The following is a 57,671-nucleotide window of genomic DNA, read 5'->3' on the forward strand; positions in this document are numbered from 1 at the left end:
CGCTGTTTCGTTGCAATAGATGACCCGTTGTTCTGCATTCAGAACAAATACGGGCTCTAGCAAGGTGTCGAACAGCGAGTATTGTATTTTCATTTTACGAATGTTTCGTTCTTCTGATGGTAAACCGTAAATTCGCGTTTATCCGCCCATTGCGATGGACTGTCGCCCTGTGCTTCCGCGCGCACGCGCCAGTAGATTTTGCCCAATGGAATTTTGGACTTAATCAGGAAGCGGTTGGTCGGCATTGTCGAAGTGTAAAGGATCCTGGAGAAGTCCTCCGTATTGGAAACTTCCACTGTGTATCCAGTGGCACCGGCCACTTTTTTCCATTCAAGCCAGATGAATGGTTCCTGTTGTGTTTGCAGGAAGATGGACATGTTGTTAAACGGTTCCATCAATTGCGGCACAGTCAGAATCGGGCGCATGTCATCGACATTGATATGTCCGATATCACTTGGAGGACTTAGTTGTCCTTTAGGGCTGACAGCATAAACACGGTAGTAGTGCTGGCCTTTTTCCACTTGCGACCACAAAGTCTCGGTGTTTGGCACGTCATAAGTTTGTGGGGTTTGGAAATTAAGATCTTTGGAGACCTGCACGCGATAGCCACGGGTTTTCGCCACGGGTTTCCATTCCAGTTTCGGTGCCATTTCGCTTGCCGGGCGACGCTCTTCAGGACGTGGCAGGCGGAATTTGATGTCTTTGGCAATCAACTCTGGACGATCCGGGATCGGTTCTTTCTTCGCAGTCACTTGAACAGTGAAGGGAACTGATGCAGACCATGCGGAATTTTTCTTGTCAGTTGTAGCGCCACTGACACGAACCCAGTAAGTGCCTGTTGCCAGGCGGGGCGTCAGGATACTTTGAACGCCAGCATTGCCTTCTTTAACGATGGCAGAGAACTGTTCATCCCTGGAAATTTGCCAGTGATAGGATTTTAGCAAAGGAGCCGCGGACCAGCGAACCTCGGTGGAGATAGCCAGTTGTGACGGATCATTCGTTTCAATTTCCATCTGGAAGCGGGCGTCAGTGGTTGGGGACGTAATGACCGGAGCATCCAAATGCGCCAGAGTCATCTGACGAATTTCCGAAAAGCCCACAGTTCCATTTTTATCGTAAGCTTTCACGCGCCAGAAATAAGGACCTGGCTCCAAAGGTTCGACGACATCCGTTTTGCCTTCAGCGGTTTCTTTAAGTACAGCCACATGGTCAAACTGACCGTTTGGTGAAACTTCCATTTCAAAGCGGGTGATGTTGCCATTACCTCTCCATGCAAATGGCATGGCGTCGTCAGGATTTTCTCTGACAAACACTGTGTTGTTCGGAGTTTGCAGCTCGATGGTTGGTTTTACCAAAGGCTTCATACCTTGCTGAGATACGGCAACAGGTTGGGACTTTTGCAGAACTTTGCGCTCTTTCTTGTCCTGATAATTCAAGTCGCCGGAAAGCAGGCGAAGATCGACGTTTCCAGAATGCGATTTTTTGAATTCGATTTTACCGGAACCATCCAGGTTGAACTCTTTTTCGCCGGATTTGATCTTAAGCGCGGTGCCTTTGGTGATATCACCCACCAAGTTACCATAACGAAGGTCCAGCATCATCTGACCGTTCTTCATGTTCAAAGTGATCAATGAGTTCGGAGAGATGCGGATGATAGTGCCATCCTGAAGACGAATTTGAGCTTCGGATCTTTCACCAGTATAAATGGAATCGTTATCAAAGATCTGGTCTTCGCGATTGGCTGGCAACCAGCTGAATGTGTCCAGATTTTTTCGACGCACGTCATTTTGAGAAGTGGCGACAGAGCCAATTAAATCCAGCTGACTGTTGTTGGATTTAGGGAATAGCAAAGAGTCATCGTACAAGAAGTACGAAAAGAGCAGTAGAACAAGTACTGCGATTGTAAATATGGTTTTCTCAGTTTTGCCTAAACGTGACATAAATCTCCCGTGAATCTCTTCGGTTAAGTGGGGAAATTAATTTACAGACCTTTGGCTAACTTATATGAGAATTTCTTTTCGGGATTCCTGTTACGGGGCATACTAACTCTGTGAAAAAACGTGGATTATCAATAAGATATAAAGTTCTTTTGCTACTAACTTCCATCCCTTTGATTACATTGACGGCATATCTGGTGCTGGCAATGCGAATCTTTGAAGATGATAAAATTGCTTACGTATTTGACTCATCAAGTACCATGTCGGGCACAATGGCGGCTCAAATTAAGACACAGCTTAATGCCGTGTTGGGCACAGCCAAACCGATCTATCAGGATTATTTGTCCGTGTATAAGTTCACACCCGTGGCGAAATCCATTTTCGACAATGAAGACAACATCGAGAATGTGATCGTCTTTACTCCGAATGAGCAGGGGCAATATCAAAAAGCTGCGTTCCTGGAAAAGATAGCTGGTGGTTCAGACGGTTTTCTGAATTCCATTCAGAGCAAGCTGCCAATGTATTTCACAGAGGTGGATGCGAGCCAGCGTATCGTGAAAGTTCCCTTCAACGATGATCGCGTGTTGATCATGGATAAAGTCTGGAATCAGGATAAAACCAAAGCGACGATTTTCGTTATTCTGGTCAGAATGGGCGAAACGGCGGAGATGTTTAAAGGTGCGACTTCGCAGCACATGTATCTGGTTTCCGCGGATGGAACTGTTTTGTTCGGGCCAGAGAATCTGGTGGGGCAAAACCTGAAAACAACGGTGGCACCGAATTTCCTGACGGACCCGACAAGCAGAATCCCGCAAGGGGCGGAAACTGTGAAAGCCGCAAATGGTGTGGATTATCTGGTGTCATTTTCAAAAGCCGGCTTCGGTGATCTGACAGTTGTCACGACCATTGAAAAATCCAAAGCTTTGAGTGCGGTTCAGATCCTGATCCGAAAATCTTTGATCTTCTTTGGTATCTTGATTTCCCTGACAGTGATCATCAGCTTGTTTGCCTCCACGGGATTGACTCAGGCTTTGACTCAGTTGTTCACCGCAACCAAAAAAGTTTCGGAAGGTGATTTCAACGTGCGTGTAAAAGTGGACTCCAACGATGAAGTGGGCAGCCTAGCTGACAACTTCAATCTGATGGCGGCCGAAGTGTCCCGTCTTTTGGAGCAAACTGCTGAAAAAGCCCGTATGGAATCCGAGCTGCAAACTGCCAAAACGGTGCAGGAAACTCTGTTTCCGGAAGCACGCGCCAAGATCGGTCCACTTTCAATTGCAGGTTTTTACGAGCCGGCATCTGAGTGCGGTGGCGACTGGTGGCATTACTGCAAAGTTGGCGAAAAAATCTTCCTGTGGATCGGGGATGCAACTGGACACGGAGCCCCTGCCGCTTTGATCACAAGTGCCGCGAAATCCGCTTCGACAATCATCGAACAACTGGATATTTCTCCGGCAAAGGCGATGGAACTGTTGAATCGTTCGATTTATGATGTTTCCAAAGGGCGCATTATGATGACGTTCTTTTTGGCCTCTTTTGATTTGCAGACGGGACGCCTGGTCTATTGTAACGCTTCTCACGAGGCGCCATTCCTGATCAAGAAATCAGATGATCCATTGAAGAAGAAGGATCTGGTGGCTTTGAATGAAGTGAACAATCCAAGATTGGGTCAGTCACGTGAATCGGTTTATGAACAAACCAGCATTCAGGTCTCTGAGGGTGATGCCGTTTTCTTCTATACAGATGGAATTCCGGATATTCAGGATCCCGCAAAAACATCCTGGGGTGAACGTGAGTTCATCAAGGCTTTGATCGCTGCAAACAAGGATTTTCCTTCTGTGGCGGATTCCGTGGATCGTTTTGCAACAAGTTTCCAGACGCATCGCCAAGGAGCGCCTTTGGTCGATGACGTGACATTTTTTGTGGTTAAAAACGACGGCATTCAGTAAAATTGTAGATGGATTTTTTAGGGAGAATTAGGGATGAGTAAACTCGACGTAAAAATGAACAAAGCATCTGATAAGTTGTCTGTACAGATGACGGGCACAATTGACGAAGACGTTGATTTTGCACAGTTTGATTTGGGCGGAAATCAGCAGATCGAAATGGAACTGGCTGGCGTTAAGAGCATCAATTCTTGCGGTATTCGTGAGTGGATCAAATGGATGGGCACAGCGGGAGCTGCAAACATCACTTTTGCCAACTGCCCGAAGGTGATCGTTGATCAAATCAACATGGTGGATGGCTTTTTGCCGAGTTCTGCGAAAGTTTCTTCGTTCTTCGTTCCTTATTACAACGATGATTCCGGTGCGGAAAAGAATGTCTTATTCCGATACGGTACTGAATTCAAAGAGGGTTCAGTGACGCCACCACAAGGTATTAAGGACGAAGAAGGTAACGAAATGGAAATGGACGTTATCGAAGCCAAATACTTTAAGTTCATCAAGAAGTAAAAACCCCAGACAAGAGTCTGGTTTTTGGGTCCAGAAAACGAAGCGAGTGCTGCAGTCCAGCCTCGCTTTTTTAATTTCCTCCTTAATTTACGCAAGGTTATTACCGACAAGTGAGTCGTGAGCGAAAATAAAAGTAAAATCCTTATTTTGGAAGATGACGAATCGGTCTCTGCGGCACTGAAGGAAATTCTGGGCCGGGCAGGTCATACCGTCTTCGTGGCAAGTCGTCCTGATGAAGCGACGACCTTGCTGACTTCCAATAATATCGAATTTTTATTTTGTGACTGTATGTTGCCGCAAATGACGGGGATTGATTTCATCACTCGTGTGCGCACCGAACATCCTAATTTGCGTTTTAAAGTCGTTTTGATGAGCGGTATCTTCACGGATAAAGCATTCATTCAGGAATCCACGAATAAAACCCAGGCCCTGGCGTTCTTGCGTAAACCGTTTGAAATGGATCAGGTGTTGAAGCTGGTTAAAAGCGAATCCTCTTCCAAGGAAGAAACGGCCAGCGCGCGTAAACTTTTATATCAAATGTTTTCAAATCCCAAAGTCACCAATCGTCAAAAGCGCAAGGTGATCGAGTCCATCGAGGAGGTCAGTGGCTTTGACTTGCCATTCCTGTATTCCTTGCTGGTCGAGACGAAGAGCTCCGGGTATTTGAATATCTATAACTCTGACGGTTCTGTCTCCGGTATTTCCTTCTGCAATGGCAACATTGTGGGAGTGGACGTGGATGACAAGACAACATTCCTGGGTGAGATGCTGATTCAAAGTGGTTATGCCACTCCGGAAGACGTGCAGACGGCATTGCGTGACAAGAACAATCGCCGAATTGGTAATTATCTTATTCAGAACAATCAACTAAGTCCTCATGCTTTTGACGTGATCCTGATGGAGCAAATGAATATCCGTCTGGTAAAAACGATCGTGGATGAAAAAATCCGCGTGAATTTTGCGGCAGCAGAGGTTGAAATGTCGAATCCAAGCATCGATGCCGATGCGTTGTCATACTATCTGCATGACTGGATTGCTTCGAAGCTGTCTTTGAATTGGTTGAAGTCGTTCTATATGATCTGGACGGGCAACGTGATTGCCAAGAGTCCGACCTATGTGGATGATCACCCGGCATTGAGTATGTCGATGCTTAAATCCCTTGATGGATTCATGGCTAAAATTGACGGGGAAACCACGATCAATAAACTTTTGGATGTTAAAGGTTACACCGAGATCGGTGTTTACAAAGCGGTTCACTTCTTGTTGACGAAGGGTTTGATTGTGTTTGCTCAAAGAGCGGCATTTGAAAGTCCGGAAGTGCAGATGAAGTCCTTGCAAAAAATCTGGAGCAATCTGGAAGGCAAGAATGGCTTTGAAATCGTCACCTACATGGAAAGCGGTACGATGGGATCGTCGCTGGAAAGTGTGCTTGAGGATTTCCTGACGACTTTGGGGCCGGCTCCTGCAGATGACAGATCTGAAGTGGCTGCTCTTTGGAGAAAAATCAAAAAAGAAGCTGAAGATGCAGTTCTAGTTGCACAGGACTCCAATAAAGCGACACAGTTCCGTCAGGAAGCTCAGCGTTCTGAGGCCGAGAATAAACTGAAAGCCAATAGTTTGATGGAAGACATCAAGAAGGCATTGCAGTACACGCAATACGCGAAGGCAATGCCGATGGTTGCAGAAGTCAGCAAGCTCAATCCATCCCAGGCGCAAATCCATCTTTATGGATCGTGGGCTAAACTGGGTGTGGCGGAAAAAGCAGACGGTGTTCGCCGTGCAGCTCTGTGCAAAGAAGTTGAAATGGATATGATGCAGATTCCACCGGATGAGCGCTATGATGCCCTTTATCCGTTTGTCTCTGGTTTGTTCCAAAAAGTTCGTGGTGATGTTGTGGGAGCACGCAAGCAGTTTGAAAAGGCGATTGCGATGGATGCATCCTTCATGTCGGCTCGTCGTGAGTTGGCGTCACTGGGAGCTTCGAAACAACAAAAGCAGGATGTCTTCAACATGGACCTGAAACAAATGGTTTCAGGGTTCTTCAAAAAGAAATAAAAAAAGGCTCCTCTCAGGAGCCTTTTTCATTAGAATTTCCAGAATGCCATACCGTTAAGTTCGATTTGCATTTCTTCTTTCGGAGCAGCGGGATCGTATTTGTAATCCGTCAGCCCCAAGCCATATTTAAGATAGAAATCCTTTTTGATCGGGTAGTAGCCGTTGCCTTCAACTCGGTAGGCACTGCTGACTTTGAAGTCGCTGCCAGAGCCACTTAGGTAATATTGAAGCTTAAGCTCAGACCACTCCATGGCTTTTTTCAACCAAGCCGCCGTGGGTTTGTTTTGCACAAACACTCCCAAGCCGTATGCCATGGAGCTGCCATCCTTGCCCTGAACCATTTGCATCGGGATGCTGAGGCCCCAAGTCTCGTCGATCAGATGGAAGCCCGGAGTTGCGCGCCAGAACAGTTCAGCCGTTGTCAGGTCCACTTCTGGATAATCAGCATTCGTTGTTAAGTGTTGATCACGGCTGATCGCAAGACCCCAATGAAGGCGAGTTGCTGAGCTGTTAATACCCAGGAAGTTTTCAAACCACCATTCAAAACCCAAGGTTCCGAAGGCAATGCCAGAAGGTGTTTGGTAGCGAGCGCCCAACCATCCTGAGAATGGATTGCCGCGTTCGATGTCGAATCCCGCCATGAATGCATTTTCACCACTTTGCACCTGAAGGTAGTGACGAGTGCTTTTGCCTGCTGGCAGATTGCTCAGGTTCCAGCGGAATTTGCTGCCTTCACTTTGAAAAAGGGCATCTTTATCAGAGCCGTCGCCAGAAACCGTGACGCCCGCAGGAACTGCACCTTCCAGTTGTACATTGGAAGAGTAGGTTTTAGTCACAGAGGCTGATGCCAATGAAGGCCGGATTGTTGCCGGTGGAATTGCTCCACGCACATAAAATTCCTGGCGCATTGGAATATCGCCGTCGCCTTTAAGGTAAATGATAGGGCGTTCTTTATTTAGAACAGTTTGCCAGCTTCCATCGGAAAGGCGACGTGCTTTACTGCCATCTGCGGGATCTGCACCGGCTGCGGTAATGACAATGCGTTGACCATTTTCCGTCTGAACCGCATCCTTGAAATCCACTTCATTCATACGTGTTTCGATTTCCAGGAAGGCGCCTGACTGAGTCAGGGCTTTAAAAGAAACGCTCTCAGAGCGGTCATTCAGATAAATGATCCCTTGATTGCCGACCACTTTGCCGTTGATTTCAACCTGCGCGGCCTTTTTTGAAGAAGAGCGCGGAAGGACTTCAAGTTGGCCTTTTGCTGAAGTCAGATAAAGCTCTTTTGAGCACAGATAAGTTTGAGTGTCTTCACCTTGGCGATAAATACAAAAAGTCATGAATGGCAGGTACTTCATGTCTTCAACGATTTTGGAGTCTTTCAGTTCAACCGTCAGACTTGCCAGATCCGAGCGAAGATTTTCCTCGCCACGTTCGTTTTTGGAGAGCTTGACGTTCTCCTGATCCAGACGTGTCGTGAAGATGGCTTTACCCGCATTGTTTTTGATCGCCAACTCGCCATCTTTTAAAAGGTCCGCGGGCCACGTGAATCGCACTTTGTAAGGAGCATCGTTCTTGGTGGGAGCCTGAAGGTCGAAGGTGACTTTAGTTGAATCGATCAAAATATCGCCGACTTTAAGGCGGTCTTCATCGACCAGAGTGTATTCAAAACGTTGCGGTAAAACCTGCAGGTTGTTTTTACTGGCTTGAAAAAGCATTGGTTTGCGGGCATCCGCATGGGAGATCGAGCTTGCGATAAGAGCTAAAAACAAGACACTGTACTTTTTCACTTCAAAAGCTCCTTGTTAATTTCATCGGCACTTTTATGAGTCATGATTGCATTGATAACGGAAAGGGCCGTGGTCATTTTCGAAAGAAAATCCCGGTTGTGACCGATCACGATACGGCGCGGGTGACCCTCCCAGGCTTCCATGATTTTGGCGTTCAGATTGGCTGCCTCTGGGAATGTTTCCGTGCGAATTGGATTGGAAGTGTCGTAGTCATCCATGTCGGCAGTGTCCAGGTGCAGAACCCAATCGTAACGGGAAAACTCTGCGGTTTTGTCGGATTGAATGCTGTCAAAAAAGTGGCTGGGCTCAGAAGGCCAATATGCAAGTGCATCCACAGAGCCGCGATCACAAACGATCAGAGGTTTTTGACTGACCTTGCAGATCATGTCTTCAAGTTCTTTTTGAGTGAAATAAATTGCCCGCTGAGCGTTGATGATACCTTGGGCTTCCTTGTAGCGGGGGAATCCACCACGGTACAGGATGCTGGCTGCTTCAGGGACGATGGCGCATTTCTGTCCCAACTCTTTTTTCAAAGCTTCAATCAATGTGGTTTTGCCGCCTGAGGGGCCGCCGGTAATAACGATTTTTACGTACTGTTTCATAAAACTAGGATCGGATACAACAGAGCCTTAGGTCAAAGCAAAAAATCACAGCATGTAGCGCAGTCGAAAAGCGATTTTGGCAAGGACTCGGGTGAGCCACGAGGAGCTTCGCGCGGTAATGTTTTTTGAGTGACCCAGGTCCGTTTCCCACTGAGTGAGCATGTTGCCAAGAGTGTGAGAGTCCCTGAAGTGAGCGATCACTTCCAAATCGTGAAACAGGCTGCGGTAATTCAAGTTAAACGAGCCCACGTAGACATCATCATCAATCACCATGGTTTTGGCGTGCAAAATAGACTTCTGATACTCAAAGACCGGGATTTTCTTCTCGATCAGGAAGCGAACCAGAAAAAAAGCGGCCCATTGAGAAAATGGGAGGTCTGATTTTTCCGGGATCAGAAGCTTAATGTCCACGCCGCGCTCTTTGGCGCGAATCAAAACTCGCAGTAGGGAACGTTTCGGCAGAAAGTAGGCCGTAGTGATATAGACGCGGGTTTTTGCGTGTGAAATACGGCGAAGTATGTCGCGATAAAGATGTTTGCGCATTTTTTGCGTCGTATTCAGTTGAACCGCCGAGTTGAGAGGGGTTTGCGGAATTCTCCTGCGGCTGATCCAGGATAAAATGCCTTTATAAATAGTGCGCAGATAGGTGATCTGGGTGGCTGTGACGAGTTGTTTGACCGCTGGTCCCTGCATTCTGGCGCCCGTGTCTCTCCAGGCTTTGGCGCCGACGTATTTTTCACAGTGAATCTGGGTGAAGTTCAAACTGCCGACATAGGCGGTTTTTTCATCGATGATCACAATTTTACGGTGATTGCGGCGGTTCATGCGGCGCCACCAGCTGGCTTTGCCTAAAATCTCGAATGCGGGCATGCGACGGAGCCATGATGAGGGATATGGCAGGATATGAAACACCCGCAGCTCAATGCCATGATGTTGGCAGAATTTTAAAATTTGTGGAATCGAAGTGTAGGATCCAAAGCCGTCCAAAATGAGTTTTACGGAAACGCCTCTCTTAACTGCATGGGAGAGCTCGTGAAGGATGTTATCCGTCAGCTTGTCCATATCAAAGATGTAGCTTTCAATGGTGATGTTTTCTTGAGCATTTTGAATGTCTTCAGTCAGACTTGCAAAGAACTCATCACCAGTATGAAACAGCTTAACGTCGCTCCATGAATCCATATGCTGCATTGTTCAATAATAAATTAAAAAAGTCGACAGCAAAGCAGGGGCGAGGGCAAACTTGAAATCTATGGCATCAAGCAAAATAAGTATTATTAGAAAAGTTATGACAGTAAGTCTTCTGGGTGCAATGTGTTGGGGGAGTGCTTTGGCGCAAGCTTCTGTTCCAACCACAAAAACTCGCGTGATCTATTTTGGATTGCAGAATCAAGCGGACTTTGAGTTAAAAGTGAAGCCGGTCTTCGATTCCACGGCGAATTGCAAGTCTTGTGAGATTTTAAACTACACTCCGTATACAACAGAGGGTGCGGTCGATGAGCCTGCTATGCATGAGCGCATTGCAAATCTTCCGGCTGATACCAGCTTTGTGTTTTTTGATTATAATTTAAGATCCAATGAACAAAGCAAAGCTTTGCTGGAGGCTTTGAATAAAAGAGCCGACAGTGGGATGATTGTTGTTGGAACTGCTGGAGCTCCCAGAGAAAATGAGGCTTCTGGACCGCTGACTCGCACGGTTCTGGGGCAGGTTCATAATGCCGTTATCATCGGTGAATTGGGTGATCGCGATCGTTTGATGCCAGCAGCTTTTTATGGGCCAGAGATGCTTACCGCTCTTCGTCCACCAAAAGATAAAATGGGCCAAGGGCAGGCTCCTTTGATTTTTGCTGCTAATTTGGCAGAAAACTGGAACAAGCGCTCTCCTCAACAGTGGACGGATCATTTCAAAATCAAAAAGTCCAAAAACCGCAAAATCTGGATGGATCTGAACGATCTGTTCTAAAAGCAAAAGGCACCTCCGGGTGCCTTTTTTTTATCTTCCGGGGAAGACGACGACACGGGATTGGTGTTCCAGTGGGATTTTGTGTTTCAGGATGCGGGCGATTTCGTGATCTGGGTAGCGGCTGGAAATGTGAATCAGAACGATTTGTTCAGATTCGATTTCGTCCAGGCGCGGGATGATCTCGTCGATATGGGTGTGACCCCATTCGCGGGCGTTCGCGATAGTTCTTTTGTTGTCCAGATAGGTGGATTCCAGGATTAGAATTTTGGATTTTTTAATCCAAGGACGGGAATCCAAAAATTCAATTTGAGTGTCGCCGGTAAAGCTGACTGCCGGGGAGTGATGGATCTCGTTCACTTCCTCACCCTTACGGCGCAGGTTTACAATTTCTTCCTGGCTCAGTCCCTGAAGGTCCGCGCGCAGCTTTTTTGAAGTTTCAAATAGCGTAAAGCCGTAAGATTCAATCCGGTGGGTGGTCGGAAAGACCTTAACATAATTATTTTGATTGAGTTCGATTTCGTCATCGGCTTTGATCGGGATGAATTCAAACTTATATTGATGACCCTCGATTTTTTCCCATTCCCGCATGATTTTGGTCATCGGTTCAACCAACGAGCCCGGCATATAAAAATGACCTGCGTTTTGCGAGGTCATGGCTTTTTGGGAGATGATGTAGGGGATTCCAGCGGCATGGTCCAGGTGACCATGGCTGATGAAAAACTTTTTAAGGTTCAGCAGGTAAGGGTAACCTTGAGCCACGTCGAAACTTAAAGAAAGTTCCGGCATGGCGATGGCAGTGCGGATGCCCGACAGCGAAAGACCATGGAATTTATATTTTTGATAACTCCAGCTTTCTCCCGCCTGAACGGACATGGTGACCCCTTTTTAAGTATGTTACATGCAACGCGCGACGATGTCGTGGCCCAACCAAGCAACCGGTGCTTTCGGCTCCCAGGAATCATGAAGCATCACGTAGCCGCATGATTTGAAGACAACTTCAGACAAAACGGCAGTGATCAGATTCTTCTGATCCTTATGTAAATCAAATAGATAGTCAGAACACTTCAACATGTACTCCATCTGATCCTGACGAGTATGTTGAGGCCATTGCTCGTACTTTGTAAACTCCAAAGTCAGCGGGTTTGTCAGATACTCATCCGTGAAGGCTTTGATTTGTTCAAAGGTCACGCCGTCTTTAAGAAGCTCTTGGCATTGCTTCAAAACTTGTTCGCCGTGTTTCTTATCTCCGGCGTCTTTATGGATAGCTGCAACCAAAGGATAAAGTGATACTTCAACTCCTTGGAAAACTGAAGACGAGTTCGTCAAGATCTCCGGGCAGTTGTAAACGCAGCAATGAACGCCAGTTTTAGCGAAAGCGGTGGAGTAGTCCTCCAACGCCATTTTCGCCCAACCTTGGAAGTAACACGTGTAAGTCTGCCATTTGTAATCGTTTTTAATCAAAATCTCTGTGCCGTGGTATCCGTAAGCTGTGTAAGAAACGTGGCTGCCAGAAGCTTCCAATTTTTTACGAAGTGGGGTGGAAATTTCGACCAGGTGTTTGAAAGTTTCAGCCGTCACTTCTTTAAAGTTGCGTAGGCAGAACTGACCGATTTCAGAATCCATCAAAGTTTTGGAGCCCACGTGGCGGTCGCCCGTGCCTTTGCAAACGCGATTTAAAATCGGCATTACGATTTTAGTGCGGGGAACGCCGCCAGCCATCAAATGCGCAAACAGGACGTTCGCACCCGCTGGGATGTGCTTTTCCAGTTCTTTTACGAAAAGTTCGGTGTTCTTTTTAAAACGCTCGGTTCCGGCTTTTTGTGATTCGTCGATAGCTTTCCAGTCCAGTTTCGCGTTTTCCCACTCGCCCAATTTGATGCCTGCCAATTGGTCACAAGGAGTTTGGCCGTTGGCTGCTGGCTCCATGTCAAAGCCGGCTTCAAGGGGAACGTTGATGAAAGGTTGGGGGATGTTGGCTGTTTCTTCAGCATTCAATGCGCGCAAAGTACCGTCTTTTTCACGTCTGCCGACAGTGGCGCGAACGATCGTCATTCCACGACGTTCAGCTTCTTCAACCAAACCGTTGGCATAACCACGGGAGAAAAGTTCGCCAAACAACACAAGAACGTCGCCCTTTTTGTAGGGACTCAATGCTGGCTTTTCTTGGATTGGGAATAGTTGCGTCATTTTTACCTCGCTTTTGCAAAGGGGACATAGTCATCCGCCTCTGTGAAAGAATCAAGTTTTCAATCTATTTTCGCTCTGCGGGGTTAACAAAACTCTGACAATGAAGCGCCGAATCTTTTCTGGCTTTGTCCGCAGAAATGTCGGACCATTTTTATATGCAAAGGAGTGCATTATGAAACGGATTTTAGCGTCGGTTTTGGGTCTGGTATTGTCGGGATCCATCGCATTCGCAACAGAGGCAGCGCCGGATTGCATCGCAAATGGACAAGTCCTTCCTGTCAACAATGAGCAGATCCTGCTTTGGAAGAAGCAAACCAAGAACCAATATAAAAATCGTGGCCATATCCACGGAGTAGTGACGAATATTTATCCTGGCAAAAAGAGTCACCAGCATTTTCAGGTAAAAATCGGCGAGGGGTCTCGCGATACGATTGAAGTGATTTACAATGTCAGCTTTCGCGAAATTGACAATTTAAGAGTGGGCGCAACAGTGGAGTCCTGTGGTGACTATATCACTTCCAACGCAAAGGCGGGTCACTATAAACCATCTCCAGATGGCGCGATTTTGCACTGGGTGCATCAATCCACAAACAATCGCCACGATTCTGGGTATGTGATGGTGGATGGTGTGTTGCATGGAATGCCATATGGTCGTGAGTTCTATCAGTGGGAACCAGATTTTGACTACATAGCACCAGCCATGTAATCTTCTTTTAAGGAGATAAAAATGCGTGTGGTTTGCATGGTCCCATCGTGGACAGAGACATTGTTAAGAGCGGGAATCAATGTTGTCGGCCGCACGCGTTTTTGTATTCATCCTGCCAAAATGATCACAAACATTCCCATCGTCGGTGGTACCAAGGAAGTTTCCTGGGACCTGGTGATGGATCTGAAACCTGATATCGTTCTTTTGGATCAGGAGGAAAATCCGCTGGAAATGGCGGAGGAATGTCCAGTGAAATATCTCGCAACCCATGTTCACTCGCTGGAGTCCCTGCAGCAGGAACTGATAAAGCTGGGTGAGTTTTTTGAAAATGCGGCGTTGCTGGAAATGGCCGTCGATGTTTTGGATATTCTTGAAAAGCCCAACGCAAAATTTGATGCCATGAAAGTTCCCGGATTTATGGAGTGGGTGAAGATGCCTTCCCAGAATTACTCCGAGGTTCTTTATCTGATCTGGAAGCAGCCGTGGATGGCAGTCAGTGGTGAAACCTATATTGGTTCCGTTTTGCAGAAGCTGGGTATGAAGCCGGTGGAATTTCCGGAAGGCGAAAAATACCCTGTCATTGAACTTGAAGATCATCCCAATGCTCTTTGTCTGTTTTCATCAGAGCCCTTTCCTTTTGCAAAAAAAGTTTCTGACTTAAAAGGTCTTGGTATTGAAGGCGCCGTGGTGAACGGGGAGTCGTTCTCGTGGTTTGGTCATCGCTCCATCGAATTTTTGAAAGAGACTTTAAAGTGACGCGGCCTCCGCGCACCTTATCTGCTGGTATTGTTCCTTTTAAAATCACTGATCAAGGCGTGCGCTTTTTGATTTTGCGCAGTTTTAATTACTGGGATTTTCCCAAAGGGGAAGTCGAGCCGGGCGAGGATCCTCTTGAGGCGGCTGTTCGCGAAATGCAGGAAGAGTCGGGTTTGGTAGACCCGCAGTTTGTTCATGGAAAAAACTTTTATGACACCGAACCCTATAGCAAGGGTAAAGTCGCGCGCTATTTTTTGGCGCAAATATCTGCGGATCAAAAAGTCGTGATGGGAATCAGCAAGGTTCTGGGAGTGCCCGAGCATCAGGAATATCGCTGGGCCAGTGCTGAAGAGTGCGAATACTTGTTTGGCCCAAGACTCTTTCGAGTTTTAGCTTGGGCCAAGGGGAAGTTGGGGATTGCACCACCAAATGGCGGTGCTGGGAATTAGTTTCTGAACATGCCCGGAGTTGCCGGTAAGCCAAGTTTGAAGATTTTGATCAAGGCCTGATTTGCATCTTTAATCACGTCTTCAGAAGTGCTCGAAGTTTGAGGCATGATTGTATTGCCCTTGATTGCCGTCACAAACTTATGGAAGTCTGCAGCGGAACGCAATGCCAGGAAGAAAGTACGATTGCGGGCATCACCGTTGTCCTGCATCTGCGCGCTCGACGTTTCCTGAGCAATCATATAGTAGTCTTCAGTCACATCCACCGGAAGAGTGCGGTCCGAACCTTCACAAAGCATCAAACCACGAGTCACGGAAGCCGCGATTTCGTTTTCACTTAGGCGTGGATTCAATACGTTCATATAGTCAGAGCGGCTGAAGTCATACCAGTTCTTTTGACCCTTTACGAAAAGAGCCGGGTTCAAGTTTACAACCACGCACTGTTCGTATTTGGCAACGCGAACCTTGATCTTGCTTTGTTGAACGGTCAAAGTTTGAGTCGTGTTCACGCCCACACCGTTGGATGTCGCGTTAGCATCAGTCGTTGCCCAGCTGATTGTGTAACCATAGTCCGCGCCGACGTTGAACAAATCCAAAAACTTTTTACCCAATCCAGCCTTCATGGAAACACTGTGGGAGTGAGTTTTTGCAGTCGAGTGCGCTCGGCTCATACCGAAGCTTGTACCTACGCTCAAACCTTGATTGTAGCCTTGCAAGTAACGGCTGCCGATCACTTGTTTTGCAACCATGCGACGCTCAAGTTGGAAGAATCTTGTTGGATCTTTTTTTACGCCGTTAAAGCAATCAGAAGCCAAAACCTGCGCCGTCTGAGGATCCAGCGTGCCGCCTTTGTCCTTATTCATGCGAGGCAAGTAGTCTTGCACCCAGAAAGCACAAAGTTTTTGCGCCACTTCACCAGAAAGTTTACCGGAAGCAATCGTCGCCATCAGGTCCTTCTTGGTTGTCAGCAAACGGGGAGCACGCCCTGTAAGAGCTGGAACCAGGCCACCTAAAGTGTTTTTGTCAGCAGCTGTTTTTAAGTTGATCAAATCCAGATTGTTTTGCTGAGCAAAAGTCGCCGCATTTGCCATTGCCGCCAGATTCTTCATACGCTGGGACTGTTCAATCTGTCCTTGAGCGATGATTTGGGCGATGCCATTTTTCTGAGTGTTTGCGCCTTGGCCTTCAAGCAGGAACTTGTTAACCGCTGTGGCATCAGCGATGCGCACGTTACGACCGGCTTCATCCACATTCAGAACAATCGGACCCATGAAGGTAGGTGTTTCAAGACCTGTTGTCGTGTCGATGGCAGAATCCAAAGATGCTTTTGCGTCTTTCAAAGTCAATTGAGAGTCAGCACCCACTTGAACTTTTGCCTCGTCCACCGGGAAGATCTCAATCAGCATGGTGTTACGGTTGCCCAGGGCCTGAAGGTCCTGAGTTTGGAATTTCATTTCCGTATTGATTTGACCGGAAAGAACCGTCACCAGTTTTTGCGATGCCGTTACAAACGTTCTTTTCGTGTCGTAGTCAGCGTTTTTAACCACGGCCATTTTCAACAAGTAAGTACCATCACGAAGTTTTTGAACTTCGGAACGACCATTGGACAAGCTTGAATACACCAACAAGTGTGGATCCATGCGAACCTGGATTTTCTTGGTTACCGTCATGTTGAACATCGTGTCCACAGAGTAGTTGTAAGAAACCGTGTTGTAAGAGTAAGAATCCAGCATCACCTGAGTGCGAGGACGGTTTTCCTGACGGCAATCCAAAACCAATTTTTCAGTTGGATCCACGTAGCGAAGATCACGAGCCATCGGGCCCCAGTTTTCCCAAGGGTTTACCAGCATGCCGATAGTTTCACTCATACCCAGTTCTGGGTTGGAGATCTTCACAGAGCCTTTGATGAAGCGCTGGCAGTCAAAGTATTTGAATTTGATGCTCTCGTCCCAAGTGACGCAAGAGTTGTTGTCTGTTTTGATGCTGACAGTTTTTTCCGGCTCAGATTCGCTTTGGCGGAACTTGCTGATTGTGAATGTGTGAGCACGCGTGGTCTTTTGATCCAGACCATTTTTAACACAGGCTTTTACGCTGTAGATAGCTTCACGCATAGAAGTTGTTTCTTCACCGACGCGGATGAACTTGAATTCCAGTTGGGAAACTTCGATTTTTGGTTTTTGATAAGTTTCATCATCAATCGTGTTTGCATTGGCTTTTGAAACCTGAATCATCTCGGCATTGATGTACTCAGACAATTTAAAGTCTTTGGTTTGTACTACTTGAGAACCGATTTTTAGGAAATTGGATCCTTTGATTTGGTCATATTCATTCAGCATGTAAATGCCTTCGAAAGGAGTCAGACCTTCCGGTGCATTAACGGCAGACAATTCCAATCCAAACGCGATTTGGCCACGGGTCGGGATCGCTTGCAACGTCATTGGTGCCTTAAGCGCCAAGCTGCCGTTTTCCATTTTAACCTGGATCTCTTCAGTCTGACCCAAGCGACGGTGGATTTCCTTGTTTTTCTCCGTGTAAATGTGGATCAGGCTCATGCGGGCTTTGAATGAACCTGCAGTCAGGTTTTTCAAAACGAACTCACCATTCATTTTAGTCAATTGAATCGACGGCGCACTACGGAATTCCAAAGACAGAGTCACTCCTTGAGTCGACATCTTCTGTTCGATCACGAACAAACGACCGTCTTCCATCCACAACTTACGTGGACGAACTTTCTCGTCAGTGCCATAGCCTTTAAGGGCCAATTCTTTGGCGTTTTCATCTTTTACCAGGGAATCAACCTGTTCTTTGCGCAGGTCAACCACTGCCGGAAGATTTTCCCCATGGGACCATGGGTTGATAGCAAGCTCGATTTCACGAGTGCCTTTTTGCAGACCCAGGCCTTGGATATTGCGATTCATTTGAATGTACTGGGAGTCAGCCAGGTAGTTGTACTTGATTTTTTCAGACCAATTCAGGCAGCCAGCCGTATCGGAAGTGACTTCCTGGTTGATTTCTTTGATAAGGAATTTGTGACCTTTGATCACTCTGTTGTAAGCCACATCTTTTACGCACACAGAGAAGTTGAAAGCTTTGGATTCCGGCAATGCGAAAACACCCGCAGTTTGTTCTGCAGAAGCGGTGCCCTTGATGCTATCAACCGTGAATGTTGCAGCTTCAGTGGTGTTGGAAGCTTTGTCTTTGGGCGCAGGCAGGTTACATGCTGCCAGCGTCATAAGACTCATGCCCAGGATCAGTTTTGCAAAGATCATTTTAGATGTTTGCATAGAAGGTCTCCAACTTAATCATGATAGTTTTCTCGCGTGATTGAACTGTATTTGAGAACATGACTTCTGAATCTCTGTAAGAAGCACCGATATTAAATCCATGCTTTTTAAAGCTGAAAACACTGTCAACACGGTAACCGATACGATTTGTTTCGTATCCACCCGCATTGAAGTAGGCAACTGCCGCCTCTGGTGCCACCGAGAAATACTTGCCGGTCAGAGAGAAATCCAGAGTAGACGACATATGGACAATGGTTCCCAGGGAAAGATTGTAGGCTGTGTTTACGTCTTCTGCAGCCTTTTGATTCTTAAGGTATTCAGCGCCCAATGTGATATCGAACAAAGTGGCCACGGGAATTTGCAGTTCAGTGCTGGCTTCGATGCCGGCATATTCGTTGATGAACTCATAGTGAGCGTCTGAGATCGTGTTCACTTCGTTTCCTAATAACATCGAACTTTGTGCAACCGATGATGGAAGGTTGCTAAATACAAAGTAACCCACGCTGTTTTTCCAGAATGCAGATTTGGATGGGATATAGTTCACATGAATGGCTGCTGTGTTAAGACCCGGAGTTGGCTCTTTTTCCTGGGTGTTTGTGCTTAAAGATGTGGACGTTGGAATCGCAGTTTCAATGACCAGGCCGGTAATTGTGGAACCCATACGAGCCAGTGCCTGAGCGCGCGCCGATGGGAAGGCCATGGAGTCCACCAACAATGAAGTGTGATTGTAGCTTTGGTTCAGGGCACCAGCTGCGAATTGCAGGCTGCTCACCGGTTTAAACATCACCGCCGCCTGATTCAACAGCAGGGCATTTTTCATGCTGTCAGCGCCATCGATAGTTTGCGCCTGACCTGAGATCAGGCGGATAGCTGGTTGCATATCAAGATAGAGGGAATTCGTAAGAATATACTTGGATTTAACTTCCATACGCAGATCCACGTATTTGGATTGCGTTTGATCGTCGCTTTCATCCTGACCCTTCATAGACAAACGCCATTCTGCTGAGAAGCGAGACTTCTCAGAGCTTTCTGATACGTTTAAAGATGACGTGCCTTGAGCGAAGACATCCGTCGCCAGTATCAAAATGAGACAAATTGTTGTAAAGGCGGACCTTTTCATAAAACCCCGTTTGCTGTTGATCCTTCAAGTTCCGTGCACGCTTTGTAATCTTTAAAACAAATATAGGAGGTTTAATAATGCGAGATTCCGTAGGGTGCCAAAAATTGCTCAACAGCGGCTGACTTTGGGGAGCTAGAGCAGGACCTCTAGGTGGTGCCAAGCAGGCATCCAGCCGACGGTTTCCAGAGAGGGCTTCGCATCGGCGGGATGGCGGGTTTGTAGCGAAGGTATTCTGTAGGAAAACTCACTCACTCATATGCAATTTATTGTCTGTCTGTCGCGCGCGAAACTATTCGAGTCACCGCCAAATGGCAGTGGGAATGAAAAACATGTAACAGCCGATTTGAATAATTTGTTTGACGTGATTTTCTAATCGCTACGTCTTCAATTGCCTGGTGAATTGCACTAATAGTGAAAATAGAAAATAAATTTCAAGATCGTTCAATGGCGACGATTCTCAAGAGAATAAAACGACATTAAAACAAACCATCGCTGCTCGAAAATAGAACGCCAAAAATACCATGATATGTTGTTTCAACTTCAAGGAGTACTAAAGATGAATCTGAAAACACTAAGTCTTAATGAGTTGGATCAAAGAATCAAAGTCCTAGCCCAAAAGGAGCGCGAGATTCTGCACGAAGTTTTACAAGCGATTAAAGAGGTTGATTCACGCAGAAGTTACTTGAATCAAGGGTTTGGGAGTTTGTTTGAATATTTAGTTCGCGGTGTTGGATATTCTGAAGGCAGCGCTCAGCGCCGAATCGATGCAGCACGATTGATTCGCGAGCTGCCGCAGTTGGCTGATAAAATACAAGCTGGCGAAATCAAATTGAGTCAGATTTCGGTTGTCCAGAAAGCAGTGCGTGAAGTGGCTAAATCCAAACCGGACATCAGGGTTTCAACGATGGAAAAAGCCGAACTCATTGAAAGTTTGATCAGTAAAAGTCACGCGCAAACCCAGCACATGATGGCAGAGTTTTTTGAATTGCCAGTGCTGAATTCGCAAAGCCTTAAAGTTCAGGCCGATGAAAGCGTGCGGGTGGAGATGACTCTTACGAAAGAGGCATTTGATAAAATCAAACGCGCACAGGAGTTGCTTTCACACTCATTGCCGAATCAGGATATGGGGTTATTTCTAGAGTTCTTGGCTGGTAAAGTAATTAAGCAAAAGACAGGTTCTAGTGAGATATATGGACCCGGTAAATCGCAGTTGTCCGCTAAAAAAGCTAAGTCAATTTTCGAGACCGCCGGAGGCGCTACAAAGTTTTCAAACAAAAGAATAGCTTTATTGGCGAAAGATAAAAAACGGGTGTTGTCGACGCAAAGTGGTTGTCAATTTGTAGATCCAGTCACGGGTCACAAATGCCAAAGTAAATGGAAAGTACAGATTGATCACAAGCAAAGCCTCTGGGCGGGTGGTGGAAATGACGTTATGAATCTTCAGCAGCTGTGCGCAGGTCACAACAAATTGAAGTACAGAAATGAAGCTGGAATTCGACTGATGGGTAATTAATGGGCCGGAAGCTGGTTTTTGAACTTGGAAGTAGATTTACTGAATGCCAACTTAGTTCTGAATCAGCCACCGCCATTTGGCGGTGGAGATTGCGTTGATGAAAATATGCTTTTTACTTTAAGGATCGATATGGCTGAAACGGACATGGCAAAGCGTGGAGCAAGCACTAAAAGAAGCTATTGATCACGCGCTGAGTGGAGTTCTTGTTTTTGCCAATTTCAGAGCGGATTTCTTCTTTGATGTGGGGGAAAGCGAAGGAGCGTTTGCGCATGCGATCCATCAGGACCACGATGTCATCGTCGGAATGAACGACTTGCACGATCATGCCCGAGGAGAAATTGCGTTTTTGGTAAAACAAGGCTTCGCGATTGTTCTGATGATGAGGTCCCACCAGGACGGGAAGTCCTGCAGCCAGGGCTTCCATCACGGAGTGCACTTGTTTTTTAAAGCTGCCGCCGATAAATGCGATATCTGCCCAAGTGTACAACTCAGCCAGGATGCCCACTTTATCGATCAATAAAATACTGCCCACGGGCCATTGATTGGATTTGGAATAAAGCACATACGGAAGGCCGGCATCGCTGAATTGTTTTTCCAATTTTTCCAGATGTTCAGTCGTAGTTTCATGGGGGGCGAGGATAATCTTCAAATTATCACGCTTCATTTTAGCCAGAGCTGGCACCAAAACAGCTTCGTCCTCGGGCCAGGTGGAACCCGCAATAAATACAAACTCATCCGTCGAAGGCATAAGTTCATTTTTCAATTGTTTTGGGTTCTCCAGGCGATGGAAAACCTGATCAAAGCGAGTGTCGCCACTGACTTCAATGCGGGTTTTAATTCCCAGACGATACAAGTTCTGACGATCCTCTTCAGAAACACAATGAATCTCTTCCAGTTGGTTCATCGCGTACTTTGTAAGAAATTTGGAAAGCCCTTTGAGGCGTGAGGAGTTATCCGCAAAAGTCGCTGAAAACAAACCGGTCGTCAGGCGCTTTTTTCTGGCGGTGCGAGCCAGCACCGGCCACACATCCGTGCGGGAAAATAAAAGTGCCCGCGGATTCCATTTGGCAATAAAGGCAGAAATCAAAAAATCAAAATCCCAAGGAAGAGCGGCCCACATGTCGATGTCGTGCATGCTTTCCAGAATTTTTTTGGCAGACGGGGAGGAGTAAGTGACAATCACCGGAATGTCCGGGTGCATTTTTTTGAATTCGCGGATCACGGGACGCGCGTATTCAATCTCACCACTGGCCGCGTGGATCCACAGTGGGCGATGCAGGGGAATCAGTTTTTCTGTTCCGGTGTGGGTCATTTTATAAAAGCTTTTATTTTTGTCCTCGATCATCTCGCGCATTTTGCCGCTGATGAAAGGGCGCAGTACCTGAAGAATGATCCACGCCAAGGGAACCAGAATGAATTTATACAGCCAAAAAACCAACAGGCTCATATCGTTTCCTCAAGGATGCGTCGAAGTTGTTCAGCCACTTGTTCAGGGGTGATGTCGACCAGACATTTATGGAATTTTTCCTTGTTCACACAAGGTCCCTGGCCGTGCTTGCTGCAAGGACGGCAGGAGAGTTCCAGCTCCATGATTTTAGTGGTGGGACGAGACGGAAATCCAAAGGGAGCCGGTCCCATCAATGCGATCGTGCGTTTACCCAGTTGCTCTGCCACATGCAAAAGACCCGTGTCATTGCTGATCACAACTCGCGACAAGCCCACAACAGCTGAACTCACTTGCAAAGAAGTTTTGCCCGCAAGATTCATTACGCGTTCTGGAGCGATGGCGTGGATGTCTTCGATAAAAGAATCCTCAGGTCCGCCGAGCAAAATAAATTTTTGCCCAGGCATCAGAGCGATCAACTGTTTCCAATAATCTTTGGGCCAGCGTTTTAAAAAATAAGCTGCCGAAGGTGCCAAGGAAACAGCTCCCGCGTATTCATCTCCCAGGATGCCGCGAGCTTTTTCAATGACCTCAGAGCTTGGGAAAATCTGCGGAGCTGGAGGTGCTATCTTGGATACACCCCAAGGAGCCAGGGGCTCCAGTAAATCGCGTTGGCCATTGAAGGGTTGTTCAAACTTATTGATGCGAAATTTAAACAGCAAAAATCTTTTCCAGCGACGGATGGATCTGCGAATGAACTTGGGACCAATTCCTAAAAACCCCAGAGGGCGCAGGATCATCGCAATGACGCGTGAGCGACTATTGTTGTGTGCATCATAAATATGAGTGAAGTTTTCACCGCGCATGGACCAGACAAGTTTAATCAAACCCAGCATTCCAGCTTTGCGATTAAACTCCCACACCTTGTGAATGTGGGGATGATTGCGCAGTAACGGAGCCATGTCCTTACGGGTAATCCATTGAACTTCGGCCCCGGGAAACGCATTAGCTAACGCAGAAGCCACGCTCAATGTCTGTACGACATCGCCAAACGCTGAAAAGCGAATGATTAAAAATTTAGCACCACGAGGCGTCTCATTTTGAAACATGAGGGGAGTTTAGCAAGAGCGCCCAAAAAGGTCACATGATTAAAACGTTCCATGGCATTCCCGCTTAAAATGGCTCTCGACAAGGCATGACCTTTGATGAATAAGGGTCAGGATAGGGAGAACTATGTTATTTAGGCATCCCCAAAAAGGGGCCTCTATATTTCATTTGATGATAATTTGGGCAGTATTTATGCTCCCAGGTTTCGCCGTGGCGCAGGTGCGCACGGAGATGAAGTTATTCTCTGACTCCTTTATTAGCCCTGAATTTGAAGCTACGCAGAAAACCAATTACCAATTCATAGGTGCCGCGATCAAGACAGAGCCTTTCTCTGACGCGAATCTGCGTATGGACATCTCCGGCGGGGTCGCCATGGGTGCTCCACTTTTGAATTATTTGAATATCTCGGAACTTTACGTGCAAACCCGCCAAAGCGATTCCGAAACTTTCTTTATCGGTCGTAAAAAGCTTCTGTGGAGCGAACTTGATGCGCGCTGGGAAATGGGCGTTTGGGAACCACTATTTAAATGGAATCCACTTCAAGCGGAGCGCCAGGGACTTTCTGGTATTTTCTGGCAGGTGCAATCTAAGAACGCCTCATTCACCCTGTTTGCGACACCTATTTATATTCCAAGTCAGGGACCCAGCTTTGAAATCGAAGGCGGGGACTTTGTTAAAGGGAATCCATGGTTCCACCAGCCACCTAAAAGTGTGCGCATCTGGGATGAAGCCACGGAGATGCAATATAATATGAACCAACCGTCAACCACAGAAATCGTGATGCAAAACTCCTATGGAGCGAAGCTGGCGTTCGGTGATCCAAACGGATTTAAAGCTCAATTAAGCTATCTATATAAGCCTGATAACACGCTGGCGATTGGTTATCAGGGCAGTCTGGATTTGAGTACGCTTAAGGGCAATGTCGAGTTGCGCCCGCAAGTGTTCTATCATTCTTTGGCCGGTGCCGATGTGACTTATAAAATGACAAATCTTCGTCTGGGCGTCAGTTCCGTGTGGGATCGTCCGACCAAGGATAAATTGATCGACGAACCTGATTGGACTCAGCCGACCTTTGAAGATGCCCTGTTAGTCAGTCCTTTTGTTGAATGGGATGGAGGCAATTGGGCCGTAAGCCTGATGCGTCTTGATATCTATGGTGGCCGTGTGAAGGAAGTCGGTGCCGATCTGGCCAATGAGCCGCTTACAAATCTGTATCCTTTCTATCAGGCCAATCAGATTTCATTCTTAAATAATTTCAGTCTGGGGAAAGCGCGCCGCTTGATTTCCAAGGTGAGCTTCACGCAATCCGATAAGAATGATTTCCAACTTCTGCGTCTGAATTCACGTCTGCGCTTGACGGGTGACTGGACGATCTTTGGCGAAATGCAAATGCTAAAGGCCGGTTCAACAACTGAAGACAACCGAAATGAATTGGCTCAATTTGCAAACAACGACCGACTGATGGTGGGGGCTGCTTATGTCTTTTAAGAGCAAGTTCTCCATGTTCATGGCCGTCGTTATGCTGATTTCAACGGTGGGTTGCAGTGACTTTATCAATGGTCAGCAAACCGAGGAAGAAGAGCTGAAATTCGCAAATGACAAACTGGTTTGTTTAAAATCAGTGCCGGCTGCCTTGCAGCGATTGACAACGGGTGAAGCTGCAAAATCTGAAATCACCGATTCGGTGGATTGTCTGCGTCAGGCTTTGCTGTATTTTCAGAAAAAGACTTACGGAGCCCAGGCCAACGCTTATACCGTCGAGGAAATGCGCCGATTCTTTAGTAAGTACTTCCTGAAAGAGAACGTCGTAACACCAGAGTTTGCTCTGGAATTGATGAAAATTAAAAAAGCCCTTTTGGGCGGATCCAGCAATCACCTGACTAAAGACGAAATCACGCGTTTGGTGGATGTTTTGGCGATTGTTCGCGACGAGGCAGTTGACTTGGCTCCGCATATCAGACTGCTATTGTTGAAAGTTGAAAAAGATGGTGCTGACTGGCAAAGGGTTTCCGCTGCAGTGGAACAGTTGCGCATCAGCTTGCAACGTTTGCTTGAGAAAACTGAAGTCACACGCTCGGACTATTCTTTTGAGGATGGAAAAAAAGCGATCAAGGGATTCAAAGAGTTCGTTAAAGAAGAGGACACGAATGCCCGTGTTTCCCAATGGATGCCGGTTGTAGAGGTGGTTAAAAATGTGTTGATGGGTCGCGAGGCTCAGTTGGGCACGCACACCCAGTGGAAGAGCAGCCTGAACAGTTTGATTGATCTATATGGCCTCTTCCTGAAGTATCACTACGTCATTCATAATTTCGATACTGGAAATCAGGATAAGGTTCGTGAGGTGAGCCAGTTTATCGGGCAAGCTCTGGATCTATTGGAAGGCAGTCCGCAAATCAACGCTGGTGGCATCATCCCTCTGGAAGACATCGACAGTCTGCTTGAAACCGTATTGAATTTGCCTCAAGTAAAATCCCAGTTGAATGTTCGACCGGAATCCATTGAGATCCTTTATCGTGCGGCGATACTTCGTCTGCTTGAGCCGGGTCGCAATGGTGACTCCCGAGGAATATTGGGACTTGAGAAAAAACATATCGTGGCCCTACGTCGCGAATACAACGTGTGGCGCCTGGTGCAGCGATTTATCGATGCACAGGTGGCAGCGGGTGTGAAATTGACCACGCCGATTAAGAAAGAGGATCTGCTAAGAAATTATGCGGAATTCCGCAGTGACGATGCGATTCGCATGGGATTTGCGATTGATCCCTATGAGCAAACCGCGTTTGCAAACGCATGGCAGGATTTTGGTGACTTGCTGAAGTCAGATGTGCTGATCACTTATAATGAAAATGGCCGGGTAAAAGCCTTCAATAACAACGAGCCCATTACAACGGATTGGCTGGGGTTGACCCGCGCCAATTTAATGCGCGCTATGACTCGTGCTTTGATTCTGGCCTACGGGAAAGACACAACGGGTGAGTTGAAAAAAGCCGCGATCGAACCGCAGGGCTTGTACACGTGGTACGAGGACTTTAAAGAGTTGATGTTCGATCTTAAAGCTTTTGACCGACGCACTGGCAATACGGCGAGCCGCAGTTTCCAGGAAGCAAATTTCTTTACTTTCAGTGGTAATGGCGATGCTTTGATGAATCAAAAGGAAACTTATGAATTTATCAGCCTGTTGTTCAGCGCGGGATTGTCATCGTCAGCTTCGATCTACAATGACATGCAGGCCTGTCAGACCTCTGACAAAGCTGTCGATCCTTTGGGATTCAACTATCTGCAAAATGATTGTTTTGAAACGCAGTTTAGACAGCGCTTTGGCACTTACTTTAATAACCTGCCAGAGATGGTGAAATACGTCGCTAAATTGAATCAGGAAGAGTGGCGTGAGTTTTATGGAATTCTGCGACTGGTGGCGCGCGTGTCCCCGCAGGAACCTTCTGAACGGGTTGAGATCGCTAATATTCGTACCATGGTGACGATCACGCACTATCTTGAGTCCATCATGGTGACTTATGACAAAGATCGTTCTCAGACTTTGTCATTGGCAGAAGTGCAGGCGGCCACGCCGCGGTTCTTGCCATTTATTAAAGCTAATACGACGGTGAAATTTGAAACGCTTTTAAACGAAGGTTTCGCGTATCTGGTTTTCTACGGAAAAGAAGGCAGCGCGACGGAGCTTGCCTGGTTCCAGGCACAAAAAATGTGGATGAAGGACGCCAGCCGTTTGAACCTGCTTAGAGTTATCAAGGTCATGAAGGACAAGGAGATCGTCAAAGCCCAGCTCCGTGCCCTGTCAGCTCAAAATAAAGCGAATACCAGTAAAAAATAGCCTCAACCATAAATTGAACAAGCCCCCAAATTGAGCTAATGTCGTTCAGATGTTGGGGCTGCGCTTTTGGGGAATTATTTTGCTTTGTTTTGTCTGGGGTATGTCTGCCCAGGCGAATACCTATTATGCGATGGACGAAGAGGTTCAAATCGCGGTTCGTGCGCCCGCATCAGAGCCCGAGGTGGATGTCGATCCCAAGTCCTTGGCGCGAATCAATAGCATATTGGATAATAAAACAATCAAGGCCACCACGAACTTCAAAGACTGGCGCGTCGGCGAGACAGTTTCGGTGGAGTCGCAAAAAAGTGGTGTGGGTATTATTGGCTTCATGGAGGTCATTGGTATCAGCAATAGCGAAGACGGGACTTATCAGCTGACTGCGGAGTTGTTGCGTCAGTCCCGCTTGCACTTCATCCAAATCGGGGATGAGATTTCCCATATCGACTTGTCCTCGGATAATGAAAAGTACAAGGGCACCACGGATCTTCTTGTTAAAAGCCGTGGGAAGAATATTTCTTCCAAGTACAAGCCTCTTTATACCCAAGGGGTCTCAGTCGGGGAGACTGCAGAAACTTTGTGGAAAGAAGAGTTTCTGGTTACGTGGTTCGGGTCGGTGAGCTATGGTCTGACAGATCGCCTCTCGGTCAATACCATTGTTCTGGCGGACCTTGCCGATGCTCCCAATGCGGCAGCGAAGTACCGTCTGTATCAATCAGATTCCAATGTTTTTTCATTCGGAACAAATGCGGCTTATGTTCCTAAAGATTCATCCACCACTCTGAATTTTACCGTTTTCTGGGATTCGGTTTCCTCTGAAAGCGTGATTTCCCATACTTTGTTTACGGTCGCCGCCATGTCATTTGAGAGCGCCGAAGATATTACCGCCGTTAAATCACTGGGTACAACGTCCTTCCAGACAGGTTATGAATTTATTTTGGACAACTGGGACCGTGTTCTTCTGGGCCCCAGTTACAACTTCGAGACCAAAGCGCTGGGTGGCTATTTGACCTATGTGAAAATCTGGGATCGGTTTCATTTCAGTTTGTCGCTCAATTCCACAGACGTGTCGTCGTTTAAAATTTCGCCGGTGGATGGTTACTTCTTCCTGTTCGATGCTTATTGGAGATTTTAAGAGTGAATCGTTTTTTCGTATCAACACCCATTGGATTTGAAAATACCGCCTTGCTGGAAATGAAAGAGGTGTGGCCGTACCTGTTGGGTAAGGATGCCAAGACGCATTCTTTAAGTTTTCCGGAAGTCACTGTTCACATGGGTGGACTTGAATTTGAAACGGAAATGTTTCAAGCCTTGCAGTTGAATTTCTTTTTAAAAACGGCGAATCGTGTGTTGTTGCGTATGACTTCGTTTCGCACCAAGGATCTGCCAAAATTTTATCAAAAATTCAAATCCCTGCCGTGGAAGGAATTTCTGCAAAACGGAAACGTCGAGTGGGAAGTGGCCGCGCAAAAAAGCCGTTTGAATAACGAAAAGCGCCTGCAGGAATCCGCTGAAAAAGCCTTGGCTGAAATTTTCCAAGGACAATCCGGCGAAGTGCCTTGTGCTTCCATTTATATTCGTATGGAAGACGATCTGTGCACGATCAGTCTGGATGCCACGGGCGAGCACATGCATAAACGTGGTTGGTCGGTTCTTAAAGGCGAAGCGCCGATGCGTGAAACCATCGCGGCCGAGCTACTAAGAGAACTGATCGGCGAAGCAACTCCGGGCGAAGTGGCCTCTGTCACGTTATGTGATCCAATGATGGGCTCTGGAACTTTCCTGACCGAGGCCCGTGCCCTGTGGGCGGGACAATTCCAAAGAGATTTCGCGTTCAAGCAATGGAAGAAGTGCCCAAAGCTTTTCTTGTCGCCAAGTTTTGCATTCAATTACGAGCTTCCGGTGCGCGCACCATTCAAGTCCTTGATTGGCTTCGACATCAATGACGAAATGCCTGAGATCGCACAGAAGAACTTCGAGGAAGTGGAAAGCCAACTCAAGGCCTACCAAAGAGCGGAGTTCCAATCCCAAGCCCATCAGTTCTCAGTACAAGACGCCCTCAATCCTAAAGTGGACGGTTTACCGGGCTCCCTGTGGATGGTCGTAAATCCCCCATATGGCGAGCGTCTGCCGGTCGCAGGCAAAGGGGGCCTAAAGACCCTGGCTGCCGAGCTTTGCCGCCTTTACAAGCCCCTGAAGCTGGGAATCCTGTATCCAGAGAAGGAAAAGGTCCAACCAGCGCCAAATGGCTATAAAATCGAAAAGGAGCTCAAAATTAACAATGGCGGCATCCGCTGTCTGTTCACGATTTTGACACCCCTGTAAAAGAGGATTTGTCTCTGGCGGAATCGGCAGGATCAAGGTAGATTCTGCCTCCATGAAAAGCCTAAAAGTCCTTTCCGCACTATTTTTGTCTTCCGCACTCCTAACGACAGCTTGTACGCCTCAGGATAAAGAGGTCGGTCCTCCTGAATTGATGGCAAAAATCCCAAAGCCAAAAGGCACAAAAAAGAAGCCGGACATCAAGCAAACCAGCAATCCGAATGCATTTGATTTCGGTTCGTTCTCTGCGGCTTCCGTGATGATGGAAAAGCAGATCGAAGCAGTCGAGATGTTGCAAATCGTTTTGGGCAATACGGATATCACAAAAACACTGTATACCCTCACTGAAGGTGAAACTAAGGATGGCAATAAGTATCTGTCTTTGAAATCAATCAAGGACGAGACAAAGTTCTCGAACAAATTGGGTGAGATCACTGGCACGGTTGATAAGGATTTTAAAGTTGCTGTAGTTCTTCCTTCTGAAGGCAATAAGGTCGTAGGTGCTGCGCCTAAGGAAGTTTTGGCAATGGTAGGCAAAAACATCTACATGAACAACGGCTCTGGTGATGCAAAGGTTCGTTCGTTCCTGAATACGTTTGAAGTTTATGATATGAAGGTAAGTAAAGTTCCTGGTGACGACAGTCTTCTGATTGTTCGCATTGATACTGAGGGGAATTTTAACTACCGTGCTGGCAAAGGCTATCAGAAACAGGACTTCAACTATCAATCAACATTCTATGTTGATGTTGCTAGTTTGAAGGAGAGTCAGGTTAAGATTTTTGATTCAAGCATGTTCTTGGATTTGGGTTCGAAGCGTTTCAATGTAAAAGCTGATGAGTTTTCAGTAAAAGTTGAAGGTCGTTGCAGCGAAATCAACGGAGCTGCAAAAATCAACATGGGCAAAGGTAAAACAACTGAAATCACTTTTGGCCAAGAGCTGATCAAGATCACTGATAAAGACTGGGAACAGAAGATCGCAACTTGCGGTCAACGTCCAACAGTCGACGTGATGAGACTTCTGGTTTACTAAGATTCAAAAAAAAGCAAGGGTGCTAGGGTAAAAAAAAGCCGCGATAGATTCGCGGCTTTTTTTATTTGTGTTATTTCTTTTTCGCCTTCGGAGCTGCTTTTGATTTCGCAGCTTTTTCCGTTTTTACCGGTTCATCTTTCACCGGAGTTTTAGCTTGGCTTCTTTGTTTCAAACGAACATAAAGCGGGAAGTGATCGGCGACTCCTGTGTAGTTGTCGTAGTCCCAGCGATTTGGGTACTTGCCCTTTTTCAAGTGCAATGGATTGTAGCGGATCACATCAATCGTTTGCGGCATCATTTGGTAGCTGCCAGTGCCATCAGCCAATAGGGCTGGGCTGTACACATGGGCATCCAGGAAAGACCAACTGCGACGGTAATTGTGAGTACCCGGGCAGTCCTTGCAACCCACGAAGTGAGAAACCGCGCCGCCCTTGGATAGGATGTCGCGGAAGATGTGGGCACTGTTTTCCTCTTCAGCAGAGATATTCAAGTCTCCACCAAAAACCACCATGGCATTCGGTCCTTTGGACTTTATCAAATCCGCTGCAAAAGTAGCGATCTGTTCACGCCAATAAGTCGGGTTTGCCTGGGACGGGAAGTGAGCCGCCAGGAAAGTGATAGGGTCACCATTTGGTGCCTTCACAGTCACTTCCAGGATGCGACGGGACGCCTCCATCCATTTTTGGTCTTCTTCATTTTTGCCTTTCCATGGGATCGGATGCAAAACAGGTTTGCCAACCAAAGGGAAGCGGGACAAGAAAGCCAGATTGATGCCGCGTTTATCCGGGCCATCGATAATCACTTCAGTGATGTATTTAGCCGGCGCCAACGCCTGATTTAATTGCTTTAGAACCACATCAGATTCGATCTCCATGATCATCAGATTTTCAGGACCATTGCCATCGACATCCAGGATCACTTTGGAGAGGTTTGCCAGCTTCTGTTCCAGGGCATGGTCATCCCAGTCAGTGGTAAGGCATTCGTTTTGGCGATAAGTGCTGTCGTTGTTAGCCACACAAGCCGCGCGCAATTTGGCGTCTTTTTTCTTCGAGGCAGCAGGTAGATAGGTCTCGTCGTTATGCCCTGCAGTCTTTACAGTATCGAACAGATTTTCGACGTTAAAGGACATCACGCTGATTTCGTTATCGGCCTTCGGTGGCAGATCCCATTGTTTTTTAGTGAAGGAAACGGCACAGCCTGTAATGAGGGCCAATACCAGAGACAGAATCAGATTCTTAAGCAATGTGTACTTTTTCATAGGCCCACACAGTAGAGGTTTTGGCCACTCTGCTCAAGTCAAAAGACTGTCTAAATTTTGACTATTGTTTAATGCAAGGCGCTATGGCATAACTTCGGGGACTTCGTCGTAAGCTTCCGTAATTAGGAGTGAAAAATGTTAAAAAAGGCGACCGGATTTTTGATCGCAAGCTTGTTCGTTTCAACGTCTGTATTTGCAGCGGTTCTGGATGGTGACGATTTCGTTTCCGCGACTTCTGTGACTGGTCGAGCGAATGATTGGTCTCTGACATTTTTCTCCGTGGCTTCTCAAGGCAACATGAAGCCAGGAAAGATCGCAACGCAAACTCGTTCTATTGAAACTTACGACTACCTTTCTGTCAGATATGAATTAGACAAAGACCAGAAGGTCGCATTGAATTTGCCATTTGCTTACAATACAGCAGGGCAAAATCCCTACGGTGATTCAGTGACGTCGGATTTTGAATTGCGTGATGTTCACTTCGTGTATTCTAACTATGACTTGGGCTACTTCGGTCCCATCGATTATTCCGGTAAAGTGAAATTGTATTTGCCGACAAGTAAAGTGGCTCAGAATTCAGGCTTGATCACCAAGATCCGTCTTGAAGGATACGCGGACTGGCAGTTTGCACACTCCTGGTCAGTGGCCTACGTCGCAAAACCGGATATTTACTGGCAAAGCCAAACAGCTAGCATCAATGAGCAAATTGGTTACCGTGATGACGGTTTCTATTTCTCAGATCCTCGTCAAACCAACAAACAATTCGGTTTGGAGCACTATCTGCAATTCCAATGGAACATCAGCGAAATGTTCCAAGTATCCACTAAAACAGGTTTCGAAGAGAGCTGGTACCACGCTTCTGCGGTGGAGCAGCTGGAAGCCAATCACACAACGAAGTTCCGCTCTGGTCTTAACCTTTGGATCAAACCAGCCCGTGGTTTCTCGTTCTCTTTGGGGATGAGCAACGACACTATTCTGGATAGTGGTAGCCGTGGTGAAGGTGTGAAATTCTGGGAACCACAGAATACTCAATACAGCCTAATGACCAACATCTACGTTCTTTAGATTTTAAAGTGATGTCGTTCGCCTGTGAGGGGATTCGTGAATTCCAACTCGCAGGCGGTCAGTTCGATTCTTTCCTCGTCCCATCTTTTTTCAGCCCCATAGGCGTGATCGCCGATGATCGGGGATTTTTCATAACCCAGCTGTGCGCGAATTTGATGAGTGCGTCCTGTATGCAGATGAATTCTTAATTCTGTATAGGAATCCTGTTTCTTAACTTCTAAAATTTCCAGCACACATTCCTGCCATTTTTCTTTGGCCTCGTGGCTGACAACTTTCGGAGCGCGGGGCGACGGCTCCATGTAGTGTTTCAAAATTTTTGCAGCAGGAGCTTCGCCTTCGATCTTTGCGCGGTAGATTTTTTTAATCTCACGCGCGATCAGAAGTTTATTGAAGGCGGTTTGGAACTCCACAGTTTTCGCATAGACAATCAAACCATTGGTAGGCACGTCCAAGCGGTGAGTGACATACAATTTCTGAGCAAGCGCCTCTTCCATGTAGGATTGCAGGTTTTCTCGAATGTTATCAACGCTGCCATGAACAGGAATTCCAGAAGGTTTGTTAACAACCACGAAGTGTTCGTTCTCAAAAAAAGTACAATTTGTGAAGATGATATTACCTTTTGGGAACCTTCGCGGTTTCGTATGCACTCTTAGATAGTCACCCGAAGATACCGAAACATTTTCGTGAATACGACTATGGTTGAGATAAATGGAACCAAGGTGGATCAGGAACTCAATTTCGTCGGAAGAAAGCTGTAGAATGCTTAATAAAACATCACGCACCGACCCGGACGTCGGGCTGATTATGTGTTTTACGCCGTATTCAAATCCTCTTTCGCTCTGCATACTATTCCTTATTGCGGAAAGTGAACATAGCACAGTGTGACGTGGGTGTTCAAGTGGGGCGGATGCCTGCATAGTAGGGAACCTAGGAGATTTGCTTTTGGAATTTGCAAACGAGCCGATATTTCAGTGGCTGGCACAGTTCGCCTATCAACCATACATGGTGTACGCCGGTTTGGTGGGGATGATGTTGCTTTCTGCGTTCGGTTTGCCACTTCCTGAAGAGGTGACCCTGATCAGCGTGGGCATCCTGGCTTTCATGGGCGCGCACCCTGATCATTTTCCTCCGCCATATCCTGGGGCTCCCGTCGTCAATGTTCACACCGCAGCCTTCGTGGCCTTTTTGGCGGTCTTTTTAAGTGATGTTCTTATTTATACAATTGGAAAGGTTTTCGGGCGCAAGCTCCTGTACCATCCACGTGTTCATAGAATGTTTCCCCCGCACCTGATGAAGCGTGTGGAGGAGTGGACTCACAAATACGGAGCGTATGCTTGTGGTATTTTTCGTTTCACTCCAGGCATTCGCTTTCCGGGTCATTTGGCCTGCGGGATGTTGCATTTTCCTGTTTGGAAGTTCCTGGTGATTGATGGCCTTGCTGCGGCGATCAGTGTTCCGACTCAGATTTATCTGTTGGCTCACTTCGGCGAGCCGATCCTGAATAAGCTGCGTCAGTTTAAGCTGGTGGTGTTCGGGATTATCGCCCTGTTGCTGGTCTACTTCGTAGTTAAAAAGATTCGCGAAAAAATGCAGCAAAAGAAAAAAGCCGCCGTCTAAAAAAACCTGGTTAAGCCAGGTTTTTTTATTTGTACAATTGGCGGATAGTTTTAGTTCGGAACAATTGGTGACGGCTGGAACATTTGTTGACCGATACCATTTTCACCGAAGAACTCTTGGCCCCAGCATTTCACAGTATTGGTGGTATCAGAGATCGCGCAGAGATTGTAATTACCCAGTCCGACGTCTTTATAAGTATCAGTGGCATCCATTATAGTCGGATTAACAACGTTTGAACTCCAGTAACCCCAGCATTTCAAAACATTGCCTGTCGTAAGGCCACACGTTCTGTTGCCAGTTATGAATATTTTTGAATATGTTACGCCCGAGTCTGTGACCGTGGGCACTCGATTGGTCGTTGTTGAACCTTGTCCTAATCGGCCATTGCTTCCGTCGCCCCAGCATTTCAATGCGCCGGTAGTCGTAATGCCGCAGACGATATCACTTCCGACTGCGACTTTGCTGTAGGACTCAGATGCATCCACGGCAGTTTGTGTTGTTGCGATACTGTTTGTGGTTGTCTCATAGCCCCAGCAAAAAAGTTTGTTGGAGGTATTAATTGCGCAGGTTTGAGTGGCACTGACCCTTACGTAAGACCAAGTGCCAGCCACCGCAGTCGGTGAGAGAAAGGCCGCACCTGTGCCGTCGACTTGATTGTATATATTTAAACCCCAGCATTTGATTGTCGTTCCGGTAAGGCCACAAGTATGCATATCATCTCCCACAGAAACGTCCGAATATGTGCTTGAAGAGTCAATCGCTTGCGGAGTGTTTTTCGTTGAGGATGACCCGTTACCCAGATAGCCAGTACCCCAACAGTAAAGTTTCCCATCGGAACGAATGGCACAAGTGGATTTGGTTCCCATGCTGATTTTTGAGTAGTTATTGGCGCTGTCGATAAATCGCGGATAAGGCTGTGAGGTAAATCCACCATCACCCAAATTACCATTTTCATTATGACCCCAACATTTCAACTTGCCGGCGCTTGTAATCCCGCAATTGGCCGGTGCGAAGTTAGAAATGTAACTGCTTGCAGTCACTGAATTATAGGTGGCACCTTGATCAATAGTCACAGGGGCACTAGGGTAGCTGTTGGCACCATTTGCCAGCTCTCCGTAAAGATTTGAACCCCAACATTTTAACATTCCATTTGTGGTCAACGCGCAGGCTGAGATACCTGTTAATATATTTGGACTTGTTAATCCAACGAAGGAGACCGACGCTTGCGCGTAATTGACTCCGGAGTCGATGACGATAGGTGCGCCCGAAGTCGCGGAGTTAAGGGCAGGGCGTAGGCGCCCCAAAGGTAACATCCCATAAGCTCCATTACCCCAGCATTTTAAAACATTCGTGGAAGTGATGCCGCAAGAGTACTGATATCCTGCAGTGACTGAAGTGTAGACCACGCCATTGTCCATTTGATATGGATATCCCTTCAAGGTAGCTGGGCTCGTGCTTCCTGCAGCACCAAAATTGTTATTTCCCCAACAGTACAGTTGCCCGGTCGTGGAAATTGCGCAGGTATGTTCGTTTCCAGCTGCAACTTTATTGAATGCCGTGGTGGATAATATCGAAATGGGGGAAGTGCTGTCGGTTGTGGAATTGTTTCCTAGCCGTTTAAAGTCATTTTCTCCCCAACAGCGCAGCAGATTTGTTGTTGTAACGCCGCAGGTGTGAATATACCCAAGGGAAATATCCTGGTACTTGTTGGGAGAATCAATAACTTTTGCAACACTCACTGAGCTTGTACTTGCATCCCCAACTTGTCCGGAACTGTTGAAGCCCCAGCAAATCAAGGTTCCGTCTGTGCGAATGGCGCAGCCGTGGTTGTTTCCAAGTGAAACTTTTTGATAGGTATTGGTGTCATCAATAAGTAAAGGAGTGGTAGAGCTATTCACACCAGATTTACCAAATGAATTGGCGGCGCCCCAACAATACAAAGCGCTTGCCGGTGACGCGGCGGCATCACTGATCGCACAAGCCCAGCTTTGACTTGTTGCCACTTGTGCCCAGGTAATTCCCCCTGACACAGTCGTTGGTGACGAGCGCTGTGTGGTTGTACCGTCACCCACTTGTCCGTTTTGATTTCGCCCCCAGCACTTCATGGATTTATCACTAAGAATTCCACATGTGTTGCCGGTGCTGGCACTGATAGAGGTAAATTTTAAGTTTGACGTTTGGTCAAAGACCAGACGGCGGCTAATCTGCGTGGCTACGCCCGGAACGGCGCCGGTTGCAGTGACATCAGTAATAGCCAGTTGAATAGTTTTTGAACTACCAGCTGTGCTATTACCAACATAAGTTGCCGCTAATGAAGCTGTCGTAGAACCTGCGGGGATAGTGACAGTTGTTGCCCCCAAGGTGTAGTCACTACCATAAACTGCTGAAGTGAATAATGAAACCGGCTGGACTTGTAAAGTCACATCATAAGCCAGTGCCTGATTTAAAGTAACCGCGAAAGGCTGGGAATTTGAAGAAGTTCCTTTTTGAGTAACTTCAGCAGGGTTTGTCCAACCAACCGTGACTGGATTGGTTACTGTGACACTGGTTCCGGCCGTGGCCGACGCAGAATTAAGGCCACTGTTTTGTGCTGCACCCGCGGCGATGGTAAAGGATAGTGTGCCGTTGATTGCGGTACAATTGGTTATGTCGACATAGGCAGACGCTAGGGGGTCGCTACCGCTGGCAATAGATACAGAGCATCCCTGGGTTCCAGTGCCCGTGAGGGTGATATCAGCGGGGTTTAAAGTCACAATAGTGGCACCCGTAATGGTGATGGTACTGCTAAACTGAGCTGCCACACTTCCCGTCGATAGAGAGGAAGTTCCATTGTAATATCTTAAATTACCAATAGAGATTGTCGGTGCCGTGGGGGTCGCCACAGCTGCATTACTGGATGTGGACGATGCATTCGCAGAATTACCAGCAGCGTCGGTGGCTGTGTTCGCAGCCAGCGTGATATTCAGAGTTCCTGCGCTAGAGCATCCGGAAACACTCACGGTTCGGGTTGTTGATCCCGTACCTGCAACCACAGCACTGCATCCGGTTGTCGTACCACCTAAAGTGATGTCAGTTGCTGCTAAAGTAATCGTACTGGCACCAGAGTAGGTGACTGTCCAAACGTAAGTGGTTGCATAGTAGCCGGAGGTTGGTGACGGAGAAGACAAAGACAACGTCGGCTTGGTGTTATCCACAGTGACTGTTCTAGTCGAACCGCTTGCCGCTGCAGCTTGAAGTCCACTCGGACTCTCCGCCGAGTTTGCTGCAATATTAAAGTAAAGGGAGCCACTACCAGTACAACCGGAGACGGATACTTTATTTTGGGTTGAATTTAACGAGGTCGTGTTGATACTGCAACCGGCACTCGCACCCGAGAGAGTAATGTAGGAATTGTCCAACAAGATGGTACTTGCCCCAGTGTATGTCACAGTCCATTCAAATGTTGCTGAGGAATTGCCTGTCGTCGGTGTTGCTGTCGCAATGCTAATTGTCGGAGCCGCGTTACTAATCGTTGCAGTGCTTGCCGCCGTAGATGCCGTTTGATTTCCGATGGAATCTGCAGCGGCTCCTGCAGCCACTGTAAAGCCCACGTTGCCAGTTCCTGTACAACCCGAAACAGTCACAGTACGTTGTGACAGACCAGAACCCGTGATTGAAGTCGAACAACCAGCGGTGGTCCCTGTTAAAGTGACAGAGCTTAGATTTACGGAAGCCGCGTTCGTCATATCCACAGTCCAAACAAAGCTGGTCGCACTAGAACCCAATGCAGGGGTCGGACCATTGATCGCTAATCCAGGAGGAGTGTTGTCTACGGTCGCACTGGCAGAGGGACCCGTTGCCGCACTGGCAACACTGGTTGCACTTTGCGCAGAATTTGCAGCCACGGAAATATTCACAGTTCCATCGCCAGAACAACCGCTGACAGTCACAGTTCTGGTTGTCGTGCCGGAACCAGACACCACAGCAGAACAACCTGCCGTCGCAGTGCCACCGAACGAAATATCAGAATTTGCCAAGGATACTGTCGCGGCACCAGAGTAAGTAACCGTCCAAACAAATGAAGTGGAGCTGTTACCTGTGCTTGGAGATGGTGAAGAGAAGCTTAATGTTGGTGCACTGTTATCCACAGTCGCTGCGGTGCCTGCGGAGCCTGCTGCTGCGGAATTTCCTGCAGCGTCCACTGCGCTGTTCGCAGCCACTGAAATATTGACTGTACCGTTTGCGGCAGAACAACCACTCACGCTGACGGTGCGTGTGGTCGTACCCGTACCAGCAACCACGGCGGAACAGTCCGTTGTAGCAGTTCCCGTCAGGGAAATATCTGTATTCGTTAAAGTGACAGACGAAGCGCCTGTATAAGTAATTGTCCAAACGAAAGTGGCCGAGCTTCCACCAGTTGTTGGTGAAGGGGAGGAGAATGCCAAAGTCGGAGCCGTGTTATCCACAGTCGCAGACGTTCCGGCAGTTTGTGCAATTGCCTGATTGCCCGCTAAGTCTGACGCTGAATTTGCTGCCACTTGAAGACCAACTGTGCCCGTGCCTGTACAGCCAGAAACCGTGATAGTGCGAGTGGTAGTACCACTGCCAGTTACAGCAGCGCTGCAACCTGTGGATGTCCCAGTCAACGTGATGTCCGTATTTGCCAAGCTAACAGTGTTTGCACCTGAATAAGTGGCCGTCCAAACAAAGCTCGTAGCACTGGTGCCAAGAGCAGGGGTCGGGCCAGTAAGACTTAATGTTGGCGCAACGGTATCTACTGAAAAGCTTAAAGTACTTGAAGCATCATTCGCGTTCGAGAATGAATCATGAAATTGACCAGCCGCAATTGCAACGCTTGTGGTGCCGTCGCCTTGGGGAATCAAGTTAAATGAATAAGAACTTCCTGAACCCGTAAACCCAGTCACGGTCGCATTGACTAACGTCAAATCAGCAGAAGTTAAGTCTGTGGTACTAGCCGTCGTCGTCAAAGTCACAGGAATGCTGGTTGCATTCGTGTTAGTGTTCGTTACCGAGGAAAGGCTAGCCATTAAGCTTGTGCTATTAATAGTGGCCGTTGAAGAAGGACCCGCCGCTGCAGAACTATTGCCAGCAGAATCTTGTGAGGATCCCGCTGCCACTGAAATTCCCAAGGTACCATCATTCGTACAACCACTGATTGTCACGGTGCGAGTTGCCGTGCCCGTACCTGTGACGTTTTTCAAACATCCAGCCGTAGCCGTGCCGTTTAAAGTGATGTCAGCCGCACTTAAAGTAACGCTGTCAGCATTCGTGTAAGTCACAGTCCATACATAACTCGCACTCGAGTTCCCAGCAGAAGGTGAAGGGTTTGAGATTGCAAGTGTTGGAGCGATATTATCTATCGTAACAGAAGCAGAAGGACCTGCTGCCAAACTTTGATTTCCAATCGTGTCTGTTGCGGTATTGGCTGCCACAGAAACTGCAAGACTTCCATTGCCGGTACAGCCACTGACGGAAATCACTCGGCTGGTCGTGCCGCTGCCACTTACGGAAGTAGAACAACCCGCCGTCGCAGTGCCACTTAAAGAGACATCACCGTTAGCAAGGCTGACGGCATTTGCACCTGTATAAGTCACTGTCCAAGTGAAAGATTGCGAGCTGTTGCCAACAGACGGTGAACCAGCAGAAATTACGACAGCAGGGCCCGTGTTATCTGCCGTCGCATAAGTCGCAGTGTTGTTGGCCGCTGTAGTATTGCCTGCAACATCCGTCGCAGTTCCGGCAGCAATTGCAATTCTAAAAGTGCCATCACCCGTACAACCCGTCACAGTCACTGTGCGAGAAGCCGTTCCCGTACCACTGACACTCGCAGAGCATCCCGTGGTCGAGGTTCCATTAAACGTGATATCGCCAGCAACCAAACTGATTGCGGAAGCACCACTGTAGGAAACTATATATTCGAAGCTGGTGTCTTTATTGCCAGATGTTGGCGAAGGTGCGCCAATCGCCAACGTAGGCGCCGTACGGTCACTATTAAAGGACAAGGTGTTAGATGCCAGGTTGTCAGAGCCCAATGCATTTTGAACTCGTGTGGAAGGCAGCTGAAGCGTAACCGGGCCATCAGAACTTGGGAGAAGATTTAAGGTATAAGAACTTCCTGAACCTGCAAGCCCGCTCACGGTGCCGTTGGTCACTGTGAAGTCACTAAGTGCCAAACCAAAGACCGAAACAGTACCGAAATCAATCGTGACCGGGATTGAAGCTAAATTATTTGTGGAAGTTGCAACCGAAGAAAGTGTTGGCAGGGGAGTGTTCACGTCATAAATCCAGATCATGGCGTTGGAGGCAAAACTAGTGTTGCCTGCAGCATCGTGGGTTGCGCCTTGAGGTAATGTCACCGTGATATTTGCAGAAACCGCAGGCAACACGGTGAGCTGATATTGAACGCCACTTCCAGTCAGAGATGTTGCGACTGCGCCACCACCAACAAGATTAAAGCTGCTTAAATCCAAACCCTCTACCGGTTCGCTGAAGGTAATGTCCAGGATGTGGGCCGCTACATTAGTAGGTGAGGGTTGGGAGCTTGTGATATTCACCGTGGGACGAACAGTGTCGACCACGACCACCACTTGTTCAGCAGCAACAGGAGTGTTCTGTGACTTTTTTTCCAAGGTCACGTTTTGATCGGGGAAGTTAATGGATACCGGACCGTCATTCGTGGCAGTGACATCAAAATCGTATTTACTACCTGAACCCGTGAAATTAGAAATAGTACCGTTATCAACTGCGATGGAGGATTGGGTGATACCCGTCACAGGTTCTGAAAAGACCAAAGACACAGGGATTACGGACTGATTGGAGACGGTGTCGGTATTAATGATGATTTTTACGCTGGCAGAGGAAGTCAATGAAGAGATTGCAAGATCCAGGCTGCAACCTGCAAAACCAAAAAGAAACACTGTCGCCAGGGCGACGTGAAACACGCGTGTTTTCATGAATGAGGCAAGACGTTCCAGATTATCCATATCTGTTTCATCGGCCTAAATACGAGTTTTCTACAGAGTGATGTCTTAACTTGAGCCGGGTGATTTAGCTATTGTAATGAAACTTGCTGTGTTCACATTTGCGATCGGCTGAGAGAGAATATAGCCGTGCTAATTTGCGGCAGTATTTAGAAATGACTTTATATTTGGATACTTACTCAGATCTCCTGTGAGGTATTTTTTAAAAAGTCGCCGTCACTTTGGGACTTGTCTATTCTACAGCCGTGATAATTGCCGCCTGACACACTTCTGTACCACAGTTCGAATATTGACTAAATTGTGCAAAAAAAAAGGGAGCCAAGGCTCCCTTATAGTTTTGTATTTACGTTGAAAACTAAGCGGCTTTCACACCGTGAACCAACTCTTCAGTCACTTCACATGATAAGTGCAACGCCACTGGTTTGTTGTGGTGTTTCGGCTCGATGTCCTTCCAGAAGATTTTTTCATAGCCATTTTGCAAGGCAAAGACCTCTTCGCGGATTTTGAACAACAAACCAGCCGGGGAGCCCAACAACCAATCAATTTGCACCAGATAGAAAGCCTCTTCCAGCTCCACCGGATTCATTGATGTGATGAAGGATTTTGGCAGATTGTTCACCAGATGGCAGGCATTATGTGAATATTTTTGGAAGGCCTTCTCCATTGGGTGAGCGAACAGCTTTTCCACGCGGGCATCCGGAGTGCCACGACCCGTGAACGGCTCAGAGAAACGTTTGAAGTTCCAATACAACAAAGCGTCGTTTACAACGTATTCCACGCGTGGCAAGTAGTCTGTCACGGCGTCGACCTTCACAGCTTCATGGGAAGCGTCCTGAACATGGGCATTGTGATCAATCGCCACAAGGCTGCGCAGGTTGTAAAGGAAAGAGTAAAGCGTGTGTAGCTTATCCATAAACGGTTTAGAGAAATTCAAACCGAAATTGTAAAGCAAAGGCGCTCCGACTTTATTTTCAAACCAAGAGAATGTTTCAAGCAAAGGTCCTAAAGCTGTCAGATCCATTCCAGATGGCGTCATGGCAACTTCAAAAGTTTCATTGAAATGTTCTTCAAACAAAGCGCACAGTTTTGGATCTACCACAGGAATCAGGGATTGCAAGGAGCGAACGCGCTCATGGGAGCGGGAGTAGATCTCAACATGGGGATCCAAAGTTGACCAGGCATCCATCGCAAAAGGATAATTCATGTGCTTAGTTGCGAGAGGGGACTTGATATAGGAGTTCAATTTGACAAGTGACAAACCCACCAGGGCATCACTCATGTATTTGAATGGAGCGTGTGGTTTGAATGTCTTAAAGTTCGCTTCGTCATTCCAGAAATGAACTTTCTCGGGCTTCAGTGTGGCGCCCTTAGCCATAGAAACGTCAAAACCCAAACGCAATCCGTTGTGCTTCATAGAAAAATACTCCTTCGCAATCACATTTATCGGAGCAAGTCGGGGGTTGTTCGAGTCCTGAAATTATGCAAGTCTATAGGCCAGTAGGCTGACCTGTGGGGGACGCGAATATGGTGGCTTTTGGTAGATGGATCGATGCGCATGGACATTTGGCAGATCAACGCTGGGACGGTCAGCAAGCAGAGATCATTGAATCTGCCCAAGCCAAGGGCATTCATTTCTTTATGCAAGGTGGTGTCGGGCCTGAGGATTGGGAAAGGCAAAGACGCCTGAAGGCACGCTTTCCGCACCATATTGGGCTTTGTTATGGAGTGCACCCTTATTGGGTGGCAGACCACTCAGATGAAGAGTTGGAAGAAGCAATCAACCTGTTGGCGCAGGAACTTCCCGAAGCCATGGGCTTGGGGGAGGTCGGTTTGGATTTCCGCCCTCATATCATGAAGGATTCTCAAGAGCGCCAGATCACCGCCTTCGAGGAACAGTTGGAACTGAGCCATATCGCCAGTCGTCCGCTGGTGCTTCATTTGGTGCAGGCCCACGAGCAATCGCTTACCATCATGGACCTGTTTGGACTGCCTCCACAAAAAGGCATGGTACACTCCTTCAATGGAAGTGTGGGCAAAGCACAGGATTTCCTGAAAAGAGGGTTGCACCTTTCTGTCGGAGGCCCGGTGTGTCGAGAAGACAACCAAAAGCTGCATCAAGCCGTACGTGAAATCCCGTTGGAGTTTTTATTGATCGAAAGTGACAGCCCTGATCAAGGCCCGCCGGCCTTCCAAGGACGTCTAAATCCACCTGAATCCATTTGGGAGGTGGCAAAGACTATAGGGAAGCTAAAATCCCTTGATCCTTTGGAAATATTAGATATCACTACGGGGAACTTTCACCGTCTTTTTGGCTCGACCGACACGATCTTTACGGGTCCCAAAGACAGCGTGCATTGATCCCTTTTGGGGGCAGGATAAATGGATACTACTGAATCACAAACACCGACAGCACCAACACTGAACCAAAACCCGCAACAACCGCCGGAAACGGAATACGTTCTGCACCGTCGTTTTGATCGCATGGGCCGTTTGGTGGGCGATGCGACGATGAAAAAACTGATGAACACCCACGTGATGGTGGTGGGCATTGGTGGCGTTGGATCTTGGGCGGCAGAGTCCCTGGCACGTTCAGGTGTGGGTCACATCACGGTTGTTGATTTCGACGAAGTTTGTATCACCAACACCAATCGTCAGTTGCACGCGGTACAAGGCATGGTCGGCAAGAAAAAAGCCGAAGTCATGGGCGAGCGCCTGCGCAAAATCAATCCGCAGATGAAAGTCACCGTGATTCCTGAATTTTACAACGCTGATAATTCAGATCGCATGTTGGCGGATAAACCTGATTTCTTGATCGATGCTATCGATAATCTGACAGCGAAAGCGCACTTGCTTGCGACTTGCGTAAAAGAAAATATCAAAGTGATCACGTCAGCGGGGTCAGCGGCAAAAATGGATCCACTACGCATTCAGAAAAAAGATCTGGGTGTTACGCATACGTGTCCATTGGCGCATCAGCTGCGTAAAATTCTTCGTCAAAAATATGACTTCCCGGAAAAAGAATTCGGTATTCCTTGCGTGTTCTCTGATGAACCCGTGATGATGCCCGAGGAGCTGACTTACGATAAAGGCATGGGCTTTAAATGTGTGTGCCCTAAGACCAATGATTTCCATGGTTGCGATAACCGCAATATGATTTACGGGTCTGCAAGTTACATCACAGGGGCTTTTGGTCTGGTGATGGCATCACACATCGTGAATGAAGTACGCACGGCAGTGAGCAGTGCTGTGGCGCCGGTCGGCGCGGAAGCTGAAGCAACTAAAGGAGTTCAGTAATGATCGTAGCAATGTGGTTTACCATGGTAGGACTTGTGATCGTTGCGGGCTTGGTGCTGCTGGGTTTAACATTTAGAAATTGGGCACAACAAAAGAAGGTGACCAATGCAACGGAAGCATCTCAAAAATAAGCTCAAGCTGGGCTATTCCTTAGCCCGCTCCGCGCACTTCACCGCGCAACAGTTCACTTTGCCTTTGCTTGAAGCTCTTGTGACCAGATCCATGAAAGATCGCCCGTCGCTAGAGCTTAAGAACATCAAAAAGTCCTATAAAGAACTTTATAATCTGCTTAAAAAAGACACCGACAATATCGATAAGGGACTGTACCCAATCGAGGTCCTTTATCCCGAAAACTTTGCAAAGCACGCGCTTCGTTATCCAAAGATCTTAGTCGATGGACTGCATATTTCCCGCCGCCGGCACGAACACGACGCCAAAGAATTCAATCAAGAAGCCCGCGAATACCTGGCGGACTTGCCCGAATACTATCAGCGCAATTTTCACTATCAAAGTGGCGGTTACTTAACTGAAAAATCCGCGGAACTTTACGAACATCAAGTTGAAATCTTATTTGCTGGTGCTGCTGATGCCATGAGACGGCTGATCATTCCTTTGGCCAAAGATGTTTTTCTAAACGAAGGCGAAGGACTTAGATTTTTAGAAGTGGGCGCGGGAACGGGGCGCTTGACGCGGTTTATGAAGCTCGCCTTTCCAAAAGCCCACATTACGGTTTTGGATTTAAGCGAGCCCTATTTGAAGCAAGCCCGCAAAAACTTAATCAATTTTCGCGGAATGGATTTTGTTCAAGGCGCAGCGGAAGAACTGCCTTTTAAAGATGCACATTTTGACTTCGTCTATTCTTGCTTCTTATTTCACGAACTTCCGCAGGAAGTCAGGGAAGCGGCGGTTCTGGAGGGCTTGCGCGTCCTGAAAACGGGTGGATTTTATGGCCTGGTCGACTCTGTGCAAAAGGGGGAGACAGAGGGGTTGGATTGGGCCCTGGAGCAGTTTCCCCGGGACTTTCACGAGCCGTTCTATAAGAACTACAGCCAAAACCCCGTTGAGGATTTGTTAAAAGCCGTGGGCTTTTCAGACCTACGAAAAGACACGGGATTTTTCAGTAAGGCTGTTCTTGCACAAAAGCCATTCTCTGCTTGAGTTTTGCCCTAAACATGCTACTTTTGCGCCTCTTCGCATTAACAGGAGCATGTAATGGGACCGATTTCCAAATTTATCGAGCATCACTATCGTCATTTCAACGCCGCTGCACTTAAAGACGCAGCTGTTGGTTATAAAAAACACATCGATAACAAAGGCCAAATGCTTGTGACACTTGCAGGTGCAATGTCCACGGCTGAATTGGGTCTTTCTTTGGCTGAAATGATCCGCCAAGGTAAAGTTCATGCGATCTCTTGCACAGGTGCGAACCTTGAAGAAGACGTGTTCAACTTGGTTGCTCACGATCACTACGTGCGCATCCCGAACTACCGTGATTTGACTCCGGCTGATGAACAAAAACTTTTGGAAAAACATTTGAACCGCGTAACTGACACTTGCATCCCTGAAGAGGAAGCAATCCGTCGTATCGAAAACGTAGTTCTTGAATACTGGCAAGATGCTGACCAAAAAGGTGAGTCTTACTTCCCACACGAATTCATGTACAAAATCCTTCTTTCCGGGAAATTGAATCAGTACTTCCAAATCGATCCAAAAAATTCTTGGTTGTTGGCTGCTGCTGAAAAAAATCTTCCAATGGTTGTTCCAGGTTGGGAAGACTCCACTTTGGGTAACATCTTCACTGGTCACATCATCAAAGGTGACATCAAAAAATCGACTACTGTTAAAGGTGGTATCGAATACATGAAAACTTGGGCTGAGTGGTATATGTCAGCTTCAAGAAAAGCTCCAGTAGGCTTCTTCCAAATCGGTGGTGGTATCGCTGGTGACTTCCCAATTTGCGTAGTTCCAATGTTGGAACAAGACTTGGGTCACGAAGACATTCCTCTATGGAGCTACTTCGCGCAAATTTCTGACTCTACTACTTCTTACGGTTCGTACTCTGGTGCGATCCCGAACGAGAAAATCACTTGGGGTAAACTAGCTCCAACGACTCCTTCGTACATCGTTGAGTCCGATGCAACTATCGTTGCACCGTTGATCTTCTCTTACGTACTAGGCCTATAGTCTTTCGCCTTGCATCCGAACCATTTTGACCGCTCTTGGTTTTGTGGTTCGAAATTAAAACCCCAGCTGGTGAGGCTGGGGTTTTTTATTTTGTGCATTGCCGCACCCGTAGCGGGTGTGCGTTTGGCAATTTAGGACGCATTTATTGGGTAGCTTCGGCGGATGTGGCCGCCTATTGGCGGTGCTAACGCAGGCTTTTCATCAGCTTTTCCAATTGATCGGCGCAGATGCCCCAGCCTTGGTGAAAGCCCATGTCTTCGTGTTTTTTGCGATCGGTTTCATCCCGGTGCATGGCGATCGCTGTGTATTTGGTTTTTCCGCCACCAGCTGCTTCCATCATTATCGTCGCTGTGAAGTGAAGATCTGCACCTGATACGATATTCTCTACCGGTCGGAAATCCGGCAGCAGACAATCCGTCCAAGTCAGTTTCTTGTTTGGAATCACTTCCAAGAAACAACCCGCATTCGGAAACTTTTCTCCTTCAGGGGACTGCATCACGGTTTTAAAAATACCACCCGGGCGAAGATCCACTTCTGCCTCAGTCACTTTCCAAGGTTCCGGGCAAAACCATTTGCAGAGTAACTCTGGCGTGGTCCAGCCTTTCCATGATTCTTCAGGGGTTATGTCCAAAGTGCGTTCAAGTACCAAATCCAGTTTCGGGTTGATTTTCATGGTGGCTCCTAAATTGGTGTTGCGAGTTTCCTTTGAAAGCTTAAAATGATTTTTACAAGTGCGCGAGAAAATAATCGAATCTTCAGGACGGTCTTCATGAACTTTCAAATGCATCAAAAAGGAAATCAGAAAATTGCAGAGGTTGTTGGGGAAGGTTTATTCATCAGCTCTGCGGCCGACGCCTTTCAGGCGATGATGGACATTTCCTATGAAGCTGGCGTGAAGAAGATGGTTTTTCATCAAGCTAATATGGGTCCTGATTTCTTTGATCTTAAAACAAAAGTTCTGGGCGAGCTGATGCAAAAGGCTGTCAATTATCAAATTCAGGTGGCCTTTGTCGGGAGTTTTTCGAAGATGGAAAGCAAAAGTCTTAAAGATCTAATCTACGAAAGTAACAAAGGCCATCAGCAATTCTTCGCCGAAGACCTTGAAACGGCGTTGGAGCTATTGGCCACTCACGAGTAAGTTCTTATATCGCCACCGCCGTTTGGCGGTGGCTTTGATAGGTGCTATAGTGCTTTCTTGATTGCGGATTCCAAGGTTGTTAATGGACGACCAATCAGGTTCTTCAAGTCAGGGCTTTTCGTGAAGAGTTCCCCTTTGGAGATTCCAACATCAGAGTCAGCCAATGCTTCGGCGAATTGAGTTGGCAAACCGAAACTCATCAACAGTTTCGTGTATTCACCTGCGGGCATATTTTTGTATTCAATTTTTTTGCCGCTTACTTTTGAAACCAGCGCTGCGTATTCCTGCATGGTCATAACATCACCACCCAGTTCGTAAACTGATTTACCGGATGCTTTGTCTGTAATAACAGTCGCGGCAGCTGCGGCGTAGTCCGAACGGGTGGCTGGGTTGAATTTTCCTTCACCTGCGCTGCCGACAACGGCGCCATTTTGCAATGCGCCCGCAAGCTGTTCGGTGTAGTTTTCTATGTACCAGCCATTTCTTAAGAACGCATAAGGAATGCCGGAATCCTTGATCATCTTTTCGGTAAGTTGGTGTTCCTTCGCCAACAGCAGGTGACTGCTGTCTGCATTTAGAATGCTTGTGTAAGCAATAAATTTAACTCCGGCCGACTGGGCCGCTTTCAAAATATTCGTGTGCTGAGCGACTCGTTGGCCCACTTCGCTGCCAGAAATAAACAACAATTTCTCAACGCCCTGAAGAGCCTTGGTCAATAGTTCTGTATTTCCGTAATCAGCTTCGCGAACTTCGATTCCTTTTGAGACAAGGTCCTGGGCTTTGCCTTTGTTTCTGACGATGCCTACAATTTGATTGGCCTTATTGCCTTTGTTCAATAGTTCATCGATGGCCAGTTTACCCAAATGTCCAGTGGCTCCTGTTACTGCGATCATAAATTCTCCTGTTCTTTAGGTCCCGAAAAACGTATCCATGCCCGGTTTTAACGACGATGGAAATCATCGGTGGGAAGTGGAAGCCGATGATTTTGTTTAATCTGCTTTCTGGCACAAAACGTTTCAACGAATTGCAAAGACTGGCGGGGAATCCCTCAGCTCGTGTACTGACTTTACAACTTCGTGAACTTGAAGACGACAAGATTATCAAACGGCATGTCTATGATCAGATACCACCACGTGTAGTATTCTTTGACAAAGAAAGGCCATAGCCTGCATCAGGTATTGGAAACCATGGCAGCGTGTGGCGCTGCCAATACTTAATTAGAAACCTTGGGAAAGAAGAGCCAACGCTGGCTCTTCTGATTTTTGAGGAGCGACAGTCACATGCATAGTCTGATTTTCTGAATGCAACACAGTAGCCACTTCATTACGAGCAACCACGTGGCAATTTAATCCTGTAGCTGGGAAGTGCAGATCGACCACTTTACCGGATTGAGCCAATGCCAAAGCCGCATCAGACCACTGAACCGCATGCTCGCAAGGAATGGTTTTCTTAACAGGTTTGTAGTTGGAGAAACGAACGACAATCAACATGCCGACGAAGATGCAAACTGCAAACAGGGGAGATAGCGAAATCAACGTCAGGTGATTCATGATGTTTTGAGATTCCTCTTTGTTAAAGAAGAAATCAAAAATTGCCAAACTGCTGCCGACAATGAAAACCACCCAAAGTGCCAGGGTGCTTGTTGTTTCAATTATTTTTCGCATAAGTAACTCCACCGCGGTCAGGACTCACCCAAGAACTAAATTGGCGTTTAGGGCCAAATAGAACTTTCGGGATTGCCACGAATAACACAAAACTATTAATCATCCAATAAGCAAACGGATACCAGATCGCCACGAAACCAAGTCTTGAATCGCGCTCGTAACGACCATGCAGGAACATACCGACCACGAACTGTGTGAAGCTCATGATCCCAGTCAAAAGAATGGCGTAGCTCAAATTCATTTCATGAAGATTGGTACCAAAGATTGCGAAGGCAATTGTCACCGGCAACATGAAAGCCCATAGGACTGAGAATACGTATTCCAACAGAATCAAACGAAGACCGGTGTCGCGACCATTCAGAACGGAACGACCGTGCTTCAACATGACCTCGAATCCACCTTGAGCCCAACGCAGGCGTTGCTTCCAAAGACCTTTCAAAGTGTCTGGCATAAGAACGTCACACTTGGCTTTCGGTTCATACTTAAGAGCCCAGCCCGAGGTTTGCAGCTTCCAACTGATACCCACGTCTTCTGTCACTGTATCCGTGTCCCAGTAGCCGACACTTTCAACTGCTGACTTGCGGAACATCACCAATACACCTGATAGCGCAAACAAGCGGCCAAGAGATTGGTGATAACGTTTGATCATGCCGACCAAAGCTGAAAATTCCCCGACCTGAAGTCGGCCCACTAAAGTACCGCGGTTTTTAACGCGGGGATTGCCCGTAACACCAGCCACTTCGGGATTTGCAAAATGCTCCATCATGATTCTTGGGGCATCCGCCTCAAGTTCGGAATCGGCATCCAGACAAAGAATGAATTCATGACGACTGGCCATAGTGCCTAAAGTCAGTGCAGCCGCTTTACCGCGGTTTTGCACCAGATTGATGACACGCATATTGGGACGTGTGATTGCCAGTTTTTCCAATACGGCCTGGGTTTTGTCACGGCTGCCATCATTGATGGCGATAATTTCGCATTGATCCACTGGCAAAATATCCAAAGAACGGATGGTGGCCTCGGCGGTTTTTTCCTCGTTATAGCAAGGAATCAAAATCGTGTAGCGCTGTTCTGAAAACTCCGTCAAAGTCTGACGTTTGCGTTCACGCTTAAAGTAAAAAACCAAAGCTCCCATGATCCAAATCAACGGCAGCACAAACGGGGTTGTCAGGAATAGGAATTTAAAAATGGCGGGCAGATATGATAAAATCATTTCGCCTCTCCGCGTGGATGTTGGGGAATTGTTGGCAGGACCGAGAACAAGTTCTTGAAATCCTCGTCCGGTGTGTACCCTTTAAAGTTCACATCAAAAAACAAATTCAAATATCCCTGAGCAATCAGGTGAGAGGCGTCGTGCTTGTAGTCCTTCGGCAGAGCTACAATCAATTTTGCCGGATTGCCAGGCAGGGACTGGTCTTTCTCAAGTTGTTGCGGAGTGATCAATGCGAAATCAAACATCGCCGGATCCACGTTTTTTTGACCGATCAGTCCAAATTGCAGTTGTGGGCGGATGGATCGTGCGGCTTCAATCAAAGCGGCGAAAGGAATCGTCTTCAGATCGTCCTTGGCAGACACTTCAAAAAAGATTCCGTCGAAATCCGTGTATTTAGCAAGATCGCGGATCGCGCCTTTGGCTGCTTCCGTGTCTTTGATGAATGAGCGTGGCAGGTGAGCATAGGTGTACAGAACCTGCGCGCGGTTCTTGATGGTGTGAGCGGCCCGGCTTAAGTAGTCGCCGCGAACTTTTAGATGAGTCGTTACAAAATAAGCCTCACCGGAATCAGACACTGCTTGAATCATGGCGGCGTTGGGTCCCAAAGCGATGGTGTCTTCCAGAAGATCCCCAAGGCCTTTTTCTGTTTCGCCTTCGGTTTTTTTCCAAAGACTGTCCAAATCAACGCGAATCATGCGCAGCGGGGCTTTGTCGACGAAGGCGTGTTCCAAGGCTGTCGCAAATTTCGAGATGTCCATGTTGGCCAGTACCAGGCCACGGCCAATTTGGGAGATGTCGCTTGCATAGTTAAGGCCTGGACGAAGACTCATTTGAGTCGTGATGCCTGCGGCTTTCGCAGCCTGGCTGGAAAGTTCATTGTATTTGCCATAAGGCCAAACCATGACGGTGTTGTCTTTGCCCAGGTGCTTTTTAAGAACCTCGTTGTTCTTTTGGATGTCGTTCAGGATGATGCTCGAAAACTCTTCCTCGGACTGATAGGTCTTGGAGGCGAAATCGAATTTGAAGTAGCTGGCCATGGCAGCCTGATTGCCCTGCGGGTTGAAAATCTGTCCCTGATGAAGGTTGTAGGAGTGCGAAACCACCTCTACCAAACCGGATTTCATCATTTCCTTAAGCTGCTTCCAAGAGCTCATTTTAGGATTTGAATCCTTAAAACCGTAATCAGGGGCCGCGCCTTCTTCGGTCCATTTACCAACGACTGCGAAGACCGCCGGGAACTTATAAGTTTTCAGTAATGGATATACGTTGTCATGGAAAGAGCTCAAGCCATCATCGACAGTGATCAGAACCGCTTTGGGTGGAAGATTCTTTTTGCCTTGGTTGGAATCGCGAACATCCTGGAGGCTGATGACGTTGTAGTGCGCCTTTAGATATTCGAACTGTTCGACAAGGTCTTTGGTGCGAATGCTGAAGGAGTTGCCGATAAAGCCGTTGTTCACATCGTGATAGCACAAAGCCACGAAAGAGTTTGCTGGAACATCAGGAGTCAGCAGTGGAGAGTTCGGAACGAGTTCTTGTGGTTGCGCGTTCGCGAATACACCAAAGAACGCGATAAGCGATGAAAGGAGTAAAAATCGGGCTGATTTCAGCATCAATTTTGGAAGGCTCACGTCGTGGACGGAATTCATTTTATTTCACCGCTTGGGGCACTATGCACCCGTTCTATTTGTGGCAAATCTGTAATCCAAATTGGACTGGGCGTCAATGGGTCAAATAGCGGCTGCCGCGGCTCTGAAAAGAACCTCGCAAATGGGGTTGATTGTAATATCGGGAATGGCCCTAATTGCTTGCGGGAAGGGCCGGGGAATTTGGATGTGTTAAGCGGTGTGAAATAATTCTACTGGCTGGTAGAGACCTTGTCGGAGATGTTCAGGATCCCGTTCGCATAGTCCCGGCTGTTGTTATATTTCATTAGAGCCGTGATTTGAGCTTCCAGATTTTTCGCCTGCCAGCCGCTTTGCTTTAGATAGTTCGCCACAGACATGATGGCGTCGGCGGGGTTTGATAGATTTGGCGTTGCATCAGGTTTGAGCGAGGCTGAAAAGTCACGGTAGCTGGAAGGGATGAATTGCGGAAGCCCAAAAGCACCCGCATAGGAACCGCGAAGTTCCGTCAGGTTCAGGTGCTTTTTCTTACGAACCTCAGCCAGAGCTATGAGTTGCTCCTCCGCCCATTTTGATTTGCTTTCAACGCGCTTTTTCATCAAGGCCACCAATTCGGGGCGCGTATATTTTTTTACTGACTTGTTTTTAAGCAAAGCCATTTGCGTCAGGATTTTCAGGTTCTCAGGATTGCGGGATTGGATCAGATGCAGATAGACGCTAACAATGTGAAAGGAACCGGTGTCTTCGCCGTGGCGGGTTTCGATCCATAGCAGGGAGGAAACCACTTCAGCTGGAACGCCAAACTGTTGTTGGGCAGTTTTGAATGCTTCGCTGTTTTCTTTGATAAAACTTGCGGCTTTTCGAACGGCTTTAGGATCAAGCTCCGTCAGGTGAGCGCCGGAGGGAGTCAGAAAACCCAACAGGTTCAGAGAAACCACTCGGCCAAAGGATTTTGGTTCATAGTTAGTCACGGATTCTTCCGTGAAGGATTTTGAAAATCCAAAGCGAAGCATGTATTGGCGCAGCCAATCGGCGTCCTGTGCTTGCAAATCTTTGTGAGTGGGGGCGGCACTTGCTGTGCATGCCAGAACTGTGAAGATCAAAGCTAGTAATGTCCGCACTGAAAATCTCCTGACCCCTTCAGATTCCCTAAAGCTCCATCCTAGTATATTCGCATCTTGATGGCTTCCAATGAATGAAAAACGGACCTGAAGTCGCAAAGACTAAGGTCTTGTGTCCATCTACAGGCGCTGCTACGCTTTGGATATGATTTCAATGAATGAAGCCCAAAGAAAAAAAGCGCTGATCGTTGTTTCCTCCATCTTTTTTATGTGGGGATTTTTAACCTGTCTTAATGACATTCTGATTCCACACCTGAAGGGTGTTTTCTCTTTGAGTTACACCGAGAGTGCATTAATTCAATTCACGTTCTTCGGTGCCTATTTCATTATGTCGTTGCCGGCGGGAAGCCTGGTCACAAGATTAGGTTATAAAAACAGCATCTCCTTGGGGCTTTTGGTTTCCGCAGTCGGTGCCTTTATCTTTTTGCCGGCAGCCAAGATGGAATCTTATCCCTTGTTTCTGGGAGCACTTTTTGTGCTGGCATCAGGGATCACGGTTTTGCAAGTAGCTGCCAATGCCTATGTGACGTTGTTGGGAACAGAGGAGACCGCCTCCAGTCGTCTGAATCTGGCGCAGGCCTTGAATTCGTTGGGTACCACGGTTGCTCCCAAGATTGGCGGATTTTTTATTCTGTCGGCGACAGTCTTAACTGCGGATCAACTGGCAAACATGGGAGTGGCTGAGCGATTGGCTTACAAAACCGAGCAAGCACAGGCCGTTCAAGGACCTTATCTGGTGCTGGGATTAATTTTGTTGTTACTGGCCGTGGGCATGTACTTGCTGAAGCTTCCAAATTTGAAGGAGCAAAACTCCGGGGATGTGAAAAGTGAATCCACTTTCTCGCAGGCATTGAAGCACTCCAACCTGATTTTGGGCGTGATTGCACTTTTTCTGTATGTGGGAGCGGAAGTTTCGATCGGCAGTTTTTTGATCAACTTCATTTCGCAAGCGGATGTCATGGGTGTTTCTGAAAGTGCAGCGGCCGGGCTGGTTCCAATTTATTGGGGCGGAGCTTTACTGGGACGATTTGTCGGAGCCTTGCTGATGAGAAAATGGAATCCGGCAAAAATGCTGGGATTTGCGGCAACTTTTGCGGCGCTCTTGGTGTTGGCAGCGGTCTTAAGCACAGGTCACATTGCTGCTTGGCTGTTGCTTTCAGTGGGGTTGTTTAACTCGATCATGTTTCCAACGATTTTCAGTCTGGGAATCCGAGGGTTGGGTGCGGCGACGGAGAAAGCTTCAAGCCTGCTAGTCATGGCTATCGTTGGTGGTGCCATCATTCCGCTGCTTCAGGGTGTGATCGCCGATCATTGGAATTTGCATCACGCATTCCTTTTGCCGATGGTTTGTTATTTGTTCATTTGTTTTTATGGATTCAAAGAGGGAAAACGCACTTAGATTTGGGATGCGCTGCGGAACATTGTCCGAGGGATTTGGAACCAAGGTTGACTGGTGTGGTCTTGGCGCCGTCTAATATGTCCATGAGAACTATTACATCACTTTTTGTACTTGCAGCTTTGATTCCTTCCCTTTCTTTTGCAGCACGTTTGTCTGATGGAAAAGACCATCACAAATTGTCCGGCAAAAAAATCATGACTACTTTGGATAAGGGTTTTCACTTCAATACCGAAGCTCCGGCAGGACTTTACATTGATGGCGAAATGGGTGCGATTGAGCCCTCTAAAAAAACTGAAAAGTTGATTGTTTTTGATGCGTCAAAAGCCAAAGACAAAACATTCACAGTCAGTTTTTATGTTTGTGATGATGCAGAGACAGTCTGTGAGTCGCACGAAGTTGCTTTGCAGATCGTAAAGAAGAAACTGGTTCAGGTTAACAAAGAACAAGTTCCTATGGTGAAACCGGAAACGGGAGCACCTGTTCCACCTCCAGCCAACCCTAAATCTGTTCAGTAAAAAAACATGAAAGTTTCAGAGCTGAACATTTATCCATTGAAGTCGGGCAGGGCGCAGTCTTTGTCCTTGATGAATATCACCCATGAAGGTCCCGAAGGGGATCGTGAATGGATGTTGGTGGATGAAACGGGTAAATTCGTTTCACAGCGAACGCTGGCAAAGCTGGCGACTGTGAATGCAGTTTATGATCCGACGTCTTTGACTCTGGCTTTCGAAAAAATGTTTTTTAAAATCGGACGCAAAACCTCGTTCAGTCGCGAAGTGAAAGTTCAGGTCTGGAACGACTCTTTCACCGCGGCACTTGAACCCGATCTTTACTCTCAGGCATTGTCACAATATTTGGGCGTGAATGTTCGCTTGGTGCGATATGCGCCGTATTCGCAACGCCGGGTTTTATCCACCAATAAAGAATGGAAACCGGAAGTGCGTTTTGCCGATGCTCGTCCGGTGTTGTTGGTGAACACCAAAAGTCTTGAGGATCTGAACTCGCGCATGCCAGCTCCTGTGCCGATGAACCGTTTCCGTCCCAATATTGTTATTGATGGGCAGAAGGCCTATGAAGAGGACACTTGGAAGCGGATCAAGATTGGCAACGTGTATTTATCCCAGCCAAAGCTGAGTGCTCGCTGTAAGATCACCACCATCGACCAACAAAGCGGCGTCAGCCAAGGGATGGAGCCGTTGGCTACTTTGGCCAACTATCGCCGCGATACCAGCAACAGGGTGAACTTTGGAACCCTTTGGATTCCCGAAAATGACGGAACAATCCTCGTGAATGACACGCTGGAGATCATTTCCTAGTTATCGGTTTTCCTGGTTTTTTTTATCTTTCAGATAATCTTAACAATATTCAGACAATTGAATTCCCACTTCTAGGTTAAAAGGGTTGTCGTTGAAACACCAATAACCTAAAGGACTCTCTATGAAATCACTTATCGCTATCGCTGCTATTTTGATCTCTAACTCTGCTTTCGCTGCTGACACTCTAAAATGCGAAGGTCCTTTGAATGGCGGAACTTTTGTTGAGTTTGAATTGCCAGCAACTGGTAACGCAACTTTGGCATTTGACTACCGTGAATTCGTCATCGACATGAGCTGCACAACGTTTGCTGCAGATATTCCAGTGACTGAGTGTGTGGAGATCATCCCTGGCGGTAACAAGTATATCGTTCAAGTTGGAATGAATCAGGCGTACGTAACACAGGAAAGCAATGATCCTTCAGTGAGAATTGCCAAAGGTACTTTGAGCTGCAAATAGTTCAAACAAAAAAAAGGCCGCTGAAGAGCGGCCTTTTTAGTTTGTGACATTGGTTATCTTAGTTTTGATTGATGGCCTTACACATATAAGCTGCTGTGTAAGAACCCTCGGGTAAGTTGGAAGCGAAAGTGACAGTTGTACCGCTGATAGAGTAACCAGTGGAAACTTTTTGTCCTTTGGTGTCGACCAATGCGAAATCCAAATTTCCGTCACCGTCAGCGTCCTCTGGCATGCAGCCCAGATTGATAGAGCGAACAAGCTCAACAGTTTTCACACCCATCGAAGTCAAAATAGAAGTGTAGTCAGTGGCGCAAACAGAACCCATCAAGCCACCAGTCAGCTTGGCCATGGCCTCGTAGATCGGTGTCAATACAGCTGTTTTGCAATTCGCATCAGTAGCGGCTCTGGCGATGGAGTTGAACATGAATACTTTGTCCATGCCAAAGCGGCTTTGAATCATTTTAACCAGGTTTTCAGGAACGCTTTTTTCTGGAGCTTTCGCACACTTTCCGTTTGAGCACTCGTCTTCGTCAGAGATCGCAATCACAACCAGTTTGGATTTTTCACGGAAGAAATCCTGATTTGCAGGAGTGTCAGCCGTGCGTTCAATCGCTCGGTAAGATGAGTTGATCGCACGCTCGTCACCGGAACCCAAAAGGCCCACGTTGATCGCTGCAGAAAGTTTAGCCTGGGCATCACTCAAAGAGTGTTGACTCGCTTTCAATACGAATAGACTGCCTGAATCAGAATCGAAAGGACGGAATTGTCCGTCACTCCAAGCACGGCTGACTTTGTCAGCAGCAGGAGTCGTCGCGTTGGGATCTGTTGTTGTCAAAGCGACATGCCAGTTTGCATCTTT

Annotated in this window: 48 protein-coding genes (2 of these 48 cut by a window edge); 26 read left to right on the forward strand and 22 right to left on the reverse strand. The window is 47.3% G+C overall.

All coding sequences use genetic code 11. The features are described from left to right. A protein-coding gene (locus AAAA73_RS04375) for an ATP-binding protein (protein ID WP_340596956.1) crosses the window boundary here: on the reverse strand, positions 1 to 93 show its 5' end (the start). The gene continues 1,857 nt to the left of window position 1, outside the view; the window shows 93 of its 1,950 coding nt (coding positions 1–93); its start codon is at positions 91 to 93; its stop codon lies beyond the left edge, outside the window. Continuing rightward, a complete protein-coding gene (locus AAAA73_RS04380) occupies positions 90 to 1,940 on the reverse strand; it encodes a FecR domain-containing protein (protein WP_340596957.1) in 1,851 nt (616 codons plus the stop codon). The genes AAAA73_RS04375 and AAAA73_RS04380 overlap by 4 nt, the downstream gene beginning before the upstream one ends. 110 nt (positions 1,941 to 2,050) lie before the next feature. Between AAAA73_RS04380 and AAAA73_RS04385 the strand changes: the two genes are divergently transcribed. The 3 genes from AAAA73_RS04385 (at position 2,051) to AAAA73_RS04395 (ending at position 6,445) form a co-directional block, all read left to right on the forward strand. Beyond that, entirely contained in the window at positions 2,051 to 3,886 is a 1,836-nt protein-coding gene (locus tag AAAA73_RS04385) for a SpoIIE family protein phosphatase (RefSeq protein ID WP_340596958.1), read from the forward strand. A 33-nt stretch (positions 3,887 to 3,919) separates the two neighbouring features. Continuing rightward, positions 3,920 to 4,390, forward strand: a complete 471-nt coding sequence (locus AAAA73_RS04390; protein ID WP_340596959.1) for a hypothetical protein — start codon at positions 3,920 to 3,922, stop codon at positions 4,388 to 4,390. A gap of 117 nt (positions 4,391 to 4,507) precedes the next feature. Next, on the forward strand, positions 4,508 to 6,445 hold the full coding sequence (locus AAAA73_RS04395; protein ID WP_340596960.1) for a response regulator: 1,938 nt from the start codon (positions 4,508 to 4,510) through the stop codon (positions 6,443 to 6,445). Between the two features lie 29 nt (positions 6,446 to 6,474). Here the strand turns inward: AAAA73_RS04395 and AAAA73_RS04400 are convergent, their stop codons facing one another. Genes AAAA73_RS04400 through AAAA73_RS04410 form a run of 3 tightly spaced genes read right to left on the reverse strand, consistent with a single transcriptional unit; the run spans position 6,475 to position 10,016 of the window. Further along, positions 6,475 to 8,235 (reverse strand): hypothetical protein, encoded by a 1,761-nt coding sequence (locus AAAA73_RS04400; RefSeq protein WP_340596962.1) that lies wholly within the window; start codon positions 8,233 to 8,235, stop codon positions 6,475 to 6,477. After that, positions 8,232 to 8,837 carry an ATP/GTP-binding protein gene (locus AAAA73_RS04405; RefSeq protein WP_340596963.1) on the reverse strand — a complete coding sequence of 202 codons (606 nt, stop codon included), beginning with the start codon at positions 8,835 to 8,837 and terminating at the stop codon, positions 8,232 to 8,234. The genes AAAA73_RS04400 and AAAA73_RS04405 overlap by 4 nt, the downstream gene beginning before the upstream one ends. A gap of 45 nt (positions 8,838 to 8,882) precedes the next feature. Next, positions 8,883 to 10,016, reverse strand: a complete 1,134-nt coding sequence (locus AAAA73_RS04410) for a phospholipase D-like domain-containing protein (RefSeq protein WP_340596964.1) — start codon at positions 10,014 to 10,016, stop codon at positions 8,883 to 8,885. Between the two features lie 106 nt (positions 10,017 to 10,122). Between AAAA73_RS04410 and AAAA73_RS04415 the strand changes: the two genes are divergently transcribed. Further along, positions 10,123 to 10,797, forward strand: a complete 675-nt coding sequence (locus AAAA73_RS04415; protein WP_340596965.1) for a hypothetical protein — start codon at positions 10,123 to 10,125, stop codon at positions 10,795 to 10,797. 30 nt (positions 10,798 to 10,827) lie between these two features. On the opposite strand, the gene AAAA73_RS04420 is transcribed toward AAAA73_RS04415, so the two are convergent. Continuing rightward, entirely contained in the window at positions 10,828 to 11,670 is an 843-nt protein-coding gene (locus tag AAAA73_RS04420) for an MBL fold metallo-hydrolase (protein ID WP_340596966.1), read from the reverse strand. A 21-nt stretch (positions 11,671 to 11,691) separates the two neighbouring features. Continuing rightward, a complete protein-coding gene (locus tag AAAA73_RS04425) occupies positions 11,692 to 12,984 on the reverse strand; it encodes an enoyl ACP reductase FabMG family protein (RefSeq protein WP_340596967.1) in 1,293 nt (430 codons plus the stop codon). 172 nt (positions 12,985 to 13,156) lie between these two features. On the opposite strand from AAAA73_RS04425, the gene AAAA73_RS04430 reads away from it, so the two are divergent. Genes AAAA73_RS04430 through AAAA73_RS04440 form a run of 3 tightly spaced genes read left to right on the forward strand, consistent with a single transcriptional unit; the run spans position 13,157 to position 14,895 of the window. Continuing rightward, a complete protein-coding gene (locus tag AAAA73_RS04430; protein WP_340596968.1) occupies positions 13,157 to 13,690 on the forward strand; it encodes a DUF3465 domain-containing protein in 534 nt (177 codons plus the stop codon). A gap of 21 nt (positions 13,691 to 13,711) precedes the next feature. Next, positions 13,712 to 14,446, forward strand: coding sequence for a helical backbone metal receptor (locus AAAA73_RS04435; protein WP_340596969.1), 735 nt, complete (start codon positions 13,712 to 13,714; stop codon positions 14,444 to 14,446). Then, positions 14,443 to 14,895 carry a bis(5'-nucleosyl)-tetraphosphatase gene (locus tag AAAA73_RS04440; RefSeq protein ID WP_340596970.1) on the forward strand — a complete coding sequence of 151 codons (453 nt, stop codon included), beginning with the start codon at positions 14,443 to 14,445 and terminating at the stop codon, positions 14,893 to 14,895. Before AAAA73_RS04435 ends, AAAA73_RS04440 begins: the two co-directional genes overlap by 4 nt. On the opposite strand, the gene AAAA73_RS04445 is transcribed toward AAAA73_RS04440, so the two are convergent. Further along, positions 14,892 to 18,176, reverse strand: a complete 3,285-nt coding sequence (locus AAAA73_RS04445; RefSeq protein ID WP_340596971.1) for a hypothetical protein — start codon at positions 18,174 to 18,176, stop codon at positions 14,892 to 14,894. The genes AAAA73_RS04440 and AAAA73_RS04445 overlap by 4 nt on opposite strands. Then, positions 18,163 to 19,296, reverse strand: coding sequence for a hypothetical protein (locus AAAA73_RS04450; protein ID WP_340596972.1), 1,134 nt, complete (start codon positions 19,294 to 19,296; stop codon positions 18,163 to 18,165). Before AAAA73_RS04450 ends, AAAA73_RS04445 begins: the two co-directional genes overlap by 14 nt. A 556-nt stretch (positions 19,297 to 19,852) precedes the next feature. Here AAAA73_RS04450 and AAAA73_RS04455 point away from each other — a divergent pair. Continuing rightward, positions 19,853 to 20,809 carry an HNH endonuclease gene (locus AAAA73_RS04455; protein WP_340596973.1) on the forward strand — a complete coding sequence of 319 codons (957 nt, stop codon included), beginning with the start codon at positions 19,853 to 19,855 and terminating at the stop codon, positions 20,807 to 20,809. Between the two features lie 166 nt (positions 20,810 to 20,975). Here AAAA73_RS04455 and AAAA73_RS04460 read toward each other — a convergent pair whose 3' ends face one another. Both AAAA73_RS04460 and AAAA73_RS04465 read right to left on the reverse strand, forming a co-directional pair. Next, the gene (locus tag AAAA73_RS04460) at positions 20,976 to 22,256 is read right to left on the reverse strand and encodes a 3-deoxy-D-manno-octulosonic acid transferase (RefSeq protein ID WP_340596974.1); all 1,281 of its coding nucleotides are present in this window, start codon (positions 22,254 to 22,256) and stop codon (positions 20,976 to 20,978) included. Next, positions 22,253 to 23,302, reverse strand: coding sequence for a glycosyltransferase family 9 protein (locus tag AAAA73_RS04465; RefSeq protein ID WP_340596975.1), 1,050 nt, complete (start codon positions 23,300 to 23,302; stop codon positions 22,253 to 22,255). The genes AAAA73_RS04460 and AAAA73_RS04465 overlap by 4 nt, the downstream gene beginning before the upstream one ends. A 169-nt stretch (positions 23,303 to 23,471) precedes the next feature. Here AAAA73_RS04465 and AAAA73_RS04470 point away from each other — a divergent pair, with 169 nt between their 5' ends. The 5 genes from AAAA73_RS04470 to AAAA73_RS04490 all read left to right on the forward strand — a co-directional run bounded on the left by AAAA73_RS04470 (position 23,472) and on the right by AAAA73_RS04490 (position 30,481). Beyond that, complete coding sequence (locus AAAA73_RS04470; RefSeq protein WP_340596976.1) at positions 23,472 to 24,788, forward strand: hypothetical protein; 1,317 nt, start codon at positions 23,472 to 23,474, stop codon at positions 24,786 to 24,788. Beyond that, complete coding sequence (locus AAAA73_RS04475; RefSeq protein ID WP_340596977.1) at positions 24,778 to 27,132, forward strand: hypothetical protein; 2,355 nt, start codon at positions 24,778 to 24,780, stop codon at positions 27,130 to 27,132. Before AAAA73_RS04470 ends, AAAA73_RS04475 begins: the two co-directional genes overlap by 11 nt. Before the next feature lie 100 nt (positions 27,133 to 27,232). Beyond that, the gene (locus AAAA73_RS04480) at positions 27,233 to 28,264 is read left to right on the forward strand and encodes a hypothetical protein (RefSeq protein ID WP_340596978.1); all 1,032 of its coding nucleotides are present in this window, start codon (positions 27,233 to 27,235) and stop codon (positions 28,262 to 28,264) included. Between the two features lie 2 nt (positions 28,265 to 28,266). After that, positions 28,267 to 29,454 carry a THUMP domain-containing class I SAM-dependent RNA methyltransferase gene (locus AAAA73_RS04485; protein ID WP_340596979.1) on the forward strand — a complete coding sequence of 396 codons (1,188 nt, stop codon included), beginning with the start codon at positions 28,267 to 28,269 and terminating at the stop codon, positions 29,452 to 29,454. 52 nt (positions 29,455 to 29,506) lie between these two features. Next, complete coding sequence (locus tag AAAA73_RS04490; protein WP_340596980.1) at positions 29,507 to 30,481, forward strand: hypothetical protein; 975 nt, start codon at positions 29,507 to 29,509, stop codon at positions 30,479 to 30,481. 70 nt (positions 30,482 to 30,551) lie between these two features. Here AAAA73_RS04490 and AAAA73_RS04495 read toward each other — a convergent pair whose 3' ends face one another. After that, the gene (locus AAAA73_RS04495) at positions 30,552 to 31,739 is read right to left on the reverse strand and encodes an endonuclease/exonuclease/phosphatase family protein (protein WP_340596981.1); all 1,188 of its coding nucleotides are present in this window, start codon (positions 31,737 to 31,739) and stop codon (positions 30,552 to 30,554) included. Positions 31,740 to 31,874: 135 nt separating this feature from the next. On the opposite strand from AAAA73_RS04495, the gene AAAA73_RS04500 reads away from it, so the two are divergent. After that, on the forward strand, positions 31,875 to 32,804 hold the full coding sequence (locus AAAA73_RS04500; protein ID WP_340596982.1) for a hypothetical protein: 930 nt from the start codon (positions 31,875 to 31,877) through the stop codon (positions 32,802 to 32,804). Here AAAA73_RS04500 and AAAA73_RS04505 read toward each other — a convergent pair. Continuing rightward, a complete protein-coding gene (locus tag AAAA73_RS04505; RefSeq protein ID WP_340596983.1) occupies positions 32,801 to 33,649 on the reverse strand; it encodes an RluA family pseudouridine synthase in 849 nt (282 codons plus the stop codon). The genes AAAA73_RS04500 and AAAA73_RS04505 overlap by 4 nt on opposite strands. Positions 33,650 to 33,746: 97 nt before the next feature. On the opposite strand from AAAA73_RS04505, the gene AAAA73_RS04510 reads away from it, so the two are divergent. Next, positions 33,747 to 34,421: a DedA family protein gene (locus tag AAAA73_RS04510; protein WP_340596984.1), complete on the forward strand. Its 675-nt coding sequence runs from the start codon at positions 33,747 to 33,749 to the stop codon at positions 34,419 to 34,421. Between the two features lie 50 nt (positions 34,422 to 34,471). On the opposite strand, the gene AAAA73_RS04515 is transcribed toward AAAA73_RS04510, so the two are convergent. Together AAAA73_RS04515 and AAAA73_RS04520 are read right to left on the reverse strand one after the other, a co-directional pair. Beyond that, positions 34,472 to 41,404: an Ig-like domain-containing protein gene (locus AAAA73_RS04515; protein WP_340596985.1), complete on the reverse strand. Its 6,933-nt coding sequence runs from the start codon at positions 41,402 to 41,404 to the stop codon at positions 34,472 to 34,474. A 352-nt stretch (positions 41,405 to 41,756) separates the two neighbouring features. After that, on the reverse strand, positions 41,757 to 42,815 hold the full coding sequence (locus tag AAAA73_RS04520; RefSeq protein ID WP_340596986.1) for a hypothetical protein: 1,059 nt from the start codon (positions 42,813 to 42,815) through the stop codon (positions 41,757 to 41,759). 110 nt (positions 42,816 to 42,925) lie between these two features. Here AAAA73_RS04520 and AAAA73_RS04525 point away from each other — a divergent pair, with 110 nt between their 5' ends. Genes AAAA73_RS04525 through AAAA73_RS04545 form a run of 5 tightly spaced genes read left to right on the forward strand, consistent with a single transcriptional unit; the run spans position 42,926 to position 46,879 of the window. Continuing rightward, positions 42,926 to 43,759 carry a TatD family hydrolase gene (locus AAAA73_RS04525; RefSeq protein WP_340596987.1) on the forward strand — a complete coding sequence of 278 codons (834 nt, stop codon included), beginning with the start codon at positions 42,926 to 42,928 and terminating at the stop codon, positions 43,757 to 43,759. A 21-nt stretch (positions 43,760 to 43,780) separates the two neighbouring features. Next, positions 43,781 to 44,695 (forward strand): tRNA threonylcarbamoyladenosine dehydratase, encoded by a 915-nt coding sequence (locus AAAA73_RS04530; RefSeq protein WP_340596988.1) that lies wholly within the window; start codon positions 43,781 to 43,783, stop codon positions 44,693 to 44,695. Further along, complete coding sequence (locus AAAA73_RS04535) at positions 44,695 to 44,826, forward strand: hypothetical protein (RefSeq protein ID WP_340596989.1); 132 nt, start codon at positions 44,695 to 44,697, stop codon at positions 44,824 to 44,826. The genes AAAA73_RS04530 and AAAA73_RS04535 overlap by 1 nt, the downstream gene beginning before the upstream one ends. Further along, entirely contained in the window at positions 44,801 to 45,853 is a 1,053-nt protein-coding gene (locus tag AAAA73_RS04540) for a class I SAM-dependent methyltransferase (protein WP_340596990.1), read from the forward strand. The genes AAAA73_RS04535 and AAAA73_RS04540 overlap by 26 nt, the downstream gene beginning before the upstream one ends. Positions 45,854 to 45,907: 54 nt before the next feature. After that, positions 45,908 to 46,879: a deoxyhypusine synthase family protein gene (locus AAAA73_RS04545; RefSeq protein WP_340596991.1), complete on the forward strand. Its 972-nt coding sequence runs from the start codon at positions 45,908 to 45,910 to the stop codon at positions 46,877 to 46,879. A 184-nt stretch (positions 46,880 to 47,063) separates the two neighbouring features. Here AAAA73_RS04545 and AAAA73_RS04550 read toward each other — a convergent pair whose 3' ends face one another. Next, positions 47,064 to 47,552 (reverse strand): SRPBCC family protein, encoded by a 489-nt coding sequence (locus tag AAAA73_RS04550; protein ID WP_340596992.1) that lies wholly within the window; start codon positions 47,550 to 47,552, stop codon positions 47,064 to 47,066. A gap of 96 nt (positions 47,553 to 47,648) precedes the next feature. Between AAAA73_RS04550 and AAAA73_RS04555 the strand changes: the two genes are divergently transcribed. Further along, positions 47,649 to 48,017, forward strand: a complete 369-nt coding sequence (locus AAAA73_RS04555; RefSeq protein WP_340596993.1) for a DUF4180 domain-containing protein — start codon at positions 47,649 to 47,651, stop codon at positions 48,015 to 48,017. A gap of 44 nt (positions 48,018 to 48,061) precedes the next feature. On the opposite strand, the gene AAAA73_RS04560 is transcribed toward AAAA73_RS04555, so the two are convergent. Beyond that, positions 48,062 to 48,910, reverse strand: coding sequence for an SDR family oxidoreductase (locus tag AAAA73_RS04560; protein WP_340596994.1), 849 nt, complete (start codon positions 48,908 to 48,910; stop codon positions 48,062 to 48,064). An 86-nt stretch (positions 48,911 to 48,996) separates the two neighbouring features. Between AAAA73_RS04560 and AAAA73_RS04565 the strand changes: the two genes are divergently transcribed. Continuing rightward, positions 48,997 to 49,182, forward strand: coding sequence for a winged helix-turn-helix transcriptional regulator (locus AAAA73_RS04565; protein WP_340596995.1), 186 nt, complete (start codon positions 48,997 to 48,999; stop codon positions 49,180 to 49,182). A gap of 52 nt (positions 49,183 to 49,234) precedes the next feature. On the opposite strand, the gene AAAA73_RS04570 is transcribed toward AAAA73_RS04565, so the two are convergent. From AAAA73_RS04570 to AAAA73_RS04585, 4 genes are all read right to left on the reverse strand, one after another. Continuing rightward, entirely contained in the window at positions 49,235 to 49,681 is a 447-nt protein-coding gene (locus AAAA73_RS04570) for a hypothetical protein (RefSeq protein WP_340596996.1), read from the reverse strand. After that, entirely contained in the window at positions 49,665 to 50,894 is a 1,230-nt protein-coding gene (gene pgaC / locus AAAA73_RS04575) for a poly-beta-1,6-N-acetyl-D-glucosamine synthase (RefSeq protein ID WP_340596997.1), read from the reverse strand. Before pgaC ends, AAAA73_RS04570 begins: the two co-directional genes overlap by 17 nt. After that, complete coding sequence (pgaB, locus tag AAAA73_RS04580) at positions 50,891 to 52,543, reverse strand: poly-beta-1,6-N-acetyl-D-glucosamine N-deacetylase PgaB (RefSeq protein ID WP_340596998.1); 1,653 nt, start codon at positions 52,541 to 52,543, stop codon at positions 50,891 to 50,893. Before pgaB ends, pgaC begins: the two co-directional genes overlap by 4 nt. Positions 52,544 to 52,752: 209 nt before the next feature. Further along, on the reverse strand, positions 52,753 to 53,640 hold the full coding sequence (locus AAAA73_RS04585; protein ID WP_340596999.1) for a lytic murein transglycosylase: 888 nt from the start codon (positions 53,638 to 53,640) through the stop codon (positions 52,753 to 52,755). 145 nt (positions 53,641 to 53,785) lie between these two features. Between AAAA73_RS04585 and fucP the strand changes: the two genes are divergently transcribed. The 4 genes from fucP to AAAA73_RS04605 all read left to right on the forward strand — a co-directional run bounded on the left by fucP (position 53,786) and on the right by AAAA73_RS04605 (position 56,812). Continuing rightward, a complete protein-coding gene (fucP, locus tag AAAA73_RS04590) occupies positions 53,786 to 55,039 on the forward strand; it encodes an L-fucose:H+ symporter permease (protein ID WP_340597000.1) in 1,254 nt (417 codons plus the stop codon). A gap of 83 nt (positions 55,040 to 55,122) precedes the next feature. Further along, positions 55,123 to 55,554, forward strand: a complete 432-nt coding sequence (locus AAAA73_RS04595; RefSeq protein WP_340597001.1) for a hypothetical protein — start codon at positions 55,123 to 55,125, stop codon at positions 55,552 to 55,554. A gap of 6 nt (positions 55,555 to 55,560) precedes the next feature. After that, positions 55,561 to 56,355, forward strand: a complete 795-nt coding sequence (locus AAAA73_RS04600; RefSeq protein WP_340597002.1) for an MOSC domain-containing protein — start codon at positions 55,561 to 55,563, stop codon at positions 56,353 to 56,355. Positions 56,356 to 56,476: 121 nt separating this feature from the next. Next, entirely contained in the window at positions 56,477 to 56,812 is a 336-nt protein-coding gene (locus tag AAAA73_RS04605) for a hypothetical protein (protein ID WP_340597003.1), read from the forward strand. 58 nt (positions 56,813 to 56,870) lie between these two features. On the opposite strand, the gene AAAA73_RS04610 is transcribed toward AAAA73_RS04605, so the two are convergent. Beyond that, a protein-coding gene (locus tag AAAA73_RS04610; protein WP_340597004.1) for a hypothetical protein crosses the window boundary here: on the reverse strand, positions 56,871 to 57,671 show its 3' portion. Its footprint extends 282 nt past the window's final position; the window shows 801 of its 1,083 coding nt (coding positions 283–1,083); the start codon falls outside the window, past its right edge; its stop codon occupies positions 56,871 to 56,873.

This window comes from Bdellovibrio sp. GT3 (assembly GCF_037996765.1).
Lineage (GTDB): Bacteria > Bdellovibrionota > Bdellovibrionia > Bdellovibrionales > Bdellovibrionaceae > Bdellovibrio.

Excerpts from the sequence above, each read along its gene's own strand:
- AAAA73_RS04545 (WP_340596991.1), top strand. The coding sequence starts at position 45,908 with ATGGGACCGATTTCCAAATTTATCGAGCATCACTATCGTCATTTCAAC.
- AAAA73_RS04430 (WP_340596968.1), top strand. The coding sequence starts at position 13,157 with ATGAAACGGATTTTAGCGTCGGTTTTGGGTCTGGTATTGTCGGGATCC.
- AAAA73_RS04380 (WP_340596957.1), bottom strand. The coding sequence starts at position 1,940 with ATGTCACGTTTAGGCAAAACTGAGAAAACCATATTTACAATCGCAGTA.
- AAAA73_RS04560 (WP_340596994.1), bottom strand. The coding sequence starts at position 48,910 with ATGATCGCAGTAACAGGAGCCACTGGACATTTGGGTAAACTGGCCATC.
- AAAA73_RS04405 (WP_340596963.1), bottom strand. The coding sequence starts at position 8,837 with ATGAAACAGTACGTAAAAATCGTTATTACCGGCGGCCCCTCAGGCGGC.
- AAAA73_RS04435 (WP_340596969.1), top strand. The coding sequence starts at position 13,712 with ATGCGTGTGGTTTGCATGGTCCCATCGTGGACAGAGACATTGTTAAGA.
- AAAA73_RS04475 (WP_340596977.1), top strand. The coding sequence starts at position 24,778 with ATGTCTTTTAAGAGCAAGTTCTCCATGTTCATGGCCGTCGTTATGCTG.
- AAAA73_RS04460 (WP_340596974.1), bottom strand. The coding sequence starts at position 22,256 with ATGAGCCTGTTGGTTTTTTGGCTGTATAAATTCATTCTGGTTCCCTTG.
- AAAA73_RS04495 (WP_340596981.1), bottom strand. The coding sequence starts at position 31,739 with ATGAAAAAGTACACATTGCTTAAGAATCTGATTCTGTCTCTGGTATTG.
- AAAA73_RS04450 (WP_340596972.1), bottom strand. The coding sequence starts at position 19,296 with ATGAAAAGGTCCGCCTTTACAACAATTTGTCTCATTTTGATACTGGCG.
- AAAA73_RS04455 (WP_340596973.1), top strand. The coding sequence starts at position 19,853 with ATGAATCTGAAAACACTAAGTCTTAATGAGTTGGATCAAAGAATCAAA.
- AAAA73_RS04480 (WP_340596978.1), top strand. The coding sequence starts at position 27,233 with ATGTCTGCCCAGGCGAATACCTATTATGCGATGGACGAAGAGGTTCAA.
- AAAA73_RS04505 (WP_340596983.1), bottom strand. The coding sequence starts at position 33,649 with ATGCAGAGCGAAAGAGGATTTGAATACGGCGTAAAACACATAATCAGC.
- AAAA73_RS04390 (WP_340596959.1), top strand. The coding sequence starts at position 3,920 with ATGAGTAAACTCGACGTAAAAATGAACAAAGCATCTGATAAGTTGTCT.
- AAAA73_RS04550 (WP_340596992.1), bottom strand. The coding sequence starts at position 47,552 with ATGAAAATCAACCCGAAACTGGATTTGGTACTTGAACGCACTTTGGAC.
- AAAA73_RS04555 (WP_340596993.1), top strand. The coding sequence starts at position 47,649 with ATGAACTTTCAAATGCATCAAAAAGGAAATCAGAAAATTGCAGAGGTT.
- AAAA73_RS04470 (WP_340596976.1), top strand. The coding sequence starts at position 23,472 with ATGATAATTTGGGCAGTATTTATGCTCCCAGGTTTCGCCGTGGCGCAG.
- AAAA73_RS04525 (WP_340596987.1), top strand. The coding sequence starts at position 42,926 with ATGGTGGCTTTTGGTAGATGGATCGATGCGCATGGACATTTGGCAGAT.
- AAAA73_RS04600 (WP_340597002.1), top strand. The coding sequence starts at position 55,561 with ATGAAAGTTTCAGAGCTGAACATTTATCCATTGAAGTCGGGCAGGGCG.
- AAAA73_RS04465 (WP_340596975.1), bottom strand. The coding sequence starts at position 23,302 with ATGTTTCAAAATGAGACGCCTCGTGGTGCTAAATTTTTAATCATTCGC.
- AAAA73_RS04520 (WP_340596986.1), bottom strand. The coding sequence starts at position 42,815 with ATGAAGCACAACGGATTGCGTTTGGGTTTTGACGTTTCTATGGCTAAG.
- AAAA73_RS04490 (WP_340596980.1), top strand. The coding sequence starts at position 29,507 with ATGAAAAGCCTAAAAGTCCTTTCCGCACTATTTTTGTCTTCCGCACTC.
- AAAA73_RS04530 (WP_340596988.1), top strand. The coding sequence starts at position 43,781 with ATGGATACTACTGAATCACAAACACCGACAGCACCAACACTGAACCAA.
- AAAA73_RS04445 (WP_340596971.1), bottom strand. The coding sequence starts at position 18,176 with ATGCAAACATCTAAAATGATCTTTGCAAAACTGATCCTGGGCATGAGT.
- AAAA73_RS04515 (WP_340596985.1), bottom strand. The coding sequence starts at position 41,404 with ATGGATAATCTGGAACGTCTTGCCTCATTCATGAAAACACGCGTGTTT.
- AAAA73_RS04410 (WP_340596964.1), bottom strand. The coding sequence starts at position 10,016 with ATGGATTCATGGAGCGACGTTAAGCTGTTTCATACTGGTGATGAGTTC.
- AAAA73_RS04570 (WP_340596996.1), bottom strand. The coding sequence starts at position 49,681 with ATGCGAAAAATAATTGAAACAACAAGCACCCTGGCACTTTGGGTGGTT.
- AAAA73_RS04540 (WP_340596990.1), top strand. The coding sequence starts at position 44,801 with ATGCAACGGAAGCATCTCAAAAATAAGCTCAAGCTGGGCTATTCCTTA.
- AAAA73_RS04565 (WP_340596995.1), top strand. The coding sequence starts at position 48,997 with ATGATTTTGTTTAATCTGCTTTCTGGCACAAAACGTTTCAACGAATTG.
- pgaB (WP_340596998.1), bottom strand. The coding sequence starts at position 52,543 with ATGAATTCCGTCCACGACGTGAGCCTTCCAAAATTGATGCTGAAATCA.
- AAAA73_RS04425 (WP_340596967.1), bottom strand. The coding sequence starts at position 12,984 with ATGACGCAACTATTCCCAATCCAAGAAAAGCCAGCATTGAGTCCCTAC.
- AAAA73_RS04595 (WP_340597001.1), top strand. The coding sequence starts at position 55,123 with ATGAGAACTATTACATCACTTTTTGTACTTGCAGCTTTGATTCCTTCC.
- fucP (WP_340597000.1), top strand. The coding sequence starts at position 53,786 with ATGATTTCAATGAATGAAGCCCAAAGAAAAAAAGCGCTGATCGTTGTT.
- pgaC (WP_340596997.1), bottom strand. The coding sequence starts at position 50,894 with ATGATTTTATCATATCTGCCCGCCATTTTTAAATTCCTATTCCTGACA.
- AAAA73_RS04415 (WP_340596965.1), top strand. The coding sequence starts at position 10,123 with ATGACAGTAAGTCTTCTGGGTGCAATGTGTTGGGGGAGTGCTTTGGCG.
- AAAA73_RS04605 (WP_340597003.1), top strand. The coding sequence starts at position 56,477 with ATGAAATCACTTATCGCTATCGCTGCTATTTTGATCTCTAACTCTGCT.
- AAAA73_RS04500 (WP_340596982.1), top strand. The coding sequence starts at position 31,875 with ATGTTAAAAAAGGCGACCGGATTTTTGATCGCAAGCTTGTTCGTTTCA.
- AAAA73_RS04535 (WP_340596989.1), top strand. The coding sequence starts at position 44,695 with ATGATCGTAGCAATGTGGTTTACCATGGTAGGACTTGTGATCGTTGCG.
- AAAA73_RS04420 (WP_340596966.1), bottom strand. The coding sequence starts at position 11,670 with ATGTCCGTTCAGGCGGGAGAAAGCTGGAGTTATCAAAAATATAAATTC.